Raw genomic sequence first — 57671 nt, forward strand, 5'->3', positions numbered from 1 at the left:
GAACGGCGGCAGTCAGGCGACAGTAGGTAATCACCTCGCAGGTAACATCATCGGATCAAGCAATTCTCCCCTCTTCTGATAGTCCTCGTACAGGTCCTCGGCCCACGACACAACGGCTGGAGCCTCACTAACTAGTAGTCCCCGAACGACCCGTTCGTCGTCTCGCTCTTCACCTAACCAAATCGCCACTGAGTTATCAAAGAGGTGCATATTAAGCGGAATATCCCCATCGTAGGACCAGATGCTGTCCCGCGCGGCACGGGCCCGCAACAGCGGCAACTGCTCTGACTCTACAGGGAGGGCCTCGAGCCAGTTCGCTTCGACCACGAGTTCGGTATCCAACTGGCGCTCGTCGATCTGCTCAGAAATAAGCGTCACATATCGAGGGAGTGTGACCTCGACAAGTGAGCGGACCTCGTCCGTATTGCGAATCTTCTCCGCTACGTGATCGTATGGTCTGGACGGGGTCGGCGTCTTCGGCGTTATAATCTCGGCAGTTCGGAAGTGGCGGTAATCGAGCGAGTGAACAGGCGCTGGAAGCCATTCGATAGCGTCACCGAGATGCTGGACCCCCTCCACAGTCAGCAGATGGGCGCGAAACTCAGCGATCATGATCTCACCCACCTCCGTGAGTTCGTACTGACTCCCCTCGGAGGTGATCCACCCTCGTGATTCGCCGGCATCGAGGATCCGTGCGACGGTTGACCGTGAGGCACCGGTTTCCTCTGCGAGGGCGCGGCTTCTCGTTGGCCCGGCAGTGAGTGCCTCGAATACGCGCACGCTGTTCGCTGAATCTGCGAAGAACTGGATCGCGTCCAGTACCGATTCCGTGTTTGATGAGGGCACGTGGCGATGCCGGGCCATGTCGTACGCTACGTCCGAGCAGTCGCAAATACCTTTGCGGGGGGCGGGAAGATTCGCAGTACCCCGGAAACGTCCCAGCGAGTAGGACTATGGATCAATCACCGGTATGTGTTACCAACGCACAGGAGGTGAGAACGAACAATCGCATCCGAGGACTACCGAATGGACGAACAGCCGAGAACCACGTAATCAGAAAGACGCCAACGAAATCGGTGCCAAACAGATTGTACGAACGCAACCATGAACCGACGTACGGTGGTAAGAACCAGTGGTAGCCGTGTAGACTGAGACCATGACCAACGAACCTACTCCAGACAGTGTCTTACGTCGAACGCTGTTGAAATCGGGGGCGGTCACAGCGGGCGCACTCGGGATGCTCCCGTCTGCGACCGCTAGTGGCAGTGAGAACGAGACGCAGACTGACGAAACGACCCAAAGCGAACCTGCCCAGTCCCGGAAGGGATACGTGATTGCTGTCGACGGGATAACCGACAGGGATCGGTATATGAACGAGTATTTCCCTGTTGCTGCAGAGACGACCGCCGCGCATGACGGAGAGGCGCTCGTTATCTCGTTCGATCCGACCGAGCTCGAGGGTGAATGGGGGCACGACCTGACGGTCGTCTTGGAATTCCCATCCGTTCAAGCAGCGAAAGAGTGGTATGCCGATGAGGCCTTGCAGGAAGTCCAGCAGATTCTCCACGAGACCACTGCCTATTCCAATAAGGTCGTCACCTCTCAATACACCCCCGAAGATCGCGCGTAAGGAATTCCACCATTTTCTTTCCTTCCGGTGGATCTGAAGCTTCCTCTTCACGTGAATTGCCTCGGGGTCAAGCCCCGAGGCTTCCTGTTTCCACGACGCGCTTTGCAGACACCGAATGGGTGTCCGTAGGGAGCGCAGTCTCCACAGCCGCGTCTTCGGGCCATCCCAGCCCTAATTTAGAAAAGCCGCGTTGCAAGACGTTCATTGCAGCATTAGCGTCTCTATCTGCTTCAAATCCACAGGACGGGCAGGAGTGTTCGCGCACCCAGATGGGTTTGGAATCGGTCTGCCACTGGTGCCACCGGAAGAGATTATCTTGCTTGCCCACCGAGAACCGATATGCAGAGGTGCGACCAACCGACGAGATCGTTCGGATGTGAGAGTGTGAGTGCCCGGAACCGGAACTCAACGGGGGAAGTGATGTGACCGACGATCCCCTCCCGGCCGAACACCTCTCGCCGCTCGCCGCGCTCGTCGACGAGGTACTCGCGGGCGTCGGCTACGAGGTGGCGGCCGCCACCGACGCGATCAACGACGCCGTCCCCGGCTACGGCGGTCTCTTCGACCCCAAGACCACCCCGGCCGAGTTGCGTCGAGCGCTCGAGAGCCTGTTGGAGTCGGGACTCACCCGGCCACCCGTCTCCGAGCCGACGAGCGACACGCTCATTCTCTACGTCGACGGCAGTTCACGCGGCAACCCCGGTCCCGCAGGGGCGGGCGCTGTCATCATGGACGCTGCGGAGGACCAACTCGCTCGTCTCGGCCGCCCCGTCGGCTCCCGAACGGGGAACAACACCGCCGAGTACGTCGCCCTCCAGCTCGGACTCGCCGAACTGGTGGCTCGCTACGAGCCGCGTAGGCTGGAAGTGCGCATCGATTCGATGACGGTCATCCGAGACGTCTGGGGCGGCGATGACCCGACGGAAGCGGGCGTCGAGTCGTACAGCGAGGCCGTCACGGCGTCACTGTCGGACATCCCGGACCACCGGTACACGCATCTGGCCGACAGCGACCCGAACCCCGCCGACGCGCTGGCGACAGTGGGTGCCGATATAGCGGCCTTCGGACCTGGATGATCGCCTCCCACGCCGAAGCCGTGGGCTTTTCGCCTCGCTAAACTGTACTCGAGAAGAGACCGAGATGTCCCCTACTGAACGACAGTCCGAGGAGAGATCGTCTCCGTTCAGCCCCGCGATCGACGCCCATACGCACCTCTTCCCGCAGCGGCTCAGCGACGCGATCCGCCGTTCGCTCACCGCCGAGACCGACTGGGAGTTCTCGCATCCGACGGCCCGGCCGGAGATCGAGGACGTCCTCCGGGCGGCCGGCGTCACCGCCTACGTCGCCCTCCCGTATGCGCACAAACCGGGCATCGCGCGCGAGTTGAACGAGTGGCTCCGCGAGCAGGCCGCCGCGTCGGAGATGCTGATCCCGTTCGCGACGGTCCACCCCGACGACGACGGCGTCGCGGACATCGCTCGAGACGCCTTCGACGGCGGAGCGCGGGGCCTGAAGATCCACTGCCCGGTTCAGGAGTGTCGGCCCGCGGACTCGCGACTCGAGGCGGCCCTCGAGGTCGCGGCGGCGTCCGACCGGCCGGTCACCTACCACGGCGGCACGGCACCGATGTTCGAGGACAGCCCGTACGTCGGCGCGGACGCGTTCGCGGAACTGGTGGCCTCGTATCCGGAGCTTCGCGTCTGCTGTGCACATATGGGCACCTACGAGGTCGATGAATTCCTCGACCTCGCGCAGAACCACAAGAACGTTTATCTCGACACCACGTTCGCGATGTCGACCGCGGCCGAAGAGACGATGGGGTTCGATCCGTCGACGATCGCCGACGAGACCCTCGTCGAACTCTCGGAGTCGATCATGTACGGTTCCGACTTCCCGAACATTCCCTACCCCTACCGTGCCGAGCGGGCCGGACTGCTCGCTCGAGACCTCCCCGTGGAGACCGTCCGAGACATCTTCGCCAGAACGGCCGCCGACTATCTCAGGCTCGAGTCCGATTCGGGCTTCGACATTGGGTGATGTGCGCGGTCGTCAGCTGAGGGGCAAAAGCCCGGGCGCAGCGGTAGAGATGTCACAGGACCTGCCGTGCCCACGGATGGTAGGTGACTAGTTGGATCAGGTAGGCGGGTGTGTGCCAGTTCGGGTACCGATACGTCGCGACACGGGAAACTCGACAGTCGATATGCTCGTGCGAACCCCGTCGCTGACCGTACTACTGTAGTATTTCAAACGGCGTGTTCCGAAAAGCCGCGAGCGGCACGGGGAGTGGAAAACGTCCACTCGCGGCGCGGAAGGGGGGGTTCGGGGATGTGTCGTGCTGTGGGAACACGACGATCGATACGAGGCTCGCGAGCCATTTCAGCCCGCTGCCAACAGACCGTGGTAGCCGCGTCGGTCGATTCCCCAATCGCTATGTAGCGTGAGTTGACGTAACGACTCGTGGGCCCTGTCTAGCTTGGCTCCTCCGTTCTTATTTACTTGTTAATTGACTGGTTTAGGTGAACTGTCGTATAGTTGTGTACGAAATACTCAAAACAATATTTGCGACCCGCCCGACTACCCATCCGCGAGTTGTGGAAGCGGTCAACTCTCGTCTTCCACGTGTGAAACCACTTCCCGAGACGGTTTCGGCCAACGTAGTAGCTCTGACCGCACAACGCTACCGAAAGGATGCGATCAGCAAACCGTGGCCATCGACGAGAAACACGGTGTGAGTGAAATCGCATTTCTCGGTCGCTTGATGTAGAATATGGCTGGATGGGTGTCTCGTCGACCGAAAACTATGACATCGAGTACGGGCCGTGAGCCTAGCTATATTGTACAAAAAGAACAATATAATGTGATGCTGATATTGATAGATATTCTGCCAATTTCGGCCCGACGATGGTGAGTCTGAGACGCTGTCAGCCAGTCGATGTACCCGTTGTTCGCTTGAAGAGAATGCTCTTCGTCGACACGCGAGGGATTGCTCGTGTCTATCGAAGCGAATGACCCAATTCGTGGAGTTATGCGGTGAACCCCTGACGGGCATCGCCGTCTGCTCCAGTTTCCGAGATTCGTCAAATTCCGTCGTCTAGCACTCTCCGAACGGGTTTGTGGACAACACGACCTAACTCACTCTCTGTCCTATTCGCTTCTCGAGCTAGTTCAAGCTAGCCTTCATTCAATATTTTCACTCATCGCAGTAGAAGGATTAAAGCCCCTTCGCTCTCGCGTTCAGGCAGTCGGGTTTGAAAGTCACTCGAGTGAATTTGCTCGATTTTGCATTACGTTATTACACTCCGGGCAGTTGCCAGGGTGCGACGTTGATCGTGCGATTTCACCGCACTGTAAGCATTCGTATGTGGATTCGGTTTCAGAGTCGTCTTGTGCGTCGAACATCACCACGGTCTGAAACATGCATGTATATAGTATTAACCGTGCCAAAGTGTATTATTTCCTAATATGGGGTTGGATCCGAATGTGGCGTTCGGGATCAGATCGTGACTCTCCACGTAACGCGATCCCACGTCCGCTCGTAGATATAGTACGTTCCCGTTTTGAGGTGGTTAGTGTCGAGTTCGATATTCAGGGCGATATCCCCATTTCCGACGACCAACCACGCCACGTTTACCGTAATCAGGAGCATGACTGGCCGACAACGAGGTGTTTTGACGATTGCCCGCTTCCGATATACTCGAGAAGACTTCATCTCTCCTCGTCGGCGTCGCGTTTTGGACGGGCATCCGGCCGTTGCCCGCCAAACCAGAACCTGGGTCGTCGGACCGAGCACCGTTCGGTTCGATAGCTACTACGGAGGTTGAAATCGGGCGGTGTTACTCCACAGCGGATCGTCCCAGCATAGAACGCCCGAGCGAGAATTGTGTCTCGATCCGTACCGTTTGGCACACTTTGCCTCACAACGCATCTACAGTTGCCATGTGCCGGGGTGATTCTCGCGCTCGACACGACTACCGCTTTACAGACGAGCAGTTCAACCAGCGGTACGCAACTGATCGGTTACCCTGATAGTCACTCTCCTAGCCCTTTTTGACAACTGCTCCTGAAGTCGTGTTGTGCGACTCCATAGCAGGGGCGTCCGTCAGGACGTCCGCGAACTCGGCGCACTGCTCGGTGATGTCCTCGAGGGACAGACATCTCGCAAAGCGTTCGAAGCGGTCGAATCGTCTCGTCGATCCTCGATCGAATACCGATCGGGCGAACGTGAGTCCCGAGAGTCGCTGATCGCGGAACTCGAAGAGCTCTCGCCCCACCAACAGCGAATCGTCGCCCGCGGGTTCACGACCTACTTCGAGTTAATCAACCTCGCGGAGGAGCGCGAGCGGGTTCGGACGATTCGCACGGATTCTCACGAGGGAACGCTCGAGGATAGCCTCGAGACCGCGGCCGAAGAGCTCGGCGAAGCCGACGTCGAAACCGTCCGGGAGATCCTGGACGACGTACTGATCGAGCCGACCTTCACCGCTCACCCGACGGAAGCCCGCCGCAAGACGGTCAAGTCCAAACTTCGAGAGATTTCGACGTACCTCGAGACGCTAGACGAACAGCTGCTGACCGAGAAGGAGGAGAGTCAGGTCTGGCGGGACATCGACGCGGAGATAACGAGCCTCTGGCAGACGCCACAGGTGCGCAACCGCCAGCCGGAACCAGAAGACGAGGCGCGCAACGTCCAGTGGTACCTCGAGAACACGCTGTTCGATGTCGTCGGCGAGGTGTACGACGAACTCGACGATGCCATCGACGCCGAGGTGTCGGGGAGCCCCGACATCCCGAAACTCTTCGAGTTCCGCTCGTGGGCGGGCAGCGACCGCGACGGAAACCCCCACGTTACCCCCGAGGTGACCGCCAACACGCTCGAGCGCCAGCGTGAGGTCGTCCTCGAAAAATACCGCGACCAGCTCAAGCGGCTCTCGGGCGTGCTGAGCCAGGACGGCAGCCGGATCGACGCCGGCTCGGCGTTCCAGGCCTCGCTCGAGCGCGACCGCGAGCGCCTGCCGGGCAGCGCCCGCACCGCCGAAGAACGCTACCTCGGCGAGCCCTACCGACAGAAGCTCAAACTCATGCGCGAACGTCTCGACCGTGTCGGCGACGTTCGACCGGGCGGCTACGACGAGGTCGACGACCTCATCGAGGATCTCGAGGTGGTCGCGCAGAGCCTGCGCAACAACGGGGCCGAGAGCGTCGTCGAGGCCCACGTCGACCCGATCCGCCGGCAGGTCGCCACGTTCGGACTCTCGCTGGCGAGCCTCGACCTGCGGGACCACCAGCAGAAACACACCGACGCCATCGCGGAAGCCCTCGAAGCCGAGGGGATCGACTACCACGACCTCTCGGAGGACGAGCGCGTCGAGTTCCTGACTGACGCCGTGTTGCAGGACGAACCCGTGATCGACCTGGGTGAGACCGCGAAGCTTTCGGACGACTCGGCCCGCGTCCTCGAACTCTTCGACAGTCTCGCCGAGTGGCAGACCGAGTACGGCGTCCACGCCATCGACACCTACTGCATCTCGATGACCGAAGAGCCCAGCCACGTCCTCGAGGTGCTGTTCCTGGCCGATCAGGCCGGCGTCATCTCGCTGCCCGAACACAGCGGCATCGACATCGTCCCGCTTCTGGAGACCGAGTACGCCCTCTCCGGAGCACGGCGGATCATGGGGACGCTGTTCGAGAACGAGGCCTACGCGCAGGCACTGGAAGCCCGCGGCCGCACCCAGGAGATCATGCTGGGGTACTCGGACTCGAACAAGGAGAACGGCTTCCTCGCGGCCAACTGGTCGCTGTACAAGAACCAGCGCCGACTGGGCGAGATCTGTGACGACCACGACGTGACGATGCGGCTGTTCCACGGCCGCGGTGGCTCGATCTCGCGGGGCGGCGGTCCGATGAACGAGGCGCTGCTCGCGCTGCCGAACTCGACGGTGACCGGCCAGGTCAAGTTTACCGAGCAGGGCGAAGCGATCGCCGAGAAGTACGCCAATCCGCGCATCGCCGAGCGCAACATCGAGCAGATGCTCAACGCCCAGCTCCGGGCGCGCAAGCGAGCGGTCGATCGACCCGAAGAGGAGGTCCACGAGGAGTGGATCGAGGCCATGGAGACGATGGCCGACACCGCCCGGCAGGAGTACCGCGACCTGCTCGAGAGCGACGGCTTCGTGCAGTACTTCGAACAGGCGACCCCGATCACGGTCATCGAGGACCTCGATCTGGGCTCGCGGCCGGCCTCGCGGTCGGGCGAGCGGACCGTCGAGGACCTGCGGGCGATCCCGTGGGTGTTCTCGTGGACCCAGTCGCGGTGTATCCTGCCGGGCTGGTACGCCATCGCGACGGGTATCGACGCGTTTCTCGAAGAAGGGGGGTCGATGGAGACGCTCCAAACGATGTACGACGAGTGGCCGTTCTTCCGAACGACGCTCGATAACGCCGCGCTCTCGCTATCGCGGACCGAACTCGAGATCGCCGAACGCTACGCGGACATGGCGGATCCGGACCTCCGCGAGCGGTTCTTCCCGCGGTTGACCGACGAGTACGACCGGGCGGCGGAACTGATCCAGGAGATCGGTCAGCGCGACCGGCTGCATACCCGCGACTGGCTCGGGGAGAACCTGGAACGGCGAAACCCCTACGTCGACCCGCTGAACCTGCTCCAGGTCTACCTGCTCGATCGGACCCACCGGACCGACATTGAGGAGCGAACCCTCCGGCTGACAGCCAAAGGAATCGCCGCCGGAATGAAAAATACGGGATAGGAATTCGATCGGGGCGTCTCTAAACTAGTTGCGAGGGCGAGTTCCCCGACCCACGGGGGTTGGGGGTGAAGCCCGACACTCGGCCTAGTGTTCTGTCTCCTCGATATACCGTTCAACCACCTCTTCCGATACTGCTCCCGTCGTTCCCACGTAGTATCCGACCTTCCAGAATCCACCTCCCCAGAAGTATGAATCCCGAAGCTCAGGATACCGCTCCAGCAAGTGCTTGCCAGAGTACGACTTGAACTGCCGAGCGATGTCCGACGGACTGTGCTTCGGGTCGCACTGGACGAACAGGTGTACGTGGTCGTCCGCTATCTCCAACGCCAAAATCTCGTGCCCGATGTGGTCGGCAGTCTCACCAAACAACTCACGCACACCGTCCTCCACTACGCCGAGAACCGAGTGTCGGTACTTCGGACACCACACGAAGTGATACTTGCAGGAACTAACCGAATGTGCGTGACTGCGGCACTCCTCCATCCCGAATCCCCACCTTTATGACCAATCGGAATAACCGTCAAAGTATGGGTGAAGAAGCCACGAAAACCATTCAGACGCGCCTTCACATGGCGTCTGGTGAGCGGTCGTGGCTTCACGACGCCCGCCTCACATCACGCGAGATATTCAACGACACCATCCGTCTCAAGGAACAGGGATACACTCGCACCGAGATACAGCGGGAGGTTGACCGCGACGACTTCTTGCGGAACAACAAGTGCGCGGTCGTCGGCAAAGCTCTCCAAACGTGGGACTCCTACCAGTCACTCAAAGACTGGTGGGAGAACCAAGATGACCCTGATGGCGGCAAGCCGACTCCGCCGAGTACCGACAAAACTGGTGCGTACCCGCTCGTGATGGCGCACACGGAAGGCTACCGCCTCACCGTGGACGACGACACGAACCGCGTCCAGTTCCGCATCAGCCCGAAACCCTACAAGAAGGTGAAAGGCCACCTGCACGGTGAACCGGACGCAATGGATAAACTTCGAGACGCCATCACGTCGGACGAGGTGGATGTTGGGCAGGCAGAACTCCTGTACCGCGATGGCGTGTACTACCTACACGTCACGGTCACACGCGAGTTCAACGTGCCCGAACCCGACACAGCTGACACCGTGGTCGGCGTGGACATCAACGAGCGCAACGTCGCTCTCACCGCTCTTGACCGCGAGACGATGCGGACGAAGGGCACACTTGTCCTTGACTACGGACGAGTGAAGCAGGAACGCCAACGCTACCACACCATCACCACTCGCTGTCAAGAACACGGTAAGACGAGCATCCACAAGAAACTCGGTGACAAGGAAGAGCGATTCACCGAATGGGTGTTGCATCGACTCTCCCGTGCTGTCGTGGAATTCGCGGAGCAGTTCTCGAACTCGGTTATCGTGTTTGAGGATATGAGCGGTATCCGCGATGAAATGCAGTACGGGTCGTATATGAACCGCCGGTTGCACAAGCTTCCGTTCCACAAGTTCGAGACCTTTGTCTCGTACAAGGCGATGTGGCGGGAGATTCCCACCGACACGGTGGACGCGTACTACAATTCAAAGACGTGTTCGTGCTGTGGCGAACGTGGGTATCGACAGGGACGGCGGTTCCGATGTACGAACGACGAGTGTGACGCGGTGCAAGACCACGCTGACCGGAATGCGTCTGTGAACATCGCGTGGCGCGAGAAGGCGAAACTCGACGGAAACACGACGAATTACCGGACTCACAAAACCCAGCCGCAGGTGCGGTCGGTGCGTCTGTCCGGGTCGGGGCGCATAAGCCGCCCACCCTCATCCCGTTCCCTCGCGGAACAGGGAGTGCTAGCGCACGGCTGAGGAAATTAGAAAAGCCTCGGGCCACCGCGCCCGAGGCTGTTTACGACAGCCGACCAGCTAAGAGCGAGGCGCACTCAGATACGTAGTTCTGAGCTCCTATAGCTCCCCCTCCGCGAGGTATAGACTCCGGTTGACGATGAGGTTGGCAATCCTATTGCTGTCCATGATCTCGGTCTCTGCCTCGTCTGGATCCGTCCCCTCGGGATACCGTTTCACTTTAAACGAATCCAGAGCGTTCCGATTTTCCGTGACCGGCTCGATTACCTCGATCAGCTCATCGTCGACCTTGTTGTGGAGAGTGGTACCACTTTCGAAACCGACTACGGGAACATCGTCTGGCCAGTCCCACTGGAAGTTTCGAACGTACTGGTCGAACTGCCAGACCAACTGTTCGATAGCGCTCTCCTCGGTGACAGTGTTTTCAGTCGATTGTTCGAGATTGCGGTCCCAGTAGTCGATAGTACACTTCTTCAGATCGGCCTGAAGATTATCTTCGACGAGTTTCTCTTCGATCGGATATCCGATTTCGATCGCGATGATCGCGTGCTGGTCGAGATGATTGAGACACCGTTGGCATTCCATCTCGAAGATAGAGATGTCTACCGGGTTTTCGAGGGAGAGGTGAGCGAGTTCCTTCCCACAGTTCGGACACCAGAGAAAGAGAACGTCGTTCTCCGCACTGGACATCTCGTTGAGGACGGTGAGCTCGTCGAAGGCTTTGTCTTCGGGCGGCTGCTGTTTCGTGTTTGACGTGCTTTCCTCCGTCTCGATACCTTTCCCCGCGAATTTGGCCAGTTGTCGGTCTTTCAATAGCGCCTTAATGACCGAGTCGTGGGATGAGTGAGATTCCTCCTCGAGGATCTCTTCGATCTGTTCTTTCGTCCAATCCCGAACCCGGATAGTTGCCATAGTGTGTGAACTCTGTATGTGCCTCAATAACTTTTGCCATAATTACACCATGTTGGCTGAGAGAATATAAAGAGAACCGAAACAACGTCGGCAGTATTGACATCAGGAAATGGTACTCGATTGCTGTACGTGGGTAGGACGATCTATCGGCTACTCTACCCTGACAACTAAATCCAGAGCGCGCTAAGAACGACTGTTAGTGCGCAGCAACGGCCGTTGCACGCTGCTGTGTTTACTCCGAATTGTTGAGGTCGATTCGTCGCCGCACTTCCCTCGGGGAGACGCTGATCTGATCGGCTCCGAGACGCTGTGTGACGAGATCGATCAGGGCGGTCTCTTTGAGGAGTCGGCGGGCGTGATCCTGATCGACACCCAGTTGGGTTTTGGCCTCGTAGACCGTGTTCGACTCGTTGACGATAGTCGTGAGTTCGCTGACGGTCAGACCCTTGGGAATCCCTAACCCATCGGCAATGAGCGAGTCGTCACTGCCGCTACTGTTCGTCTCGGCGAGGAGTTCAGCGACGGACGTATCGTCGACCTCAGATGGGGGCGCATCGCCGTTGCCGCTTTCGGGAGGATCGTTGTGGCTGTTTTCGCTCGCACCGCCCTCACTACTGCCAGTTACGGTCTCTGAATTACCAGTTCCGGCGATCGCTGGTTGTTCGTCTGTCACGGTTACTGACACGCCTGTCTCAACCGAGTTCTCTGGCTGATCAGCATCGACCGTCGTGATGGTTTCGTCCGCGCTTGTCTCCGAAACACTCGTGTCCGACCCATCGGAGACGTTTTTCCCCGCTACTTTTCCTCCTGACGGGTTACGATCATGCTGATCGGGGGTCGTGTGTTTGGATACCTGTCTGGTAGCGTCGGGGTCGTGGATGTCGTATTCGACCATGTATCGCCGAACCGTCTCCGAGGTGACGTCGACATCCAGCGCCTCGGTCATTTTTGGGAAGGTATCGTACTCGTCGTAAACGGCCTGTAACATCTCAGGGTCCTTGTACGCCGGAACACTGGTCGAACTACCCGTTTCCGAGGAGGTCCCAACACTGGTCGGTAAGGAACTGTGGCCGTTCTGTAACTCTTCGACTGATAGCGATACTGAGAGATCGATGTTCACATGTTGGTCCTCGAGATCGACATTCTCACCCCGTATCGAAACACCGTCGTGTAAATCGACGTCAGCGAAGACGGGTACTCCGACGGTCAGTTTTGCGGTTATCTCGTCCCCTTCGCCGATCATCTGCTCGCCGATTTCGACGTTCTTGACCTCGGTATCGGCCGTCTCTAGATGTTCGAGTACCGCAGTTAGTTCGCCAAATGCGTCACTAACTCCCATGTGCCAATATTCCACATGTCCCTATTACTGCGTTCATGTATCGGGAAATATTACCGGAACATCTGCGATTCCAGTACGGGGTGGGTCGAGAGACAAGAGGATAGCAGTACGAAATAGATGGAAACGCTTCACGGTGATTCACGGCAACGAGTCCACCGTTGAGGTCAGTCGGGCGAGGTGGTCGTTCGAACTGATCGTCTCCTGAACCGATTCCGCCACCCACGGTCGATCAGGACGTTGTGGCCCATCAATGGCCGTCTCTTCATCGAGATAGCGCTCATAGACTGGGAGTCGTTCGACCACATCCTTTTCTGCGCCATCGGCAAGCTCTTCGAGTCGCTGTAGCTCCGGCCATGCGTAATCCGGATTAATGTGGTCCGCCGTAATCGGAGACACACCGCCGAAATCACCGATACCACAGTCGAGGAGTTCATCGACCGGGAAGAGGTTCGGGGGTACCTGCAGTTCGATAGTATCCGGCAACCCGTACCTCGCCATCGCTGTCACACGACGCATGGTCTCGACGGATGGTGACTCGAATTCGGACCGCTCGTTCGGGACGACGTTCTGTACGATCACTTCCTGAATGTGACCGTATCGCTCGTGAAGTGCTTTGATCGCGAGAATACTCTCTGCCCGGTCGCGCCACGACTCGCCGAGGCCGACGAGAATACCCGTCGTGAACGGGACGGCGAGCTCGCCAGCGGCCCGAATCGTCCGGAGGCGCTGTTCCGGCGTCTTCCGCCGTTTCCCCGCGTGAGCATCGACAGTCGCAGTCGTCTCTAACATAACGCCCATGCTCGCGTTGACCGATGAGAGATACTCCATCTCCTCGTAGGTGAGGTCTCCGGGATTACTGTGCGGGAGGATGCCTTCCTCCAACGCGACTTCGCAAGCGCGGTGGAGATACTCGTGGATGGATCCGTACCCCCACTCCTCGAGTTGGCGGTGGATCCCGGTGTACCGATCATCCGGCTTATCACCGAACGTAAACAGTGCTTCCGTGCAGCCCGCCTCAACGCCCTGACGAAGTATGGCCCGAATCTCGTCCATAGACAGTACCGACGCCTCGCCCGGGGGATCGAAGAACGTGCAGTACGTACAGGTATACCGACATGCCGTCGTCACAGGCAGAAACACGTTTTTCGCAACGGTCAGCGTTTTCGGCGTGGTGACGTCGTCCGGGGAAACCGTGAGGAGATCATCTATCTCGCTCTCGCTAATACAGATTGCATCTCCACCGAATCGCAGTCTCGATCCCGAGGGGTCGTTCTCAGTATCCATCGTCCCTCGTGTCACTTCGATCCGACAAAACAGTTGTGACGGAACAAACTGCACGAGCTCGGTAGAAGAAAGCTCTACTCAGTCAGTGGTGGCCTGCCTGTTCGTCGCCACGGACCAATCGCTGGGATCGATTTCGCGGCCCTCGAACGCCGTGTACTCCGGATAAGCGGTGAACACCAGGTATTCTGTCCGCTCGTGTAGATAGTCGATCAGCGTGTGCAGGTTGTCGTCTGCTAGCCCGCCGAGACCGTCGACGAGCAGGAGCGGCACCGCCTCGTCGACGTCGAACGATTCGTAGCCTGCGAGTGCCGCGACGAAGCCGATCAGTTCGAGCTCTCCCTCACTGAGTGCATCTAGACTAGCTTCTCGACCCTCGCGAGCAACGACGAGATCGAAGTCGGACGTGAGACGGGCGGTCTCGAACCCCGTTCCGAACCGGGAGAGGATCTCGTCCATCGCCTCGTCGAACGCCTCTCGAGCACGGTGTTTGATCCTGTCTTTGCGGTTCCGGAGCTCTTCGATCTCGGTCCGGATGTCCGCGCTCTCAGCTTCGAGCGTCTCGACCTGTTCGGCCCGAGTTTCGAGTTGAGATAACTCCTCTTTGACGTCTTTCAGTTCCGCTTCTCGGTACTTAATTTCGCTTTCGACGTCGGAGATCGCTTCGACGGTTTCGTCGACGACATCTGAGAGTTCTTCGACCCGTCGCTGAGCGTTCTGGTATCGGTCCTCGGCCTCGTCGAGGCTCTGACGTCGATCTGCAAGCGTGTCCTCCAATTCGGCTATTTCGCTCTCCAGATCTCGTTTTCGACGCTTCGCTTGGTCGATCTCTTCGCGCCGGGCCTCGAGTTCCTGGACTCGATCGTGATACTGCTCGGTCTGTGCCCGGAAGTCAGTGATTTTGTCGCCGAGTTGGTCGAGTTGTTCCTCCATCTCCTCGCGCGGTGCCTCGTTCCCACACGTCCAACAAACCACGTTGTCCTGAGTCAATTCGCGTTCGACTTCCGTCAGGAGATCGAGGCGATCCTCCTTCAAGACCATCTCGTTCGCCGAGTATATCGATTGTAGTACTTCGGAGTCGCGTTTGATTTGCTGCAGTCGATCCCGTGCGGTCGCAAGTTTATCCTCGATCTCGTCGTCCTCCGGAATCTCGAGGGACTGCAGTTCAGACCGCCGCTGCCGGAGACGTTCTTCAGTTCGTTCGATGGTCCGTTCTAATCTGTCGATCCGGTTTTCAGCCTGATTTCGTTCCGTCTGTGCGGTGCTCAACTGTTGCCGTGGTGATGCGCCGTCGTCGCCCTCTTCGTCTGTTTCACCGTCAGAGTCGCTGCCGGTGATTTCGTTGCGCTTCTCACGTAACTCCGCTATCTCCTTTTCGAGCTGTGTGACCTGTTCCTGTACGCCGGGCAGGCGCTTTTTCGCTTCTCTCGCCTGCGAGAGCTCGGATCGTATCTGTTCGCGCTCGCGTTTCAGATCGGCGATTTGCTCGTCGATGTTCTGAAAGTCGAGCGGACGCATGAGAACGTCCTCCAAGTTCTCGCCCTGACGAACCGCGCTGCGGACCTCGTTCCGTTCGTCGAGGCAGGCAAACAGTTCCGTCCGAATGACGTCGTATTCGTTCTCGAGATACGGAGAGCCACTCCGCCGGACGGACCCGTTCTCGCGGACGAGAGTCACCGTGATATCGCGTTCGGGCGTCTGTAGCTGAACCCGACCCCTGTCTTTGTTCTCGGTGAGCTCTTTCGACGTTCCGAGCGCAGTCTTGATAGCCTCGATGAAACTCGATTTCCCCTGCCAGTTCGATCCTCTGACAGCGTTTAGACCGGGCTCGATAGTCGTTCTTCCGTCCAGTATTCCAGCGATGTTTTCGATTTCGATGTTCCAAGTCATGATCACGGAGAGGTGGCATGCGTTTGGTCGTGCTTCTGGCAGACATAGCCCTGCCTCAAGGCTACTTCGAACGGGACACGAGTCGGGCAGGATTGGCAACTGAGGTTGATTTGCACCTCGACGTCCGCCGATTCGACTCCGTCGATCTGTCCTTTCGTTTCCAGGGACGATAGCGCTCGTTCGGCTTTCTCTCTGACGACCTCACGAGCCATCTCGATGCTCTCGCGTTCCCACTCAGTCTCCGCAGTTTGTGAGGCTTTGTTCCCTCCGAGGCACTCCTTGAGATGGTTTCGCATCGTCCCATACGACACCATGGCATCACGGACCTCTTCGGCGTCGATCCCGTCTGACAGAAGGCTCTCGACCATCTCCTCGCGGACGAGATCGTTGTCGCTGCGTAACGCCTCGTAATCGCTCTCGATGCGAGCGCCCAGCGACTCACGGCCGTGTTCATCGTACACCTGTTTGAGGAGGCGTTTGTTGAACCACTTCGTGAGCGATCGGTACCCCATCGGCGTACGGTCATCGGCTCCTTTCCACCGAGCGAGAAGTCCGTCGTCGATCGATTCGTACCCCGGATCCGCCGCTTCCAAACCGTATCGTTCTACGGCTGCATCCACCTTGCAACCGGAATCAGTTGGCATCACCCATTCTTACTCGCCCGTCGGTAATAAATCTTGACCAAGCGTACATGTTCCGTACTCCCCTTCGCTTAGTCGTTTAAGTCGTAGGACTGGTTTAACAAGCTTAGTCTGTTAAAGAGTGTAGCGAAAGGCGAATCGCATGTTTAACAAACTTAGTCTGTTAAACACTACTTGCACGGCTGTCGTTCGCCGACAGTGGTGGGATAGAACGCTGCACGAGAATCGATGTTGCCAGTTCAGAGTCGGTCCCAGAGCTCGGCGCTCGCCTCACCGACGGAGTCAAGATCGTCGTCGTCGACACCGCGGACGCCCTGATCCGGGCTGTACGCGGTTCTTCCGTCGATGATAGTCCGTGTCACGTCGGCCCTGCTCGCAGCACTGACGACGTAGTAGGGCGCACTCTCGGGAAGCACGGGGTTCGGACCGAGATCGAGCGTGACGAAGTCGCCGCGTTTCCCGACTTCGATGCTGCCGATCCGGTCTTCCATTCCGAGGACTCCCGCGCTACCGATAGTCGCCCACTCGAGCGCTTTCGCCATGTCGAAACCACTCGGGTCGTTCTGTTTCAGTTTGTGAATGCCGACGGCCGACCGCATCGTTTCGAACATGTCGGGATCCCAGCCGTCGTCTCCGATGCCGATCGTCATGTCGAGTTCTTCCATCGTCTCGACGTCGGCGATGCCGACCGCATTGTTGATGTTCGAGTACGGATTGTGCGCGACTTTCACGTCGTTTTCGGCGAGGATCTCGAGTTCGCGTTCCGTGGAGTGAACGCAGTGGGCGGCGATGACGTCCGCCTCGAAGAATCCCATCGAGTCGAGTGCGGGAACGGGTCGCTCGCCGTACTCCTTGATCGACTCGTGGACGTCGACCAGTCCTTCCTCCAGGTGGATCTGGATCGGCCGGTCGTCCCGGACCGCACGGTCGACGCACTCGTCGACGACGTCCTCCGTGTTCGTAAACAGAGTGTGGAGGCAGTAGTGCCCGGTGATATCGTCGTACTCGTCTTCTGCCTCCTGAATGTACCGCTGGTTCTCGTCGATCCCCTCGAGGGCTTCCGCTTCGGAGTTCCGTGCGGTCGTCTCGAACGAAATCATGCTGCGGATCGGCGTCTGGGAGACGCCGTCGGCGACGGCGTCGAGCGCGCCGGGAAGCGTGTTCGGCCCGGAGTAGTTGTCACAGAACGCCGTCACGCCGCTCTCGACCATCTCGGCAGCCGAGCCGAGGGCGGAGAATCGGGCGTCACGCATCGTGAACGCTTCGTCGACTTCCCACCAGATGTCGACGAGCGCTTCGTAGAAACTCTCCGGGGACGCGGTCAGCGGGGCGCCGCGAATCGGAAGCGCGTACATGTGCGTGTGGCAGTTCACGAGGCCGGGAATAACGACCTCGTCGCGAGCGTCGATCGTCTCTTCGGCGGACTCGTATCCGTCGGCGATGTCGACGATTTCGCCGTCCTCGACGACGACGTGCACCTCTTCTCTGACCTCGCGCTCATCGTTCATGGTGATGAGCGTACCTGCGTTCAGTATCACACCATGACAGATACTGTCGTTCTACAAAAAGGCACCCCTGGTCGACTCCATCGACGTTTCACAGATCCCGCCACATCGGTGCCACAGACGTGGTCGCCGCGTGGCTGCGTTAGCCGAGAAGTTACGCTTCGGAATATGACATATAAATGATGGTATCGCCAACTGTTTTGGTCGTTCGCGATACGATTTCGTTCATGACTGATCGACTCATCGAAGACGCGCGTATCGTCAGTGCGACCGGCGTTCGGGAGGGATCTATCGCCATCGCCGACGGCCAGATACGGGCAGTCGGCCCGGACGTCGCGAGCGAACACGGCGACGCGACCGACGTGATCGACGCCGCGGGAAAGATCGCCCTTCCGGGCGTCGTGGATATCCACAACCATCTGCACGATCCGGACCTGTTTCCGGCGGGTATCGACTTCGCGTCACAGACGGCGAGTGCCGCGGCCGGCGGGGTGACGACCGTCGTCGAACTCCCGACGCAGAGCCCGATCACATCGCCGGACGCGTTCCGAAAGAAGAGAGACGAATGTGCCGAGCTCGCACACATCGACTTCGGACTGGTCGCGGGGAACGTCGAGGAGGCGGACATCGACGTCGAGGGGATCATGGCGGAGGGGACGCGCGATTTCAAGACGTTCACTGCCGAGCCGTACCTCGCATCCGACGAGACGATCGTGTCCCTGATGGAAGCCGTCGGAAACGCCGGCGGGAAAGTCCGCGTTCACTGCGAAACGCAGGGTATCCTCGACCACGCTCGAGCGTCGATAGACGAAAGCACGCCGGACGTGTATATGGAGTCCCGCCCGCTCGAAGCGGAACTCGACGCCATCAATCGAATGGGGTGGTTCGCCGAGTACGCCGAGTGTCCTCTGCACGTCGTCCACGTCTCCAGCGGAAGCGGGGCACGCGAAGGCGGCCGATTCAAATCTCGGTCGAACGTGCCGGTGACCCTCGAGACCTGTCCGCATTACCTCGCGTTCTCGACGGAAGACGTCGACGAGAAGGGACCGTTCCTGAAGGTCAACCCCAGCCTCAAATCGCCCGCGGAGGTCGATCGGCTCTGGGACGCCGTCCGCGACGGAACGATCGATCTCATCGCCAGCGAACACTTCCCGACCTATCGGGAGGACCGGGAGCGCGGCTGGGAGAACATCTGGGAGCCGTACGCCGGACTGCCCAGCATCGAAACGATGCTCGAGTTCCTCGTCAGCGCCGGCGTTCACGAGGACCGACTCTCCTGGACTCGGCTTCACGAACTCGTCTGTTCACGGCCGGCACGCGAGGCCGGAATCTACCCGCGGAAGGGATCGCTCCAAGAAGGGACCGACGCGGACATCGTACTCGTTCGCGAAGACCAGTTTACGGTTTCAGCCGACAACCTGCAGTACGTCGGCGGCTGGACGCCGTACGAGGGTCGCGAGTGGAGCGCACGTGTCGACACAGTAATCGCGAACGGCGACGTTATCGCCAGCGACCACGAGGTCCGGTCTTCGCCCGGCCGGGGTGAGTTCATCTCACGGCCGTAACTCGCTCCCAAAACGGGCGCAAATGTCGATACATGCCGAATCCGAAAGGAGAGAAGTATGGCAGCAGCGAATCGATGTGACGTGGTTCGGTATATCAGTCTGCGCTGGTCTGGGCCGGTGCCTGCAGGTCCTGTTTGTCGTCGAGATGGCTGAGCAGCGTCTCGTGGACCGGTCCGTTCGACCCGACGAGCTCGTTCCGTTCCTCGTGGGCGGCGACCGGCTCGTACCGGTCACCGTTTGCGTTCGTGAGCGTGGCGCCTGCCTCACGGGCAATAACTACCCCAGCGGCGACGTCCCACGGATACGTGTCGAACTCCCACAACGCGTCGGCGCTCCCGGCCGCCAGGAAGCAGAGGTTCAGTGCGGCTGAACCGATACTTCGAACGCCGCGGGTCTCCTGGTAGCAGTGGGAGAGAAACGCTCCGTTCGGATCGTATCCGGAGAGGAGCATACACTCGTCCAGCGACGTTCGATCGGTCGTCGAAATCGGAAGGCCGTCTAGCGTCGCGCCTTCTCCTTCGATCGCGGAGAACATTTCGTCAGTTTCCGGCGCGTAGACGACGCCCATTACGGGTTCCTCGTCCTCCAGAAGCGCGATGGAGATCGAGTAGTTCGGGTTTCCATGTGCGAAGTTCCCCGTGCCGTCGAGCGGATCGATCAGCCAGGTGTACTCGCTCGTCCCGACTTGCTCGTCGCTCTCCTCCGACCGGATTCCGTGGGTGGGGAACTCGTTCTCGATGACAGTCGTGATGATGTTGTCCGCCTTGTAGTCGGCCTCGGTGACGATGTCCGATTTATCGGACTTGTACTCGACGGACTCCGTCTGTCCGTGGAGCTCTCTGAGCGCCTCACCGGCCGCTTTCGAAGCGTCCTCCGCGACCTGCTTGGCCCGGCGGACGATGTCTTCCGCTTCGGTGTTCGAGACCGCCCGGTCGGTATCACCTTGATCGTGTCTGCCTTCACGGACGCTCCAGCCGAGTTTCTCGGAGATGGACGTGAAGAAGTCATCGTCGTAACTCGTGTTAACCACGAGTGCCGACGTATCGGCTCCACTGATAGTGATCGTATCGCCCTCCTCGAGACCGGTCTGTGCGCGTCCACCGTCCACGAGGAGGTTTGCGGGCCCCTCTGAGACGACTTCGATGGTCGTGTTAGCATCGACGATGAGCGGACGGGTACCCATCCGATGGGTGTGCAGCGGCACGATCTGTAACGACGAGTTGTTCATCGGGTAGTGGACGGGGCCGCCAGCCGACAGTGAGACGCCGGTCGAACCGGTCGGCGTCGATACTGCGAGTCCGCTCCCCTCGTACTCACCGACGAACTCGCCGTCCGCGAACACCTCCAGCTCGGTGATCTTCCTGTCGACGGGGTTCTCCGGCGGCTCGTGTTCGATCATGACGTCGTTGATACCGGTGCAGTCGACTCCGTTGCCCTCGACGTGTAACTGCTGGCGACGGTCGACCGTCGCACCGCCTCGAACGGTTTCGTCGAGGGCGTCCGTGAGGTCGTCCGGGGAGATGCTCGCGAGGAACGCGAGGGTCCCGGCGTTGATCCCGAGGATCGGGATCTGCCTCGGGCTGAACTGGCGGACGCCCTCGAGATACGTCCCGTCACCGCCGAGAGTGACACCCAAGTACTCTCGTTCCGGGGTGTACACCTCGTCGATGTCGTCACCCACCTCGACCGCGTGGACGGGTATCTCGTGATCGTCCGCCCACGCTTCGAGCGTCGCTAGTTCCTCCTCACTATCCGGACTGACGAGCGCGATGATCTCCTCTATTGTCGCTAAGCGTCTTCCGTACATGGTTGTAACTCGCTGCTAGCTCTCCGTGCGCTATCATCGGCAATCGAGCCGACGGTAGTGGACTATGCTAGCGTCCACCGAATCATCGATCGATTATCGTATAAAAGCACTGTCGCCACGACGAGTGTGGCATGAGTGTGCCGCCAGTGTGGCTCTCCGTTCGCTGTGTGGCGGACGACGCAGTAGACGTAACGGATAGGATCGCGACGAGGAGTTACTCGACGAGCGGCGTTCCGTCCGCGGCAGGTCCGAGACGGGGGCCGATCGGGTCCGACTCGACGTCGATGCGACGGCGCTGCTCGTAGTCCGAGGAGCGTTCGACCGGCGGCCGTCCGATAGCCGCGAGCATGTCGCAGTACTCCTCGAACGAACGGAACTCGCCGTAACTGCCACCGGCGCGCTTGGTGATCTCTTCGGAGAGGATCGTCCCCATAAAGTCGTTCGCCCCGCAGTTGAGCATCTTCAACCCCTGGGCATCGCCGTATTTCACCCACGACGATTGGATGTTCTCGATGTTGTCGAGAAACAGGCGCGAGACGGCGATCATGAGTTCGTCCTCGTCGGTGCTGGCACCCGACTCGACGACGCCGTGTTCGGCGAGCGGGGTCCGTTCGTGTACGAACGACAGCGGCACGAATTCGGTGATGTTCCCCGTCCTGTCCTGCAGGTCCCGAACGACGTCGAGATGTTGGATGCGATGCATCTCGTTTTCGACGTGGCCGTACATGATCGTGGCCGTCATCGGCAGACCGACGGTGGCGGCCGCTTCCATCGCTGCGATCCACTCGTCGGTTCCGATCTTCCCGGGGCAGATCACCTCACGAACTTCGTCCACGAGAATCTCTGCAGCAGTCCCGGGGACGGAGTCGAGGCCGGCATCGCGGAGACGACGGTACACCTCCTCGTAGGACCAGTCGGTGCCCCGACGGGCGTGATAGGCTTCCTCCGGCGTCATCGAGTGGACGTGGACGCCGTCGACGCTCATCGCCTCCATCTGCTCGCAGTACGTCCCGGGGTCGTCAGTGTACGCGGCGGGGGGCTTGTAATTGAGATCGTTTCGCTCGCACGCTTCCAGTCGTTCCGCGTGTTCCTCGTCGAGAGCGAGTGCCGGATGCAGCCCGCTTACGGAACAGACCTCGTAGATACCGCGCTCGACGGCGTCCCGGACGATCTCGCGCGACTCCCCAGGCGTCTTCGTAAATCCTCCGTGGTCCCCGGTATGGTCCGTTTCGAATTTACTGGCGGTGTCCTTGAAGTTACAGAACTGACACCCCGTGTTACACGCCGTCGTCACGTTGTTATTGAGGTTGGCGACGAACGTCACCTCCTCGCCGACCATCTCTGCGCGCCGGTAATCGGCGATTCGAAGCAATTTTTCCTTGCGCTCGAAGTCGATTCCGCGACTCTCAGTCCCCGTCGTGAGCAGTTCGACGCCGTCGTCGACGCTCAGTCGCTCCCCGGAGCGGGCCTTTTCGAGCGCGTTCTCGAACGATTGCGCCGTGTCGGGTCGGTGGTTGTATTCAACTCGACCGGCAGGTCCAGTGACCGCCGCTCGAAACGCGTCAGACATGGCCCGAAGACGTGCGGCCGTGACGATAAGTATGTCCCTGACCGACGGAGCCACAGATATGACAGTGTCTTTGTGATGCATTTGGTGACGGTGTGTCATCGTGCAAAACGAGCGCGCTCCGCGTCGGAGAGAACGAGGCGCTCTCCTGTTGACGTCCGGTTCGCGGATTGTGCGGTGTTTTTTAGTAGTAGTCTTGCTTGCTATACCGTATGGCAATGGACCATGTCACTACGTTAGAGTGTACGATTTGCGAGAGGGAGTACGATCCCGACCAGATTATTTACACCTGTCCGGAACACGAGGGCGTCAAAGGCATTCTCGAGGTCAAGTACGATTACGACGTCATCGACGACAACTTCGACGCCGACCTCGACGGAAATATTCAGAGCCAGTGGAAGTACGAAGCGTTCCTCCCGGTCGACGACGATGCAGAGGTCGTGACCCTCAACGAAGGCGGGACAGACCTATTCGACGCTCCGAACCTGAGCGAGGTGCTCGGTGTCGAGACGCTCGTCAAGGACGACGGGCGCAATCCGACCGGCTGTTTCAAGGACCGCGCCAGTTCCATCGCGGTGACGAAGGCCAAACACGCCGGCCGTGACATCATCACGTGTGCGTCGACGGGGAACGCGGCCGCTTCGCTGTCCGGGTACGCGGCGCGTGGCGGTCTGGACTGTCGCATTTTCGTTCCCGGGGCCGCACCCGCCGGCAAACTCGCTCAACCGCTCGTGTACGGTGCCGACGTCCTCGCCGTCAACGGATCCTACGACGAAGCGTACGACCTGAGTGTCGAGGTCACGGACGAGTACGGCTGGTACAACCGCAATGCGGCGATCAACCCCTTCCAGGTGGAAGGGAAACGAACCGTCGGTCACGAACTAGCAGAACAGTCGGTGGTCCGTGGAGAGGTCCCCGACTGGGTGGTCTTTTCGATGGGCGACGGCTGTACGATCGCCGGCGCCTGGAAGGGCTTCAAGGAGTTTTACGACCTCGGCTACGTCGACGACTACCCGAAGATGCTCGGCGTGCAGGCGGAAGGCGCCTCGGCGATCCATGATGCGTTCCAGGGCCACGAGGACATCGACGATATTGCAGATACGATCGCCGACAGCATCGCCGTCGGTCGGCCGCGTAACACGATCAAGGCCTGCCGCGCTCCCCAGGAGAGCGGCGGAGACACCGTGTTGGTCTCCGACGAGGACATTCTCGAGGCCGAGAAGCTCCTCGGGAGCACGGAAGGTATCTACGCCGAGCCCGCAGGGGCGACGCCGGTTGCCGGCGTTCAGGAGGCGCTGGAGCAGGGCATCATCGAGCGAGACGAGACCGTCGTCGTCGTTTCGACCGGGTTTGGCCTGAAGGATACCGAGAGCGCGAAGAAAGCGACTGGCGACGTCAACCGAATCGAACCCGAACTCTCCGAAGTGGAAGCGCTGTTCGGGGACGCTGAGGTCGCCACAGCCGACGACTGATCGTCGCCGCATCGCTGCCGAACGTTCTTCTCGACCCAAGAAGCGACTTACGAACAGGAGAAACGATCACTCCTACCGAGGCAGTCAATCCCGTCGCTCGCCCGATATACGAACGAGTGATTGCCGCGTCGCTACAGGTAGCCGTCGGCGAATTCGTCGATCATCAGTTCGCGGTCGTCTCCGAGCGGGTAGAGGATCGGACACTGACAGCCGCTCTCAGCGTATTCGCGGACCTTCTCCCGACACTGTTCGGGAGTCCCGCTGGCAGTAAGCTTGTGGACGACGTCGTCCGGAATGAGCTCCATTCCCTGCTTGATGTCTTCCTTGTCCGCCGGCCAGCCGCCGATCGCGTCGCCGACCTCGTCGATGAGGTCCTGACTGACGCCGCTCGCCTTCATGATGTGGGGCTGCTGACCCAGGTACTGGGTAATGAGTTCGCGAGCGTTGTCGAGCGCTTTGTCGACGTCGTGGTCCATCGAACAGACGATCAGTTGCGGTCGGTCGATATCCTCGAGCGATCGGCCGCCGCGCTCCGCGCCGGTCGCGAGCGCGTCGAGTGCCTTCTCGTTGTACTCGGGACTGACGAGATAGTTCATCAGGGCGCCGTCGGCGAAGTGACCGGTCAACTCGAGCATTTTGAATCCGGTACCGCCGACGTAGACCGGTACCGTCCGCGGTCCGGAGTCGCCGTGGACGACGTCGAGTTCCACGTCGCGCATTTGAACGAACTCGCCGTCGTAGGTAACGTTCTCCATGGCCAGGAGGTCCTGCGTGACCTCGACGCATTCCCGCATCGCGCGGAGAGCACCGCTGCGGTCGATACCGACCTTCTCCGCCAGCGGGTCCCACCAGGCGCCGATCCCACACTGGATGCGATTGGGCCCGGCGAGCTCCTCCAGCGTACTCATCGACTGGGCGATGAGCGCGGTGTTGCGCGTCCAGTTGTTGATGACGCCCGTCCCGAGCTTGATCTGGTCTGTGACGGCGGCGTACGCGCCGAGCGGCGTGATACCGTCGCGTGCGAGTCGAGACTCCGCCTGCCAGATCTCGTCGATTCCCTGCTCCTCCGCGTACTGAACGAGCTCGAGATTTTCCTGTAACGAATGTTTGTCCTGCAGGTAGATACCAACACGGTCGCCTCTATCGAACACCTGTTTGCTACTGCTCATTGGAATCCCGTTGTGAAGTAACCCGACATCTATTAAATAAGTATGGGTGAGAAACCCAGCCAATGATGGACAAACGACTACAGATCTGTGTGGGTCGATTGCGAAAGTGGACCCGATCAGTGTGTTTCCGTGTCGGTCACGCGCCACAGCACAAACCGTCTGTCACGTCTCGTTGGACGACCGATCGAACGCTGGTCGATCGGAGCCGCCCCACTCGTCGGTCGAGCGGAGAATCTCACCGTTGCGAACGCCAGTCGTCGTTCCGTCCTCGACTGCCATCGCTCCGCCGACGAGAATGTACTCGAAGCCGTCTGTGAGCTGGAACGGGTTCTCGTAGGTGGCGTTCTCCGACACGGCGTCGAGATCGAAGGTGACGAGGTCTGCGACGTACCCCTCCTTGACGTACCCCCGATCGTCGAGTCCGAGGATGTCGGCGGGGTGGCCGGCCGCCTTGCGCACCATGAGCGGCAGGGACAGTACATCGCGCTCACGCACGTATCGCTCGAGGATGCGGCCGAACGTCCCGATGGCTCTCGGATGGGGTTTTCCGCCGAAGATCCCGTCCGTACAGAACGTTCCGCGGCCGTCCGCGAGGAACCGCTCGATGTCTTCCTCCGACATGACGAAGTCCGCCATCGTCACGTCCAACTGCTCCTCGACGAGGAGCTCACACATCGCGTCGACCGGGTCGAGGTTTCGCTCGGTCGCGATCTCCTCGATCGTGTTCCCCTGATAATCGCCGCTCGCGGTCCGCGTGATGAGGATGTTGTCCCAGGTGCCCGCCGCACGAGCCAGGTTTTCCCACTCCCCGGGCGACGAGATGTCCTCGGCGATGCGCTCTCTGACATCCGCCCGTCGCAGCCGTTCGAGGATGTCCGCCGTTTCGCCCTGTCGTGCCCACGGCGGTAACAGCGCGGTGAGCATCGTCGAGCCCGCCGTGTAGGGGTACTGATCGAACGAGACCCGCTGTCCCGCGTCGATCGCGTCGTCGAACAGATCGAGGACGTCCGCGGAGTTCCCCCAGTTCTGTCGGCCGCCCACTTTCAGGTGTGAGACGTGCGCGTGACAGCCGCCGCGCCGACAGAGTTCGAGATAGCGGTCGATCGATTCGACGACCCGGTCCGTCTCGTTCCATACGTGAGAGATCATAAACGAGTCCCGGGCCGCGAGCGTCTCGGCGAGCGCCTCGAGTTCCGGGTCACGCCCGTAGGAACTCGGCGGGTAGATCATTCCCGTAGATAGTCCGAACGCGCCCTCGTCGATAGCCTGCTCGAGCCTCTCCTGCAGCTCGGCCACTTCTCCGTCCGCGAGTTTGCGGTCCTCGAAGCCGGCGATGTGAGAGCGAAGGTTCCCGTGTGGGGCGTAGTGGGCAGCGTTGACGGCCGGCGACGCCTCCTCGAGTTCGTCGAGGTATTCGGAGACGGAACTCCAGGGCCACCGCCTGTCGATCGTACCGTCCAGCGACTGGATGCGCTTCTCCCACTCGGTCTTCATGTCTTCGGGCACGGGCGCGACGCTGACCCCGTCCTGGCCGAGCACTTCTGTCGTGATACCCTGCGTGAGCTTCTCCTCGGCAGTAGGCTTGGAAATCAGCCGTAGCTCCGAGTGGGCGTGCATGTCCACGAATCCGGGGGCGAGATACGATCCGTCGAGGTCGATCTGCCGGTCGCCGCCGACCGGCTCGTCGCCGATTCGTTCGATCCGACCGTCGTCAACAAGAACGTGTGCGCGGAAGGCCGGCCCGCCGGTGCCATCGAGAACGCGTGCGTTTCGAAACTCTACGGACCCCGTGCTAACAGACGACATGTATCGACTCTCGTGGATGGGCCGTTTGATTCTTTCGGTGAATCGCGCCGCGTATGGCAGCGCTCGGCCACCCACCGCGGTGGACCTCTCCGGAATGGTGAACTACCCCACCCTACTCGCTCACGGCTAACACCGGTCGTTCCTTGAGGGTGGGGCTTCCCGTGTCAACGACGGCACTTGCAGGAACCACGTCTCCAGACGAGCTAGAGCGCGACCCCGCAGAGGTTCCAGTCTCAGCAGGCGTTCCGCTCACTGCGTTGCTCCTTGAGGACGGGGACTTAGCTTGCAAAAGTTAAAGTCCGCCCCGCTGGTGCGTTCCCACATGGCCGAAGTGAGTATCGACGAGCAGCGATTCCGCCGACGGTTCGACGAGTTCAGCGAGATCGGGGCGACCGAAAACGGCGGGGTGAACCGCCCGAGTTTGTCCGACGAGAACAAAGAGGCTCGAGACACCATCGTCGAATGGTTTCGCGACGCCGATCTGACGGTCCGTATCGACGAGATGGGGAACATCTTCGGACGCCGATCCGGGGCGAACCCGGACGCCGACCCGGTCATGTTCGGTTCCCACATCGATAGCCAGTACAACGGTGGCCGATACGACGGTGTGATCGGCGTCCTCGGCGGCCTCGAAGTCGTCGAGTCCCTCAACGACGCCGACGAGACGACGACCCGTCCGCTCGAGGTCGTCGCGTGGAGTAACGAAGAGGGCGTCCGGTTCCAGCCGGACATGCTCGGCAGCGGCGTCTTCTGTGACATTTTCGACCTCGAGTACGCGTACGAGCGCGAGGACAAGGACGGGAAGACGTTCGGTGACGAACTCGAACGGATCGGTTACAAAGGCGACGAGCCCTGCGAGCCCCACGACATCCACTGCTACTTCGAGATGCACGTCGAGCAGGGACCGTTCCTCGAGCAGGAGGGCCTCCCCGTCGCGGCCGTCGAAGGCGTGTTCGGCTTCTCCTGGATGAACGTCACCTTCGAGGGGCAGGCGAACCACGCCGGCCCGACGCCGATGGACATGCGCCACGACGCCTTCGTCGCGACGGCCGACGTGACCGACAGCGTCCGGCGGATCACGGCGACCGAAGGCACCGACCTCGTCGGTACCGTCGGCAGCGTCGACGTCTGGCCGAATGCGATCAACGTGATTCCCGAGAAAGTCGAGTTCACGATCGACTTCCGGTCGTACGACGACGAGGCCGTCGACGCAGCGGTCGAACAGATCCAGCGTGAAATCGCTCACGCGGCCGAACGAGAGGGCCTCGAGTACGAGTTCGAGGAGATCATGCGCGTCGACGCCGACCCCTTCGACCAGAGCTGTATCGACACGGTCGTCGACGCCGCCGAAACGGTCGGCTGTGACTACACTCGCCTCGTCAGCGGTGCCGGCCACGATGCCAACTACCTCAACAAGATCACGCCGACGAGCATGATCTTCGTCCCGAGCGTCGACGGCATCAGCCACCGCGAGAACGAGTACACGGAGTGGGACGACATCGTGATCGGGACCGAAGTGCTCCTCGAGGCAGTCCGGTCGAAGGCGTCAGCGTAAGCGATTCCAACTGGAGGCGTTCGCGTAGCCGATGTCCGCGACGGCCTCGTGCTGGTTCCGTTCGGCGTCGTTGCGACCACCGGCTGCCGAGTTCACACCATCCGAGCGCGAAGTCGCGATGCGAGCGCGTCGGTCATCACCACGAGCGCGAACACCGCGGCGATCGCCGTAGCGAGCTTCTGATACTGTAACCGCTGAATTGAGATAACGAGGTAGTAACCGACCCCGCCGGCGCCGACGAAACCGAGTATCGTCGCCGAGCGGATGGTACATTCCCACCTGTAGAGCGTGTACGATGCCGCCGTCGCCGAGATTTGCGGGACCATACCGTGACAGACGGCCTGGAACCGCGTCGCCCCGCTCGACGCGACCGCTTCGGTCGTCATCGGATCCGTGTCCTCGAGGAAGTCCGCGTACAGTTTACCGAGCACGCCCGTATTGTGAACCCCGAGAGCGAGCGCGCCGGCGAACGGTCCCAGTCCCACGGCGGTGACGAAGAGAAATCCCCAGACGAGGCCGGGGACCGATCGGAGAAAACTCAACAACAGTCTGGCGCCGCGATAGAGGGCGTGTCCGAGCGCGATTCGCGAGGCTGACTCACTGGCGTACAGCGGTCCCTGATGTGTCACGGTCGATGCGCTCGCGAGCGCGAGCGGGATCGCGAAGACGACCGCCAGTGAGGTGCCGACGATACTGATCGCGAGCGTCTCGACGATTGCCCACAGCAATCCACCTCGGAGGGATCGACCGAGCAGGAAATCGCGGCTGATGTCAGGCGGATATCCTTCGGTGACGAGCATCCACATCTGGCCGCGCGCATCCGATGACAGCAGCAGGAACGGATCGACCCCGACGATCCACCCGGCCACTGCGAGGATGACCGTCGCCGCGAATACGCGCGATAGCGATCGTTTCGAGAGAAACGTACGACTACCGCGTGGATCGATCCCAGCGTACCGTCGAGTATCTTCGGTCATGGGTATCGTCTCTGACGCGTGATATCCCGATATCCGGATAGAACGGGGCAGCAGATGCCCTCGATTCAACGATGGATCGCAGTTGATTGTTTCACCGAACGAGTGATCCAGCTCGGGATAGGGTTCGTCCTCGTTCGTCACTCGAACCGAACGCCGATGTCGTGCATACCGTCGTTGTTCATCGCGAGGTTGATCAGAAGCGGCGTCACGCTCTCGACGACGCCGGTGTTCGCGAGCGGGCCGCCGTCGAGCGCTCGGAGGCCGTCGATGTCCTCGGCCAGCGCCGTGACCGTCTGCTTCGCCTCGCTATCGTCACCGGTAACGACGACGTCGGCCTCGAGCTCGTTCTCGAGGTCGCTGAGCGCGCCCGCAGCGAGGTTCTGGAACGCGCTCACGACCGGTACGTCGTCGGGGGCCGCGCGATCGATTACTTCGGCGACGGAGCCCGTTTCGGGCGGATCGTAGTGAAAGCCGCTCGCGTCACGCGACATCTGGACCGCCGGACTGACGAGTACGTCGTCCTCGCCCAGAACGGGCGCGACCGTCTCGACCGTCTGAGGCGCGTATTCGGGCGGAACGCTGACGACGACGACTTCGGCGGAATCGGCGGCCGTCTCGTTGCTATAGCCGGCGATGTCGGGAGTGACGCCGGTCTGTTTCAGTGCCGAGTAGTATTCGTTCGCCTTCTGCTCGGCCTTGTCGGCGTCCCGCGATCCGATGACGACCGAGTGATCGCTGTCCCGCGCCCAGCGCAGCGCGAGTCCCTGACCGATATCACCAGTACCTCCGAGGAGTGCAATCTCCATACAGTGACGATGCAGAGTGACCTTCAAAACTGTATTCGTCACACAGCGCTCAAACAAATCGGAAACAGGGCCTTCACTGCCACATCTCTGTGCCAACAGACGATTCGACGGTTGCCGAACCGGATCTCGGACGGCGTGGGACGCCGCATCCGTTCAACGAGTCTGGCCAGTCGGCTCGCTGGTTCTGGGCCGTCTCGGGCCGGGGTTGAGGCAGTCACCCATAGATATATGTGTTACTGTCTCGCATTCTACAGTCACGACGTGCGTGTGCGAGAGGCACACCTGCATGGAGGGATTTCCGTGGAAATCGAACTAACGATCAACGATGAACCGACGACTGTGACGGTCGAATCGGACGACGACCTGGCGACGGTACTGCGACGGAACGGGTACACGGGCGTGAAGTGTGGCTGCGATAGTGGCGTCTGTGGCGCATCGAAAGTGTTCGTCGACGGCGAAGTGAAGATGGCCTGCGGCGTGAACGCTCAGAGCGCCGACGGTGCAGAGGTCGAGACGATCGAGGCACTCGGGACGCAAGACGACCTCCATCCGATTCAGGAGGCGTTCGTCGACCACTTCGCCGTCCAATGTGGTTTCTGTATTCCCGGCATGATAATCGAGGCCAAATCGCTCCTCGAGACCAATCCCGATCCGACCGAAGCCGAGGTACGCCAGGCCATCGACGACAACCTCTGCCGGTGTACCGGGTATCAGAAGCCCGTCGAGGCGATTCTCGACGCCGCCGACCGAATGCGCGGCGATCGATCGGTCGCGGCTGACGGCGGCTCACGGATTGATTCACGCCGACCCGACGACACTGCTTACGACGGTGATTCCAATGAGTGACGACTCGAACGACCCGCAGACGGACGGTGGCACCGCGTCGAAGCCGACCTCGGAAGAGCCACAGGAGTTCGAAGAACACCCCCTCGAGTGGGACGAACCGGCGAACAACAATAAGGCTCCGGGGGAGCGAAAGAGCGTTTCTCAGCCGGCCGAAAAGTTCGACGATCGAAAGCTCGTCACTGGTCAGGCCAAGTACACAGCGGACTACGAAGAACGGTTCCCGGATCTCGCTCACGCTGCGGTCGTCCGCAGCGAGGTTCCACACGGCCGCGTGACTGCCATCGACACGACCGAGGCCGAGGAAACGGACGGTGTCTACGCCGTTCTCACACCGTGGTCCGACGCCGTGCCGGACGCGAAGTACACGAGCGCCGGTCAGTCATACCCCGAACCGAGCCCGTGGGACATGAACGTGCTCAACGAGCACGTCCGCTACGTCGGCGATCCGATCGCAGCGGTCGCGGCCGAAGACGCGACCACCGCTGCGGCCGCGGCCGAATCCATCGAGGTCGAGTACGAGGAGTACGACCACGTCGTCGACCCCGAGGAGGCGTTCGACGAGGACGCGCCGCAACTGTTCGACGACGACGAGGTCGAGAACAAGATCGTCGGTCACGACTACGACCGCAACCGGATGTCCAACATCGAGGGCGAGATCGGGGACGTCGACGCCGCGCTCGAGCGCGAGGACGTGCACGTCCACGAGACCGAGTGGGAAACGATTCGGCAATCCCACGCGCAGATCGAGAAACACACGTCGCTCGCCTACACCGACGAGGACGACCGGCAAGTGCTCATCACGAGCACGCAGGTCCCGAACCACACTCGCCGCCAGCTGGCACACCTGTTCGATATCCCGATTCGGGACATCAGAGTGAAGAAACCCCGTGTTGGGGGTGGCTTCGGCGGCAAGCAAGCGATGGTCGTCGAACCGATCCCGCTCGCGCTGTCGCTCGCGGCTGACCGTCCCGTCATGTACGAGGCCTCCCGCGACGAGGAGTTCTACGCGATGCGCTCGCGCCATCCGATGAAGGTTCGTGCGCGGACGGCAGTCACCGACGACGGTTCGATCGAAGCGATCGACCTCTACGCGCTCTCGAACACCGGCGCGTACGGGAGTCACGGTATGACGGTCGCCGGGAACGTCGGTAGCAAGCCGATGCCGCTGTACTCGAAGGTACCGAACGCTCGCTTCGAGGCCGACATCGTCCACACGAACACGCCACAGACCGGTGCGATGCGAGGGTACGGCGCCCCCCAGGGGACGCTCGCTCTCGAAGGTCACCTGGACGAGATCGCGCGGGATCTCGATCTCGATCCGATCGAATTCCGTCGGCAACACTATATGGAAGTCGGCGATCTGGACGAGATCGCCGGCATGATGGGCGGCGAGGGCGCGGAGCGGCGTATCCGTTCCTGTGGTCTCGACGAGTGTATCGAGCGCGGCAAGGAAGCCATCGGCTGGGACGATCTCGAGCAACCTTCGGAGCCACACCGCCACCGCGGTATCGGCATGGCCCTGTCGGCACAGGGGACCGGCGTCGCCGGTGACGAACTCGGCGCCGCACAGATCATGATGAACGAGGACGGCTCGTTCCACCTGCAGGTCGGCGGCGTGGACATCGGCACGGGCGCGGATACAGCGTTTATCCAGATCGCCGCCGAGGTGCTCGGTTGTGACGAAGACGACATCATCGTCAAATCCTCGGACACCGATAACACGCCGTTCGACTACGGCGCGTACGCCTCCTCGACGACCTACATCAGCGGGATGGCGGTGAAGAAGGCCGCCGAGGACGCCAAAGAGCGAATCCTCGAGTGGGCGTCGCGAATGCTCGACGAACCCGCGGAGAACCTGGCGACGCGCGACGGCGAGGTGTACAGCGAGGAGACCGGTGAGACGGTGACGCTCGAGGACGTCGGCTACGAGTCGGTGTACGGTCACGACGACCGGGAGCACATCCTCGGCAAGGGGACCCACTCCACCGAGGAGAGTCCGCCGCCGTTTGCCGCGCAGTTCGTCGACGTCACCGTCGACGAGGAGACCGGCGAGTTCGAAGTCAACCAGCTCGTCGTCGCCGTCGACTGCGGCGTCGCGATCAACCCCGGAATGGCGGAGGGGCAGGTCGAGGGTGCCAACCACATGAGCTTCGAGATGGCCGTGAGCGAGGGTGTCACCGTCGACGAGCAGGGCCGCGCGGTAGTCTCGGATTTCGACGAGTACGGGCTTCCGTCGGCAACGGAGACGCCGCCGATCGAGAGCATTCTCGTCGAGACCCACGAGCCGACGGGACCGTTCGGCGCGAAATCGGTCGCGGAGGTGCCGACCAACACGGTGCCGCCGGCGCTCAGTAACGCGATTCGGGAGGCCGTCGGCGTCCGCATCAACGAGATGCCCGTTACTGCCGAGAAAATCAAGGCGGCGCTCGACGAGAAATAGAGCGTTCGTTTTCGCTTCGATTTCGTCCGTCGAACTGTCCCCGTGATCGTCCTGCGGTGGTTCGCGTGACTTCAGTGCCTCGCTCGAACTCCGTCAGGTCGGTTCAATCGTCGCTCGGTATACCATCTCGGGTTTTCGCTTCAGGAGTAACGTAGTGGTGTGTCCCGTTCGCATGGAAAATGTGGCGGTGTTTGCCCGCTGTGGGAGGATCGGTCCCATTCCACGCGATGGTGCGCCCGTGCTGTGTTTGTGTCTGGTAGTTCAGCACATTCGATGCGTGTGCCCGTTCGAGCAACCAATTCACACGCAAACTGTTGACATTCTCCGAAATCGTCCGTTCGCCGGCGATTCGCTCTTTCTCTTCCGGCCGCTATCGTCACACTCCGGAGTAGCTATTTAGGTTCTCGAGTCCGATACTCGGAGGAAGGGAGGGTCTCTCTCCCACGATGAGACTCATGCAACTCGAGCTAGAACTAAACGGCCAACGACGGACGTTCGAGGCGGCGAAATCGGACGTCCTGCTTGACGTACTGCGGCGAAACGGCTACACCGGCCCGAAACGCGGCTGTGACACGGGCGCGTGCGGGATGTGTACGGTCCAAATCGACGGCGAACCGGCGATGTCCTGTGTCACGCCGGCCGCGAAAGTAGCCGGATCGACGGTAGAAACGATCGAGGGACTGGGGTCGCAGGACGATCTCCACCCGCTCCAGCAGGCCTTCGTCGACAACTCGGCGCTCCAATGTGGCTTCTGTATTCCCGGAATGATCATGCGTTCGAAGGCGCTGCTGGAATCGAACCCGGACCCGACCGAGACGGAGGTTCGAGAAGCGCTGGCGGACAACCTCTGCCGATGTACCGGTTACAAGAAGATCGTCGAAGCGGTCCTCGACGCTGCGGACCGAATGGACGGCGAGCCGACCGTGGCGGCAGACGGCGGGGAAAGCCGCTGCGAGGAGTTCCCGTCGTCCTGCTCCCGTGAGGAGGGTCGATCGCAATGAGCAATCTGGAAGAGACGCCGGGACGGAACGAGAGACCCGACGGAAATCGGGCGGAGGAGGAGGCCACGGAAGCGGACGCGTTTCCGGGGGAGAGTGAGGAGGCTGCGGACGACCGGAAATCCCGGGACGAGCGCGAGCATCTGACCGAGGACGTCGAGAAAGACGACGCTCGGAAGATCGTCACCGGGGAAGCCCGTTACACGGCCGACTACCGTGATCGCTTTCCCGAACTCGCCGAAGGGAAAGTGATCCGGAGCGAAATCGCGCACGGATACGTCCGTGACATCGATACGAGCGAGGCCGAAGCGATGGACGGCGTGTACGCTGTGATCACGCCGTGGGACGACGTCGTGCCCGACGAAGCGTATTCGAGTTCGGGCCAGTCCTACCCCGAACCGAGCCCGTGGGATCTGCGCGTACTCAGAGAACACGTGCGATACGTCGGCGATCCCATCGCAGCGATCGCCGCAACGGACACGGAGACGGCCGACCGCGCCGCGCGGACGATCGACGTCGAATACGAAGAACTGGAACCCGTCTTCGACCCCGAAGCGGCGACGGATCCGGACGCCCCACAGTTATTCGATCCCGACGAGGTCGAGAACAAACAGCACGGTGCCGACTACGAGCGGAACCTCGAGTCTCACTTCGAGGGCGAGCGAGGCGACGTCGAGCGGGCGTTCGATCGAACGGACGACGACCGGGTGATCGAGACGGAATGGGAAACACCGTATCAGTCACACTGTGTCCCCGAACCCCACACGACGATCGCCCACACGGACGAGGACGACCGGTACTCGTTCATCACTGCGACGCAAGTTCCGTTCCACACCCGACGACAGATCGCGCATCTGTTCGACGTTCCCATTCGCGACGTCCGCGTCACGAAACCCCGCATCGGGGCCGGCTTCGGTGCGAAACAGGAGATGGCGATAGAACCGATCGCGTTCGCACTCCATCTGGCGGCCGACCGCCCGGTCAAACTGGAGATGACGCGCCGCGAGGAGTTCTACGCGCTCCGGTTTCGCCATCCGATGCAGATGCGCATGCGGACAGCGGTGGACGAGGACGGGACGCTCGATGCGATGGAGCTGTACACGCTGTCGAACTCGGGGGCATACGGCACCCACGGGATGACCGTCGCGAACAACGTCGGAACGAAACCCCTCCCGCTGTATCCGCGGGTTCCGAACGTCCGGTTCGAGGGCGACGTCGTTCACACGAACCTGCCGATGGGTGCGGCGATGCGCGGATACGGCGCCCCACAGGGTCATTTCGCGGTCGAGTCGCACATGGACGAGGTCGCGCGCCGACTGGACTTCGATCCGATCGAGTTCCGCAAACGCAACGCCGTTCGCGAGGGCGATATCGATCGGAACGTCACCATACTGAAAGACGGCGATCGGTTCGACCGGGAGATACGGTCGTGCGGACTCCGCGAGTGCATCGAGCGCGGGAAGGAGGCCATCGGCTACGACGACCTCGAGCAGCCCGCGGAGCCACACCGCCACCGTGGCGTCGGCATGGCGATGATCGCCCAGGGCAGCGGCGTCGCCGGGCGGGAACTCGGCGCGGCCCAGATCAAGATGAACGAGGACGGCTCGTTCCATCTCCAGGTCGGCGGCGTCGACACCGGCACCGGCTCCGATACGATGGTCAGCCAGATAGCCGCGGAGGTTCTGGGTTGTGAGCCCACGGATATCGTCGTTATCTCCTCGGACACCGACCTGACGCCGTTCGACTACGGCGCGTACGCCTCCTCGACGACCTACATCAGCGGTCAAGCCGTAAAGGAAGCCGCCGAGGACGCGCGGGAACGGCTCGTCCACTGGGGGTCGAAGATGCTCGACGAACCCGTCGAGAACCTGACGACGGGCGACGGGCAGGTGTACAGCGAGGTGACCGGCGACGGTGTGTCGCTAGAGGAGATCGGGTACGAGGCGACCTACGGCCACGACGACCGCGAGCACATTCTCGGCAAGGGCAATCACTCGACGGACGAAAGTCCACCTCCGTACGGCGCCCAGTTCGTCGACGTGACCGTGAACGAGGAAACCGGCGAGTACGAGATCAACGAAATGGCGTTTGCCGCCGACTGCGGCGTCGCGATCAACCCCGCGCTCGTGGAGGGACAGATCGAGGGTGGCGAGCACATGAGCCTCGAGTACGCCACCAGCGGTGGACTCGAGTTCGACGACGAGGGGAATCCGGAGGTGCTCGGCTTCCGGCAGTACGGGATGCCACGAACGACCGATCACCCGCCGATGGAGACGATCATCGTCGAAACGCACGAACCGACCGGGCCGTTCGGCGCGAAATCGATCGCCGAACTCCCGACGAACGGGGTCCCGCCGGCGCTCAGCAACGCGATCCGTGACGCCGTAGGCGTCCGCGTGAACTCCCTCCCCATCACGGCCGACGCCGTCAAACAGGCTCTCGACGAACGCGACGGCTAGCCGCCGTCGGTACGAAACGACCGTCCGAACTATTATTATAGATACTCCGCTATGGTAGAACATGGCTTCCATTGGGGTTCTACTGACTGGCGGACCGTTCGACAGCGAGCGCTGGCGAACGGCGTACGAACTCGGGAAGGCGGCGCTGGAGAAGGGTCACGAGGTTTCGTTCTTTCACTACCTCGACGGCGCGCTCGTGCCCGTTGACGGACAGACGTTTCCCGACTGTTCGGACACCGGTCTCTACGACGAGATGCCGACGGAGAAGTTTCAGGAACTCATCGCCGACGGAGCCGAGGTGATCTGTTGTGGCCTCTGCGTCGACGCCCGCGGTATCGAGGCGCCCGACGATTATCCGGACGGCGTCGAGGTCGGACTCCTCCCGGATCTGGCGGACATGATCGGCGACGCGGACCGAGTGATATCGCTATGAAGCGCGATGTCGTCGTGTTACTGACTCGAGCACCGTACGGACGCGTTCACGTCCCGGAAGGACTGCGAGCGGCGCGCGGCGTCGCAGCGGGGTTCGATCAGCACGACGTCACTGTGGTCTTCACGGAAGACGGTACGTACGCCGCTCGAAGCGACGTCGACCGAGACGCGCTGAACATGCCGGGACACGTCGCCGATCTGCGGGAACAGGACGGATCGATGATCGTCGACGCCGCCGCGATGACGGAGCGAGAGATCTCTCCCGACGAGATCGCTGACGACGTGACCGTTCGCGCCGGCGACGAGGTTTCGAGGCGCATTCGGGACGCCGACTGCGTGCTGGACTTCTAACCATGCTATACCTGATAGACGAACCTATGGCCGATATCGGACTTCGAACTGCAGCCGACGACCCGGACGCGCGTGTCGTCCTCATACAGGACGGCGTGTTCCTGTCTCCGGCGCTCGACGCGGAACTTTACGCCGTCGAGAAAGACGCCGCCGTCCGCGGCGTCGATCTCCCCGCGGAAATCGAGGCGATCTCGTACGACGGTTTGATCGATCTGATAGTCGAGAACGAGGTGAAAAACTTCGTATGAGCGTGTTCGAACGAGTCACCGAACTGGTCGATGACGGCGAGCCCGCTGCGATGCTGACGATCGTCGATAAGGACGGGAGCGCACCCCGAGACGTCGGAGATCGGATGCTCGTCACCGCGGACGACAACTACGGCACGATCGGCGGCGGAACGGTCGAACACCTCGCCGTCGAGGACGCGCGAGCAGTGCTGGACGGTGAGGCCGACTCCGGCGTTCGAACGTACGAACTCGAGCCCGGCGGGAACACTGGTATGGTCTGTGGCGGGACGATGGACGTCTTCATCGAACGAATTCGCGGACGGGCACGCCTCTACATCGCCGGTGGAGGCCACATCAGCGTCGAACTCGCGGCGCTAGCGGAGCGGATGGGGTACGACGTCACGGTAGTCGACGACCGCGAGGAATATGCCGACCCGGATACGTTCCCGGACGACACGGACGTCATCCACGGGGAGTACGGAGAGACGCTGTCCGAGCTCCCGATGACCGCCGAAACGTCGATCGCGGTGGCGACGCGCAGCGGGACGTTCGATCAGCGCGCCGTCGCTGCGGCGCTCGACGGAAACGCCGGCTACGTCGGCCTCGTCGCCAGCGACACGAAGTCGGAACACGTCCTCGATTCGCTCGCCGATGAGGGGTATAGCCGGCGAGAACTCGCGCGGGTCAGAGCACCAGTCGGGCTCGATCTCGGCGGGAGCGGCCCGGAAGACGTCGCGCTGGCGATACTCTCGGAGGTGAACATGGATCGGTACGGCGCCGGCGGACAGCGCGCGACGCGACTGAATCTCGACGACCTCGTCGTCGTCCGGGGCGGCGGCGACCTCGGAAGCGGCGTCGTCTACCGACTGTATCAGGCCGGGTATCCGGTCGTGGTGACCGAGGTCGAGCGACCGACCGTCGTTCGACGGGAGGTGGCGTTCGCGGCGGCGATGTACGAAGACGACGTATCGATCGAAGGCGTCGTCGGACGACGAGCGGCCGACGTGGACGAGGCGATCGAGATACTCGAGGACGATGCGGTCCCGGTCCTCGAGGACCCGGAGGCCTCGATCGCGACGACGCTCGACGCGGCCGTGGTCGTCGATGCCATACTGGCGAAAGGTCGGACCGATACGGGCACCCGCCGCGACGACGCGGACGTGGTCGTCGGTCTCGGTCCCGGATTCGAAGCCGGCGAGAACGTCGACGCAGTCGTCGAAACGGACAGAGGACACGAGTTAGGTCGCGTGTTCTACGACGGCCGGGCGAGTCCGTACGACGGCGAACCGGGAGAACGGCGCGGCTACACGCACGAACGGGTCCTCCGTGCGCCGGGCGAGGGGCTGTGGGAGCCCGTGGTCGAAATCGGCGACCTCGTTTCGGCGGGCGAGACCGTGGGTCACATCGGCAGCACCGACGTGGTCGCGGAAATCGACGGCCTCGTTCGCGGTCTCGTCCACGGCGGGCTCGAGGTCAGCGACGGGACGAAACTCGGCGATATCGACCCGCGCGGCGACGACGTCGACCCGACGAAGATTTCGGATAAAGCGCTCTGTCTCGGCGGCGGCGTCCTCGAGGCCGTGCTGAAACTCCGATAACGTCTACCGTTCGTCGCGCCGAATCGGCTCTACCGTCGGATCGCGCAACGAAACGTCGTTCCCGTCGGTGACGCGTCCGATACGACGGTAGAAGACGTCAGCGCCGTCGAGACGGGATTCGAGCGTCGGCGTCTGCGACTCGGGGACCGACAGGAGTAAGCCGCCGCTGGTTTCCGCGCTCTCGCCGTCCTCGAGGCCGTACCCGAACAGCCTCGAGAGTCCGTCGGTTCCCTCGATGATCGGCAGCCTGGTGATCTCGATCCCTACGTCAGCGTTGTCGGCGAGGACCTGCGCTTGCCCGACGAGACCGAATCCGGTTATATCGGTCGCCGCGGTCGCGACCTCTCGACTGGCCGTTGCGGCGGCGCGATTCGGGGTCGTCATCCAGGAGAGCGCTTCGTCGCCGATCTGTCGGACGGACCGGTCCGTGGTCTCCGCGACGACGTCGGCGAACTCGCCGTCCGAAACGCGCAGCCCTCCCATCGCCGACTGCGTTCCGAGGGGCTTCGTGAGGTAGAGGCAATCACCGGCCGTCGCCCCCTGCGACGTCAACAGTGACTCGGGCGGTGCGGTCGCGGAGACGGCACCACCGGCGAAGGGCCACGGGCTGATGATCGTGTGGCCGCCCGCGATCACGCCGTCCATGTCGTCGATCGCATCGGCGATACCGGCCAGAATCATCGGTGCAGTGTCCGTCAGTTCCTGTGGCAGCCCGAGGACGACGAGGCAGTCGAGGTTGTCGACGGCCCCGGTGGCAAAGGCGTCGCTCGCGGCGTTGCACGCCGCGACGCGGCCGAAGTCGTAGGGGTCGTCTATGATCGGCGTGAAGAAATCGACCGTCGAAACGAGCGCCAGATCGTCGGTCAGTCGCCGTGCGGCGGCGTCCTCGCCGACGCCGAACAACAGTTCGTCGCGGGACTCGGTCAGCCCCGCCTCCCGAAGGAGGTCCTCGAGATCGTTCTGGCCCACTTTGCAGGAACAGCCGTGGAGATCGGCGTACTCGGTAAGCCGGGCGGAGGTGTCGTCGGAACGGTCGGTCATCGGCTATGCCTCCGGAAGCTCGGCGTCTTCAGTCACTTCGATGCGCAACTCGAACGTGTTCCCGTCGCCTTCGTCCTCGATCTCCACGACGGTAAACCCGCGTTTGCGACACATACGACAGAGGTTCCGTTCCGCAGGGGGGTAATCGCCTCGTACGAGTAAGCTGTCGCCCGTCTCCAGTTCGGCGAGCTGCTGGCGGACGATCAGCGCCGGCCGCGGGCAGACTTCTCCGCGCACATCCACTCGCGTCATGTGCCGACGTATGCGGGACACTCGCAAAACAGTGTCGGCTCGATCCACCACGCCGCTCGCGACGTGCGTTGCACAAACCTATTTTCGCTCCCGTCGCACACTGACGGTATGCAGCTGTCTACCGCGCTGGGGATCGGCGACCGGGCGCTCGTCGCGTTCGTCGGTGCCGGCGGCAAGAAGACCGCCATGCACCGACTCACGAGGGAGGGCACCGAACGAGGGTACGACGTCGGGTTCACGACGACGACGCAGATGCCGCCACCCGAACTGCCGCTGACGGTAACGAATGCCGAGCTACTGCCGGACGCGCTTCTCGAATCCGAGCCGCCGGTCGCGTTCGCGAGCGAGTGGGTCTCCGATCCCGAACGGGTCGACCGGAAAGTTCGCGGCTTCGATCCCGAGCCACTGACGTCGGTTTTCTCCCGCGGGTTCGTCGATTGGCTCCTCGTCAAAGCCGACGGGGCTCGCTCGCGGGAGTTCAAGGCCCCCGACACCAGCGAGCCGGTCGTTCCCGACGCGGCGACCCACGTCGTCCCCGTGGCCTCGGTGCACGCCGTCGGCGAACCGCTTTCGGAGGCCGTCGTTCACCGTCCCGAACGCGTCGCCGCGATAGCGGGTCTCTCCGTCGGCGACACGATCACGCCCGAAACGATCGGCACTGTGCTCGCCAGCCCCCGTGGGGGGCTCCAAGACGTACCGGACGGTGCAGCCGTCATCCCCATGGTCAACAAGGCCGACACGCCCGATCACAGGGAGACGGCGCGGGCCGTGCTCGAGCACGCGCTCGAGGGAACGACCCGATTTACGCGCGGACTCGTGACGTCGTTCGAACGAGACGTGTGCTTTGCCGTTGAGAGTCCGTGATACCGGCCGTGAACTGTCGATGAACCGTGTCTCCGAGCGTATTCGCTGCTACGGGTGCGTCGACCAGAAATTCGAGACGGAGGCCCTCGAGTGGGCTACCGCGACGTTGGCATCGCCCGTCGTTCGTCGGTACTCGCCTCGGTTCTACGACGCGATCGGCATATCGGTCGGTCGCGGACGATCCCACGGAACCAGTGGATCAGCACAGCGGAGACTGTAACGGCGACAGGAAAAGAACCAGTACGGTCCGTCACGAAAGAGACGTATGGCAGATCAGTCGGACGTGGATCGGATTACGGACGGGTCGGATGGCGGTAGCGCCCGGGATGCTATCGGAGGTGTGATCCTCGCTGCGGGGAAGGGGACCCGGTTCGAGGGCGGCAACAAACTCCTCGCGGACGTCGATGGGACGCCCATCGTGAGACGGGCGGCGGAGACGCTGTGTCGGTCGTCCGTCGACGATATCGTCGCCGTCGTCGGCCACGAGGCAGACAGAGTAACGGCGGCTCTCGCCGATCTCGAGTTCTCGATCCGATACAACGAGAACTACGCGGCGGGACAGAGTGCGACGGTCCGGGTCGGCGTCGACGCTGCACGCGACGCAGGCTGGGACGCCACCGTTTTCATGCTCGGAGATATGCCGTTCGTGCGTCCACAGACCGTCGACACGTTGCGAACGGTGTATGCGCGCGGCGGCGGGAGTATCGTCGCCCCTACGTACGAGGGACAGCGTGGGAATCCCGTCTTGTTCGGTCGCCAGCACTACGACGCTCTGTCGACCGTTTCCGGCGACCGAGGCGGCCGGGACCTCATCGAGAACCACGAAGACACCGCTTTCGTCGACGTTGACGATCCGGGCGTGACGAGGGACATCGATTCCAAGGCGGATCTGGAGCAGCCCACCGAATGATGCCGCCTCGGAACGGAGGAACAAATCGACGTTGCCGGGGCATGATCCTCCGGAGCGGGGTAACGACGATCGGCAGAACCGCTATTGCCTATATGTGTCAGGTGTTGCCACGGACATCTGGCGACGTGTCCGTTTGAGCAACTATATACTTCGGCCCCGATTGTACTGTCGACGGCCGCGGGATCCGGGTAGTTACCGGACTGTCAACCGTGCTGTCAGGAGAAACTATGCGCGAACATTCGAGTCCGGTTGGTGGCGTGTTACGGTCGAGTACAGCGTCGGCAACTGAAATCACCAACGAGGAGCGGCGGACCGTCTACGAGTACGTCGTCGAACACGGTCCAGTTCGTCCTCGTCGCCTGCAGGAGGAACTATACCCCTACGATAGGCGCGCGATCGATCACCATCTGGCGCTCCTCGAGCAAAACGGATTGCTGGTCGAGACTGACGACCGGGTCCGTGTGACCGCCGATCTGAACCGCGTGGCGGAGACGAAAACGGTCGGTCTCTCCGGCTTCGATTCGCCCGTCGAATTTCGACCAGCGACCGAGGCCGATCGCGCGGAACTGGTCAGCGTTATCCGATCGATGGCCGGCGAACAGCCGGCTGTCGAAACGGCACCGACCCTGGCGATGGTGACGGACGGCGGGACGCTCCACCGGCGCGATTCGACGGGCGAGCGCGCGGTCTACGTGGCTACCCTCGAGGACACGATCTGTGGGTGGGTTCACATCGACGCGACGGCCCGGTCGAAAATCGCCCACACGGCGACGGTCACCGGTGGCGTCGTGGAATCACGACGTGAGGCGGGGATTGGAACCAGACTGTTGGCGTACGCTCGGCAGTGTGCCGACCGCTGTGGCTACGAAAAACTGTATCAGCACCTTCCCGCCACGAATCAGCAGGGGATCGATTTTCTCGTCGACCGCGGCTGGACCATCGAAGCGACGCGAGACGATCACTACCTGCTGGATGGGTCCTATGTGGACGACGTAATCCTGTCCGCCGCGGTCGACCGGTGAGCGACAGTGCGTCAGGGCTCACTGACGCTATCGTCTGGAATCGACCGGCGGTCGACATCAGGGCCTTGTTCTCCGCCGTGCTCCGACACCGTCACGTCCACGTACTGGCCGTCCGTGACGTCTACGAGGCCGTTGTTCGTGAGCCGATACGTCGGAATTACCTCGAGGGCGAGGAAGGAGAGTTCCATCAGTCCCGTTTCCACCATCCCGATCTCGGCGGCGTGGGTCTCGACGGTTTCGAACTGCTCGTAGACGGCTTCTATCGGCTCGTTCGACATCAGGCCGGCGACCGGGAGCGCGAGTGAAGCGAATTCGTCGTCGACTGGATCGTACGCGACGACGCCGCCGTCTAACTCCTCGAGTCTGTTCGCGACCGCCGCCATCGAGGCGTGATCGGCACCGGCGACGACGCAGTTGTGCGCGTCGTGAGCGATCGTCGATCCGACAGCCCCGCGGTCGAGTCCTAACCCGTGAACGAAGCCGCGGCCGATCTCTCCGTTCCCACCGTGTCGCTCGATGACAGCGAGTGAGAGCAGGTCTTCGTCCGGATTCGGCAGTAGTGCACCCTCCCGTACGGGGACCTCGGCGATCATGGGTTCGGTCTGGAGGCCGCCGACGGCGTCGATGACGCGAACGCGGACGCTGCGACCGCGGCCGTCGGGAGCCGTGATAGCGAGGTCCGTCGCCGAGACCGAGGGGAACTCGACCGTGTCCGTCGGAATGTTGGTCCCGGAAGGTGTGGACCCGTCCGCCGTCGGATTCAGTTCACCGTCGATGAGTACGTCGTCGACGCGCCAGGAGTCCAAATCCTCGAGTAACACGAGATCCGCCGGTGCACCCGGTTCCACTCTCCCGAACGGAAGGCCGTAACTCTCTGCCGTGTTTATCGTCGCCATCTGTACGGCGTCGACCGGGTCCGCACCTTCCCGGATCGCTTTCCGAACGGCGAAGTCGACACCGCCTTGGTCGACGATGTCTGAGACTTCACGGTCGTCCGTACAGAGCGAGAGCCGGCGGGTATCGACCTCCTCGGTGAGCGGAAGGAGCTCGGCGAGGTTCTTGCTGGAGGACCCCTCGCGCAGGTAGACGCGGAGGCCGACATCGGCTTTCTCGCGAGCCTCGGCGAGCGTGATACTCTCGTGGTCGTTGTCGAGATACCGTGCGGCCTCCTGTAGGTCGTCGCCCGTGACCCGTGGCATGTGACCGTCGACGGTCAGTCCCCGCTCCTGTGCGGCACGAATCTTCGCGTGGACGCCCTCGTCTCCCGCGATCAACCCGGGGATGTCCATTACTTCGCCGAGCGCGACGACGTTCGGTTCCTCGAGCAGGGCCGTCACCTGCTCAGGGGGGAGCGTCGCCCCGCAGTCCTGCAGGTCCGACGCTGGGACGCTAGAGGGGACGGTGAAGCGAGCCTTCAATGGCGTCTGTTCCGCGTCCCGAATGACGGCGCGGACGCCAGCTGCGCCGACCACGTTCGCTATTTCGTGAGGGTCGTGAACGACGCTCGTCACGCCGTTCGGGACCACCGTGTCCGCGTACTGTGGCAGCGTCACCATGCTCGACTCGACGTGCATGTGCGCGTCGATGAGACCGGGCGCGATGTAGTTCGCGTGGAGTTCACGCTCGGCTGGGCGTTCGTCCAGCGCGACGATGGTCCCGTCGTCTATTGCCACGGAACGTTTCTCCAGATTACCGGTGTTCACGTTGACCAACGTCCCCCGGACGAGAGTGTCGACAGGCTGGGTCACGAGAGGGTCGCCTCCTTGCAAGTTTTCTCGGCCACTGCATCGTCGCGGAACCGATGTCGGGACCGGTCGCTGCATGCGAAACTATTGCACTGCATAGTGGTACGTCCAGTTCGATCATAAAATAGGTTGCTATGGTGTAGCGTACCACTCCTAGAATCGCGAGCGAGGCGTGAGGATGTGACCACCTCCTCGCCGTAAACGGCGAGGCTTCCCACAAGCCGAGGCTCGCTGGGTTGGGAACTTACGTTTGCACACCGACGGGGTGCTGGCGGGGCCACGCTGCCGTTACTCCTATCCGGCAGTAGGGTCCCGGTTCTGCCCTGCTGTCTCGGAGTTATCTTGGGTGTTTTATGTCGGTCAGCAGCCAGTACGACCATCGAACACGTAACTCTACAGTGCGGCGATTCACGCCCGTTGAGCAAACCGACGGCTCGCGATGCCCATCAGAACGCGAAGCGTTCTGAGGACGCCGTGAACAGCGGGATTCTCTCCTAATCAAGATAGCTATTCGACACCGTGGAGCACACGGCGTCCCGGCGCTACCCCGCACTCAGATCCCCGTTTCGGAAAGGGAGAGTGTCGAGTTAATCTTCCGAAGGGCCGACTGCGTCAGCCCCCAGGCCCTCGTCGAGATCGCCCGTCGCCGCCTCATCGATGTCGGTGTCCGTCTCGCGCGGAACCAGCGTGTTGAGAAGGATCGCCGAAATGGCGGTCATGATGATCGCGTTCCCGAAGAAAATCTTCGCCTCGTCGGGTAACGCACTGAGCGCGTCCGGCCGGACTTCGACGCCCAGTCCAGCACCGATCGAGGTCGCGATGATGACCATGTTCCGTCGGTTCATGCGTTCGTTCAGGAAGATGAGACGAAGGCCGCTCGCCATCACCATTCCGAACATAACCAACACCGCACCGCCGAGCACCGCACTCGGAATGGTCGTCACGATGGCACTGATCTTCGGAATGAATCCGAGAACTAGCAGCACGGCCCCGCTGATGCCGACGACGTAACGACTCATGACGCCCGTGAAGTTGATGAGACCGACGTTCTGTGAGAACGTGGTCAGTGGGAATGCGCCGAACAGTGCGCCGATCGAACTACCTATGCCGTCGACGAAGAGGCCGCCCGTCACCTCGTCTTCGTCGGGAGTGCGACCCTCGGCGGCCGTGATGCCGGAGATGTCCCCGACAGATTCGATGGCTGCCGTGATGTGAATAGCGGTGAACGTCAGGATGGCGATCGGTTCGAAGGAGAACCCGAACCGACCAGGGACGGGGACGGCGAACCAGTTCGCGTCTGCGACCGGCGAGAAGTCGACGATCCCTATGGCGATCGCAGCGATGTACCCGACAAGGAGGCCGAACAGGATACTCAGTACCCGCAACGGACCATCCGTGAAGAGATTCAGGCCGACAGTGACGGCGATGACGAGTAGCCCCAGACCGAGGTTATGGTACGCACCGTAGTCGGAGGCTCCAACGCCACCTGCGAGGTAATCCATTCCCACTGGAATCAGGTAGAGGCCGATGATCATAACGATAAGGCCCGTTACCAGCGGCGGGAAGAATTTTTTCACCCGCTTGAACTGCCATCCGATCAATACCTCTACCAGCGCCGCGATGATGATCGCCCCAAAGACGGCGTCGAGACCGTATTGGCTCCCGATAGCTATCGCCGCGCCGACGAACGCGAAGCTCGTACCCATAACGACGGGTAAGCGAGAACCCACGGGGCCGATCGGGAACACCTGCACGAGCGTCGCGAGTCCCGAGAACACGAGCACCATCTGTACCAAGAAGGCCGTGTCGGCCGAACCGACCCCGACGCCCCCTCCAACAATGAGTGCTACTGCCGTCGCCGGAACGATCATGGCCGCTACGTGCTGAATCCCGAGGAAGAGTGCCTTGAGCATCGGCGGTTTGTCTTCCAATTCGTACGCCAGTTCGATGGAACCGTCACTCTCTGACATGTGCTGTCGATTCACACAGACATCCCTCCATCATAAATAACTTATCAATTATAAGGTCGCGTATGCATCGTAGTGATCCCATTTCCAAGTCCCATGAGTATCTCCAGAGGTACCGATACGAAGCAGAGGAAGGATCCGAGTCAGTCGCAAAGGAGATGATCGCAGACTCGTGATACAGACGCCCTCTCCAACCGGTGCGAGGACCGGTCTCCGCTATGATGGCGCTCACGCTCAGTTGGAAATCGAACAAAAAGGGTTAGTGAGCATCCCCGAAACCTAGTCGCATGGGTCACGATCACACGTCGATGCTGTCTCGTTCCGAGGCCGTCGCGGAAGTACTCAACGTCCGCGACCGAGTGTTGTCGAACCGTGAGACGGTCGAGTTACGCATCGGAGACGGTGTCGCTGGCCGATCGCTCGCGGAACCTATTACCGCACCCCGCGATATTCCGGCTCACGATCACGCGACGATGGACGGATTCGCCGTCGACGCGACGGAACCGTATCCGCTCACGCTCAGCGACGCGGAAATATTTCCCGAGGACGAACCGCCGTCGCTTGCAGGCGGTGAAGCCGTCCGGATCGCCACAGGTGCGTCGCTCCCAGAGCATGCAAACGCAGTGCTCAAGATCGAGGAAGCAACCGTCGAAGCGGGTGAACTCACGGGGCCTCCCCTCGAGCCGGGAACGTATACGTACGAACGGGGGAGTAACGTGTCGGCCGGTGAAACGCTGTTTCACGCCGGCGAACGGCTATCAGCGAAGGATCTGATCCTGCTTCGTGACCTCGGTATCGATCAGGTTAGCGTGTACGAACACCTCTCAGCGGGGGTACTGGCGACTGGATCAGAGATTCACGAGGGGAAGACGTCCGATCTCGACTCGCCGATGCTGGCCGCGCTCGTCCGTTCGTGGGGTCACAGTGCAACGATCGAGGGGTCGGTTCCGGACGAGTACGAGCGGACGAGAGACCGAATCGCACAGTTAGCCGACGAACACGACGTGGTTATCACGACCGGCGGAACGAGCGTCGGCGAGAAGGACTACGTCATTCGGGCACTCGAATCGCTCGGCCGGGTGCAGTTTCATCGCGTTAGGATTCGTCCCGGCAAACCGATCGCAGCCGCACGACTCCCCGATCACGATGCGGTAGCGTTTGCGATCCCGGGGAAACCAGTCGGCGCGCATACGGTAGCGACGCTCGTTATGCGTCCGTTCTTCGTCGGCGAGTCGGCTCAGCTATCGACGACCGAGGCGACCATCACGAGCGACGTCGGTATCGGAACGCGGGGCTTCGAGTATGCAGTTCCGGTAACGCTGAACGAGGGGCAGGCCACCCCCCTGGGTCACGTTGACTCCCCGCTCGAAGTCTACGACGAGACGTTCGATCCGAGCGTCCTCTCCTCGAGTACGCGTGCGACGCGAGCTGACGGCATCGTTCTCACGGAATCGGATCTGTCGGCGGGGGACTCGGTCCGCGTGCTCTCGTATTCGGTCCTCGAGTAGGCGGGACTGTGTGCGACCGGAGACAGATTGCGGAACCACCGCGGTACTATCGACGACTGAGGGCGAGCAATGCGAGTACACCGCCGACGAGCGACGCCGTTCCGCAGCAGAGCAACAGGACGCGATAGCCGATCACCGGTTCGTCGAACGCGACACTCGCGAAGCCCGTGAACGTGATCGGGCCGACGGTCTGTCCGAGCCAGAGCATACTCGTCAGGACGCCCAGTACTGCCGCCCGGAACTGACTCGAAACGAGACCGACGGCGGACGTATCGAGAGAAGGCATGACGAGCCCGAACCCGAGGCCGAAACAGAGCAACATCGCGCCGATCAGTACCGGCGTGGACGCGGCCCAGACGCCGAGGAAGCTCACACCGAATCCAATGAACCCGAGGGCGATCAGTTCCGGTGCGTCGAGGAATCGAGAGAGACGCCCATACTGCGATGCCGTGGTCGCGTTGGCGAGAGAAACCATGCTGAATAGCAAGCCGATCTGTCCGGCGGCGAGGCCGTAAACGTCGCTCAAGAGTAGCGAGAGTACGGTTAGAACGCCCCCATAGAACAGGAAAAACGTGAGAAAGGCCACAGTCAAGAGGCCGAGTGCTCGGGGGTCGAGGACTGCAGAGAGTACTCGCCAAACGTACGTTCTCGTCGCGGGCGGATCCTCTATCGACGGTTCCTCGAGCGTAAAGAGCGTGATAGTCCCGACTACGAGACTGACGCTAAAGAACGCGAACGGAACGTTCCAGCGGACTGTGGCTAACACACCGCCGACGAGAGGATACGTGGCGGCACCGATGCCGATGGCACTGCCGTTTATGCCCATGACCTTGTTTCGCCGTTCGCCGCCGTAGAGGTCGCCGATGAGCGTTATCGCCAATACCATCAGTCCGCTACCACCGATTCCCTGAACGAATCGAAGAGCCAGGACGCCGCGAAACGAGGGCTCGAGTGCGATACCGCCGCCAGCGAGACCGAAGAGAAGCAACAAGGGAACGATGACCGTCCGCCGTCCCAGTCGGTCGGAAAGCAGGCCGACAAGGGGCGTCAGGAACACGCCGGGGAGTGTGTACGCCGTGATTATGAGCCCGACCTGGGCATCGCTGATTTCGAACACGGCGCGGAGATCCGGCAGAATAGGGCTGATCAACGGCACACCCATCACCCCGATGAGCGAACACGCCAGCACCGTCTGCAAGTCGGTGGACGACCAGGGAACGTCGGCGTGTACTCGGTGGGATGCCATCGGTGTCGTGTTCCAGTGATCCGGACGTTATCTCGATCCGTCGCTACTCGAGTCTCGGTTCTCTGGGCGGCAACACTACCGTCCTCCGACTACCCGGATCGCAGTACCGCCCTCGCGCTGGTGGACCGATCTCTACCCCATCACACCTCCAGAGGTCACGTAGAAGTAGAGGACAAACGCTCCTGCGAGCACCCACTGTGCGGTGTGGAGGTCTCGGTGGTCTCCTTGGGCCGTTTTGACTATCGGATAACTGATGATCCCCGCCGCGATACCGTTGGCGATCGACGCCGTCAACGGCATCATCACCATCGTCAGGCCGCCCGGAATCAACCAATCGGACTGTTCCCAGTCGACCTCGGTGATGCCCTCGAGCATGATCAGGCCGACGACGACCAACGCCAAGTAGGACGCGTACGTCGGAATGGCCGCGACGACTGGAATCGCGACGAGCGAGAGCAGGAACAGGAGGCTGACGACGAGGGCAGTCATCCCGGTCCGGCCTCCCTCTTCGATCCCCGTGGAACTCTCGACGTAGGTCGTGACAGTTGTTGTCCCGATTATCGCACCGAACGTCGTCGCGATCGCGTCCGCCATTAGCGGTTTCTCCATCTCGGGCAGATTCCCGTCGTCGTCCAGAAACCCGCCGAACTGGGAAACGCCGATGAGCGTGCCGGCCGTGTCGAAGAAGTCCACGAAGAAGAACGTGAACACGACGATTACGAACGTCACCGGTTCGATATCCTGGAACCCTTGCAGGAACGCGCCGACGAGCGGCGTGATATCGTAGTGTGGCTCGGGGATGCTACTTGGGGTGAGGAGACCATCGTTGACTACACCGGCGACCGTCAGCCCCCAGCCCGCGATGGCCGTGGTGAGGATTCCGATAATGATCGAGCCGGTCACGTCGCGCGAATAGAGTATGAGTGTAAACGCCAGGCCCACGAGGGAGAGGATTGCGACCGGATCAGAGGCGACGTTCCCCAGAGTGACCAACGTGGAATCGTGTGCGGTCGCTACGTTCATCTCGATGAGTCCCAACAGGAGGAGGAACAGGCCGATACCGGCCCCGACGGCGAACTTGACCGGTTTTGGGAAGAACTCGATGATGTACCGCCGCGCGCCGACCGAGGACATCGCCATGAAAATGACCCCCTCGACGAACACCGCCGCAAGCGCGGTTTGCCAGGGGACACCGAGCGTGATGACAACGGTGAACGCGAAGTAGGCGTTGAGCCCCATCCCGGGGGCGAGTCCGAACGGGCGATTGGCGTAGAAGGCCATCACGGCAGTGCCCACGACCGCTGCGAGAATCGTCGTGATCGCGATCATCTGGAACACCTGCCCGTCAGAGTAGCCGTCGATGCTGATGGCCGCTGAGAGGATCGCCGGGTTGATGACGATGATGTACGACATCGTCAGAAACGTCGTTATCCCGGCGATCACCTCTGTTTTCGTATCGGTACCGTACTCCTCGTAGCCGAAGAACGCCGCTACCTTCGACTGTTGGTCGCTAGGGTCTGTCACACGTGACACGGTGTGACATGCACTGATAGTATTTACGGTCTACATAAATGGGAGTAAATATCAACGGCGACACCCAGAGATACCACTGTTTGCCAGATCTGTGCGGCGTATTCGTGGGAAAAATGGGAATTGTGTCGTGACCGATCCGACACCGAAACGGGGAGATTGATGACTCCGCATCGGTAACTACGAGAGAGAATCGTCATGCGTGTCATCGTGCCCTACGACGGTCGAGATCCGAAGACGAGGCTATCGACGCTCCTCGATCGGAGCGAGCGGAACGAATTTTCGCGGTCGATGTTACGAGACGTCGTCTCCGTCATCCAGAGCACTGGGCGGGACCCACTTGTTCTGTCTTCGACACCGCTGGAGATCGAGGACTGTTCCGTGTGCGTCGACGACCGGTCGCTTTCGCGTGCTGTCAACGAACGACTTCAGGCCTCGTCGACGGCGACGGCTGTCGTCATGGCCGACCTGCCGTTGATAACGGACACAGCGCTCGAGCGACTGCTCACCAGAGAGGCGGACGTCGTGCTCGCGCGTGGTATCGGGGGCGGGACGAACGCGCTCGTTTCCCGCACGGCTGACTTCGCGGTCGATTATCACGGCAACTCCTATCTCGACCATCGGTCTACAGCGCGCGAAATCGGGGCCGCGCTGGCGGAGATCGATTCGTATCGTCTCGCGATGGACGTCGATGTACCGGACGATCTCGTAGAAGTACTGCTTCACGGGGAGGGCCATGCGACCCAGTGGCTGCGCGATCAGGGCTTTCGGCTCGCTTCGGGTCCCGGCCGGACCACCGTTCGGCGCACAGACGTCACACAGGAGCCATTCCAGTAGTCGTCTCTCGTGCCAGAGATTACTATTAAGAGGCGAGGCTGAGACTCTCTCTGTGTATGAAGCGAGTTATCAGTTCGAGCGATGCTCCAGAGGCAGTCGGTGCGTACAGTCAGGCGACGACCAACGGCGAACTCGTTTTTACCGCCGGTCAGATACCGATGACGCCCGACGGTGAGTTGCTCTCCGACGAACCGATCGCCACACAGGCCGAACAGTCCCTCTCCAACGTTCAAGGCGTTCTATCGGCGGAAGGGCTGGACATGAGCGATATCCTGAAAGTCACGGTGTTCTTGGACGATATTGACGATTTCGAAGAGATGAACGATACCTACAGCGAATTCTTCGACGATGAGCCTCCCGCCCGCAGTGCCGTGGAGGTCGCAAATCTCCCGAAAGGAGTCGGTGTCGAAATCGAAGCGATCGCGTCGAACGCGTAGACCGAGGGCCGAGAGACGCTCACCGAGCACCGCTTCCGACTCGAGGATCGGAACCGGTTCTGCCCTGGCCGTCACAGCGGTTCAGCGCGGAAGCCCACGGCTTTAGCCGTGGGAGGAAGCCCGTCCGCTCAGCGCATCAAACTACCGACGATAGCACGGCTGGCTCCCTAACGAAATCAAAAATATTAACACTGAATAAAATATAAAATTTGAATATGGTGAGGGGGGTCAAACGCACTGTCCGAGTTCGCCTCGACGTGCCTGACGACCGCAAGAGCGACCTCCACGCCACCAATACCCTGTTTCAACAGTGTGCAAATCGCACCAGCGAGTGGGCGTGGCGCTACCCGGACGAGAACTGCATTACGAGCAAAAGCGACGCTGAAGACGCATTGTACGACACTCTCCGTGAGGAGACCGACTACTTACACGCGAACTTGGTGCAGAAAGCCATCAAACGCGCCATCAAGGATATCGACAACGCTGTCGAGAGGCTTGCAAACGGGGAGACCACGAGTCGTCCCAAGTACGACACGTTCAGCATTGTCTACGATAAGCGGGCCGCCACGTATCACCGCGAGAAGGTAAGTCTCGCCACCGTCAACGGCAGAGTCGACTGCGAGTACGTCCTCCCCGAGAATCCCGACGGGACCCCGCACGGTGAGTACCTCCTGAATGAGGACTACTCGTTCAGCACGAGCACCGTCCACTACGACAGCGAAGCCGACGAATTCTATCTGCACGCGGTGATGGAACGGGAACGTGCCCCAGACAGTCCTGAGAAAGCCGAGGATTCGAACGTCCTTGGCGTGGACTGTAATGTTGACGACCACATCGCCGTCACCAGCACAGGCGAGTTCATCGGGAACGCCGACTACCTCAACCACCAGCGTTGCGAATTCGAAAAGCGGCGTGCCAGCCTCCAACAGACAGGCACGCGGAGTGCCCACCTGACCTACCAGCACATTGGCGACAAGTTCGGACGGTGGAGCGATGACTACCTCCATCGGTGTTCCAAGGCCATCGTCGAGGAGGCCCGCCGCCACGAGTGTACGCACATAGTGGTTGAGAACCTAGAACGAATTCGAGAGCGTATCAGCGACGGGAAGAAGTTCCAGCAGTGGGCGTTCAACGCCCTTCAGACGATGGTCGAGTACAAGGCAGCGGAGTGCGGGATCGTGGTGGAAGCGGTAACCCCGGAGTATACGAGCCAGCAGTGTTCGAAGTGCGGCTGTACGCTCGAGGAGAACCGAACGGGGCAGCACTTCGAGTGCCTCGAGTGTGGGTACACGGCGAATGCGGACTACAACGCGGCGAAGAACGTGGCACGGAAACTCGCGGTGAGACTCCAGCAGGGGCAGAAGTCCCCTGCTGGAGGGGCGTTCAGTCAGTACGCCCTGAAGTCAGGGGTGATGACCGTGAACGCTACTGACGTGGCGTCCGACACCTATGTGTCGGCAGAACGGGAGTCCACTGACAAGCCCACCCCTTCAGGGGTGGGTAGCTGACGTTTTTGCTGCGCTCGTTACACGAATTCGGAGCGCGAACTCCGCCTCGGCGTCCGTCGTAGATGTCGTCGAGACGCTGTACCCGTGTTTGTGACACGAGCGTCGGATGCTCCGCTCTGCTGGTGGATAATCCCCGACGACCGTGAGCTCGTCACCAGGCTCGAGTTCCTCCAGGCACCGTCTCACGATGAGTACCGTCTGGGGACACACTGTGCCACTCACGTCGATCTCCATATGACACGACAACGCACACACACTCATAACGTTGTCCCACTGCCAACACGGCACGACGCGGCGCATCGATTGTCCGCCAGACCCTGCCTCCGGAAGATTGTGGTCAGGGCAAGCTATTCGTACTCCTATGGAGATAGACGGGACTCGTGACCACTGCTAGAACGAGACGTGCGGTTCTCGGAGCGGTTGGTGCTGGCCTCACCGGCGGTTGCCTCCAAAGCGAGCAGCGCTCCCAGACGCTCACTATGGGCGTCATTCCGGACGTCGATCCCGACACGGCTATCGAACAAAACACCGAGCTCGCCGCGTATCTCGAATTCGAACTGGACGTGTCGGTCGACCTGCGCACGACGACGGATTACGCCGGCCTCGTCCAGGCGATGACGGCCGAGCAGGTCGACCTCGGCTACTTCGGGGGCGTCTCCTATATCCTCGCCCACGATCGAGCGAACGCGAAACCGATCGTCGTGGGCAGCAAAAGCGGGACGACCGACTGGCACTCCGTGTTTATCGCTCACGAGTCGACGACCGTCACCTCGATGGACGACCTGAAGCGGTCCGCGGATTCGCTGGACCTGGCTTTCGGCGATCCTCTCAGTACGAGCGGTACGGTGATGCCGACCTATTATCTGCGACGCCGTCACGACCTGTTTCCGGATCGGGCGTTCAAATCGCTCACTCACGTCGGTGCCCACGATGCCGTCGTGGAAACGGTGGCCGGCGGTAACAGCGATGTCGGCGCGCTCAACGCCCGCATTTACGACCGGCTCGTCGAGACCCGTTCCGTCGACGAGACTGTCACCGAAGTCTGGCAAACGCCCGGGTTCGCCGACTACCCCTGGGCAGTAAACGGCTCCCTGAATGAGGGGACTGTTTCAGGGATCCGCGACGCCTTCGCCAGTCTTGACGAGAAAGGGAAGGACGCTATCTTAGACCAGCAGAACGTCGACAAATACGTTGCAACCGACCACGAGGATTTCGAGGAGTTGGGCGACGCTGTCAGAATGATGGAACTCCTGAACGATGACGACGGCTGAGCGATGCCACGAGTTGCGATTTGACGGCTTAACTAAAACGTTCGACGGTGATGTCGTCGTCGACGACGTGACGCTTAGTGTCACCGCCGGAGAGCGGGTCGCGGTCGTCGGTCCCTCAGGCGCTGGGAAGACGACGTTGCTTCGACTCGCGAGTGGTGCGGTGGCCCCGGACAATGGAACTGTACGACTCGACGATGACCAACTCCGCTCCGCAGACGTCGCACACGCCTATCCCGGTAGCACCCTCGTCGACCGGCGGACTGCGTTGGCCAACGTCCTCGTCGGCGGTAGTTCGTCTCGCTCCTGGTGGCGCGGGCTGCTCGAACCGCTCGCGCCCCGAAATCCGACTCGGGCACTCGAGTTGCTCGACCGCGTTGGACTCGGTGAGAAGGCAGACGCACGAGCCGACACGCTCAGTGCGGGCGAACGCCAACGAGTAGCGTTCGCTCGAGCGCTGATGCAGGACGCGCCCGTCATCGTCGCGGACGAACCGACGGCCAATCTCGATCCGTCGTCGAGCACCACTGTCCTCGACGTCCTCGACGACGTTGCGGGTGGACGGATGTCGATTACCGTCCTCCACGACATGGATCTCGCAGTCGCTCACTACGACCGCATCGTCGGAATCGTCGATGGCTCGGTTCGGTTCGATCGTCCGGCGGAGAGCACCACGGCCGCCGAGTTAGAGGACCTATCCGACCGGGACGAGGGAAACGCATCGGCCAGACCCGCTACCGCACATCGGTCGCCCCGAGACGTAGATGCGCCGAAACGGATTGCGGAGAATCGGTACGAGCCAGCACAGCACTGGAAATGATTGTCAGTAGCGATTCAGTGAGTTCGCTGCCCGGAACCCGTAGATCCCTGATCTACGCCCGTTTGCACTGCAATCAAACTATTCGACTGGTCGGCTTAGTCTAGTCGCTTTGAAGAGCGCCACCGAAGCGGAAACAGTCGCCCGGAGTCACGGCTTCACTTCCTTCGCCGCCTCGCGGTGAGACTCGAGTGAGAGTCCGATATCGTCTGCTCGCTGGCGAATCGCTTCCGCGTCGACGGTCGTCACGTCGCCGTCTTCGACGAGCACGTTCCCGTCGACCATCGTGAACATCACGTCTTCCCCGTGGGCGCCGAACACGAGGTGAGAGAGAACATCGTGCAACGGCGTCGCACGCGTGATGTCTGTCCGAACGCCTACGATGTCGGCACGCCACCCTTCGCGAATCGCTCCCAGGCGGTCGAAGCCAGCCGCTTTCGCGCCGTTTATGGTGGCCATTTCGAATATCTCGCTGGCAGGGGTGGCGGTCGGGTCGAGTTGATCGACTTTCTGCAGGAGGCTTGCCTGTCGCATTTCGGTGAACGGATCGAGGGTGTTGTTACAGGGGGGGCCGTCGTTGCCGAGGGCGACGTTGATGTCCCTGTCGAGGTAGTCCCAGACTGGGGCGATGCCGCTCGCGAGTTTCATATTCGAGGACGGACAGTGGGTGACGTGGGTTCCCGTTTTCTCGAGCACTTCCCGTTCGCTCTCGTCCGTCCAGACACAGTGAGCGAGGACGACATCGTCGCCGGTGAGACCGACTTCGTCCAGCCAATGAATATTCCGCATCCCCGTGTCCGCTTTGACGGTCTCGATTTCGCTTCGATTCTCGCTCGCGTGCGTATGAATCCTA

50 protein-coding genes and 2 pseudogenes (2 of these 52 running past the window's edge) are annotated in these 57671 nt (G+C 61.4%); 26 read left to right on the top strand and 26 right to left on the bottom strand.

What is annotated here, in order from left to right; translation table 11 throughout:
• Positions 1-30, top strand: partial view of a hypothetical protein gene (locus NDO75_RS20065; RefSeq protein WP_310908382.1) — the 3' portion only. It extends 495 nt beyond the left edge of the window; the window shows 30 of its 525 coding nt (coding positions 496-525); the start codon falls outside the window, past its left edge; the stop codon is at positions 28-30.
• On the opposite strand, the gene NDO75_RS20070 is transcribed toward NDO75_RS20065, so the two are convergent.
• A complete protein-coding gene (locus NDO75_RS20070) occupies positions 31-864 on the bottom strand; it encodes a transcriptional regulator (RefSeq protein WP_310908383.1) in 834 nt (277 codons plus the stop codon).
• Positions 865-1237: 373 nt separating this feature from the next.
• Between NDO75_RS20070 and NDO75_RS20075 the strand changes: the two genes are divergently transcribed.
• Positions 1238-1630 (top strand): DUF1330 domain-containing protein, encoded by a 393-nt coding sequence (locus NDO75_RS20075; RefSeq protein ID WP_310908384.1) that lies wholly within the window; start codon positions 1238-1240, stop codon positions 1628-1630.
• Positions 1631-1697: 67 nt separating this feature from the next.
• On the opposite strand, the pseudogene NDO75_RS20080 reads toward NDO75_RS20075, so the two are convergent.
• Positions 1698-1910: pseudogene (locus NDO75_RS20080) on the bottom strand (zinc ribbon domain-containing protein); the annotation flags it as partial.
• Positions 1911-2052: 142 nt separating this feature from the next.
• Between NDO75_RS20080 and NDO75_RS20085 the strand changes: the two are divergent.
• Positions 2053-2706: a ribonuclease HI family protein gene (locus NDO75_RS20085; protein WP_310908385.1), complete on the top strand. Its 654-nt coding sequence runs from the start codon at positions 2053-2055 to the stop codon at positions 2704-2706.
• 64 nt (positions 2707-2770) lie between these two features.
• The gene (locus tag NDO75_RS20090; RefSeq protein ID WP_310908386.1) at positions 2771-3667 is read left to right on the top strand and encodes an amidohydrolase family protein; all 897 of its coding nucleotides are present in this window, start codon (positions 2771-2773) and stop codon (positions 3665-3667) included.
• Positions 3668-4122: 455 nt separating this feature from the next.
• On the opposite strand, the pseudogene NDO75_RS20095 reads toward NDO75_RS20090, so the two are convergent.
• The 3 genes and pseudogenes from NDO75_RS20095 to NDO75_RS20105 form a co-directional block, all read right to left on the bottom strand.
• A pseudogene (locus tag NDO75_RS20095) lies at positions 4123-4694 on the bottom strand (IS6 family transposase).
• 191 nt (positions 4695-4885) lie between these two features.
• Positions 4886-5029, bottom strand: coding sequence for a rubrerythrin-like domain-containing protein (locus tag NDO75_RS20100; protein WP_345784911.1), 144 nt, complete (start codon positions 5027-5029; stop codon positions 4886-4888).
• A gap of 94 nt (positions 5030-5123) precedes the next feature.
• Positions 5124-5339 (bottom strand): DUF2061 domain-containing protein, encoded by a 216-nt coding sequence (locus NDO75_RS20105; protein WP_310908388.1) that lies wholly within the window; start codon positions 5337-5339, stop codon positions 5124-5126.
• Positions 5340-5703: 364 nt separating this feature from the next.
• Between NDO75_RS20105 and ppc the strand changes: the two genes are divergently transcribed.
• Entirely contained in the window at positions 5704-8394 is a 2691-nt protein-coding gene (gene ppc / locus NDO75_RS20110) for a phosphoenolpyruvate carboxylase (RefSeq protein WP_310908389.1), read from the top strand.
• Positions 8395-8478: 84 nt separating this feature from the next.
• Here the strand turns inward: ppc and tnpA are convergent, their stop codons facing one another.
• Positions 8479-8877: an IS200/IS605 family transposase gene (gene tnpA / locus NDO75_RS20115; protein WP_310908390.1), complete on the bottom strand. Its 399-nt coding sequence runs from the start codon at positions 8875-8877 to the stop codon at positions 8479-8481.
• 44 nt (positions 8878-8921) lie between these two features.
• Between tnpA and NDO75_RS20120 the strand changes: the two genes are divergently transcribed.
• Complete coding sequence (locus NDO75_RS20120; RefSeq protein ID WP_310908391.1) at positions 8922-10226, top strand: transposase; 1305 nt, start codon at positions 8922-8924, stop codon at positions 10224-10226.
• A gap of 96 nt (positions 10227-10322) precedes the next feature.
• On the opposite strand, the gene NDO75_RS20125 is transcribed toward NDO75_RS20120, so the two are convergent.
• The 6 genes from NDO75_RS20125 to NDO75_RS20150 form a co-directional block, all read right to left on the bottom strand.
• Entirely contained in the window at positions 10323-11135 is an 813-nt protein-coding gene (locus NDO75_RS20125) for a hypothetical protein (protein WP_310908392.1), read from the bottom strand.
• Positions 11136-11367: 232 nt separating this feature from the next.
• Positions 11368-12474, bottom strand: coding sequence for a hypothetical protein (locus NDO75_RS20130; protein ID WP_310908393.1), 1107 nt, complete (start codon positions 12472-12474; stop codon positions 11368-11370).
• Positions 12475-12612: 138 nt separating this feature from the next.
• Positions 12613-13758 (bottom strand): 7,8-didemethyl-8-hydroxy-5-deazariboflavin synthase subunit CofG, encoded by a 1146-nt coding sequence (gene cofG / locus NDO75_RS20135; RefSeq protein ID WP_310908394.1) that lies wholly within the window; start codon positions 13756-13758, stop codon positions 12613-12615.
• 78 nt (positions 13759-13836) lie between these two features.
• Entirely contained in the window at positions 13837-15645 is a 1809-nt protein-coding gene (locus tag NDO75_RS20140) for an archaea-specific SMC-related protein (RefSeq protein WP_310908395.1), read from the bottom strand.
• Between the two features lie 2 nt (positions 15646-15647).
• Positions 15648-16289: a rod-determining factor RdfA gene (rdfA, locus tag NDO75_RS20145; RefSeq protein ID WP_310908396.1), complete on the bottom strand. Its 642-nt coding sequence runs from the start codon at positions 16287-16289 to the stop codon at positions 15648-15650.
• 236 nt (positions 16290-16525) lie between these two features.
• On the bottom strand, positions 16526-17824 hold the full coding sequence (locus NDO75_RS20150; RefSeq protein ID WP_310908397.1) for an amidohydrolase family protein: 1299 nt from the start codon (positions 17822-17824) through the stop codon (positions 16526-16528).
• Between the two features lie 194 nt (positions 17825-18018).
• On the opposite strand from NDO75_RS20150, the gene NDO75_RS20155 reads away from it, so the two are divergent.
• Positions 18019-19356: an amidohydrolase family protein gene (locus NDO75_RS20155; RefSeq protein ID WP_310908398.1), complete on the top strand. Its 1338-nt coding sequence runs from the start codon at positions 18019-18021 to the stop codon at positions 19354-19356.
• Between the two features lie 94 nt (positions 19357-19450).
• On the opposite strand, the gene NDO75_RS20160 is transcribed toward NDO75_RS20155, so the two are convergent.
• Together NDO75_RS20160 and cofH are read right to left on the bottom strand one after the other, a co-directional pair.
• Positions 19451-21163, bottom strand: a complete 1713-nt coding sequence (locus tag NDO75_RS20160; protein ID WP_310908399.1) for an inositol monophosphatase family protein — start codon at positions 21161-21163, stop codon at positions 19451-19453.
• A 214-nt stretch (positions 21164-21377) separates the two neighbouring features.
• Positions 21378-22733: a 7,8-didemethyl-8-hydroxy-5-deazariboflavin synthase subunit CofH gene (cofH, locus tag NDO75_RS20165; protein ID WP_310908400.1), complete on the bottom strand. Its 1356-nt coding sequence runs from the start codon at positions 22731-22733 to the stop codon at positions 21378-21380.
• Positions 22734-22942: 209 nt separating this feature from the next.
• Between cofH and thrC the strand changes: the two genes are divergently transcribed.
• The gene (thrC, locus tag NDO75_RS20170; protein WP_310908401.1) at positions 22943-24202 is read left to right on the top strand and encodes a threonine synthase; all 1260 of its coding nucleotides are present in this window, start codon (positions 22943-22945) and stop codon (positions 24200-24202) included.
• Between the two features lie 131 nt (positions 24203-24333).
• Here thrC and NDO75_RS20175 read toward each other — a convergent pair whose 3' ends face one another.
• Both NDO75_RS20175 and NDO75_RS20180 read right to left on the bottom strand, forming a co-directional pair.
• Positions 24334-25371 (bottom strand): LLM class flavin-dependent oxidoreductase, encoded by a 1038-nt coding sequence (locus NDO75_RS20175; RefSeq protein ID WP_310908402.1) that lies wholly within the window; start codon positions 25369-25371, stop codon positions 24334-24336.
• A gap of 162 nt (positions 25372-25533) precedes the next feature.
• Positions 25534-27177, bottom strand: a complete 1644-nt coding sequence (locus NDO75_RS20180; RefSeq protein ID WP_310908403.1) for a D-aminoacylase — start codon at positions 27175-27177, stop codon at positions 25534-25536.
• Between the two features lie 322 nt (positions 27178-27499).
• Between NDO75_RS20180 and NDO75_RS20185 the strand changes: the two genes are divergently transcribed.
• A complete protein-coding gene (locus NDO75_RS20185) occupies positions 27500-28732 on the top strand; it encodes a Zn-dependent hydrolase (protein WP_310908404.1) in 1233 nt (410 codons plus the stop codon).
• A 92-nt stretch (positions 28733-28824) separates the two neighbouring features.
• Here the strand turns inward: NDO75_RS20185 and phnE are convergent, their stop codons facing one another.
• Together phnE and npdG are read right to left on the bottom strand one after the other, a co-directional pair.
• A complete protein-coding gene (gene phnE / locus NDO75_RS20190) occupies positions 28825-29709 on the bottom strand; it encodes a phosphonate ABC transporter, permease protein PhnE (protein WP_310908405.1) in 885 nt (294 codons plus the stop codon).
• A 137-nt stretch (positions 29710-29846) separates the two neighbouring features.
• Positions 29847-30515: an NADPH-dependent F420 reductase gene (npdG, locus tag NDO75_RS20195; protein WP_310908406.1), complete on the bottom strand. Its 669-nt coding sequence runs from the start codon at positions 30513-30515 to the stop codon at positions 29847-29849.
• Between the two features lie 300 nt (positions 30516-30815).
• Between npdG and NDO75_RS20200 the strand changes: the two genes are divergently transcribed.
• The 8 genes from NDO75_RS20200 (at position 30816) to yqeB (ending at position 39866) form a co-directional block, all read left to right on the top strand.
• Positions 30816-31361, top strand: coding sequence for a 2Fe-2S iron-sulfur cluster-binding protein (locus tag NDO75_RS20200; RefSeq protein ID WP_310908407.1), 546 nt, complete (start codon positions 30816-30818; stop codon positions 31359-31361).
• Positions 31354-33801: a molybdopterin cofactor-binding domain-containing protein gene (locus NDO75_RS20205; protein ID WP_310908408.1), complete on the top strand. Its 2448-nt coding sequence runs from the start codon at positions 31354-31356 to the stop codon at positions 33799-33801. Before NDO75_RS20200 ends, NDO75_RS20205 begins: the two co-directional genes overlap by 8 nt.
• Before the next feature lie 455 nt (positions 33802-34256).
• Complete coding sequence (locus NDO75_RS20210) at positions 34257-34802, top strand: 2Fe-2S iron-sulfur cluster-binding protein (protein ID WP_310908409.1); 546 nt, start codon at positions 34257-34259, stop codon at positions 34800-34802.
• Positions 34799-37258, top strand: coding sequence for a molybdopterin cofactor-binding domain-containing protein (locus NDO75_RS20215; RefSeq protein ID WP_310908410.1), 2460 nt, complete (start codon positions 34799-34801; stop codon positions 37256-37258). Before NDO75_RS20210 ends, NDO75_RS20215 begins: the two co-directional genes overlap by 4 nt.
• Before the next feature lie 61 nt (positions 37259-37319).
• Complete coding sequence (locus NDO75_RS20220; protein ID WP_310908411.1) at positions 37320-37691, top strand: DsrE family protein; 372 nt, start codon at positions 37320-37322, stop codon at positions 37689-37691.
• Positions 37688-38041, top strand: coding sequence for a DsrE family protein (locus tag NDO75_RS20225; RefSeq protein ID WP_310908412.1), 354 nt, complete (start codon positions 37688-37690; stop codon positions 38039-38041). The genes NDO75_RS20220 and NDO75_RS20225 overlap by 4 nt, the downstream gene beginning before the upstream one ends.
• Before the next feature lie 2 nt (positions 38042-38043).
• The gene (locus NDO75_RS20230; protein WP_345784912.1) at positions 38044-38289 is read left to right on the top strand and encodes a DsrH/TusB family sulfur metabolism protein; all 246 of its coding nucleotides are present in this window, start codon (positions 38044-38046) and stop codon (positions 38287-38289) included.
• Positions 38286-39866: a selenium-dependent molybdenum cofactor biosynthesis protein YqeB gene (yqeB, locus tag NDO75_RS20235; RefSeq protein ID WP_310908414.1), complete on the top strand. Its 1581-nt coding sequence runs from the start codon at positions 38286-38288 to the stop codon at positions 39864-39866. The genes NDO75_RS20230 and yqeB overlap by 4 nt, the downstream gene beginning before the upstream one ends.
• A gap of 3 nt (positions 39867-39869) precedes the next feature.
• On the opposite strand, the gene selD is transcribed toward yqeB, so the two are convergent.
• Positions 39870-40907, bottom strand: a complete 1038-nt coding sequence (gene selD, locus NDO75_RS20240) for a selenide, water dikinase SelD (protein WP_310908415.1) — start codon at positions 40905-40907, stop codon at positions 39870-39872.
• 3 nt (positions 40908-40910) lie between these two features.
• Entirely contained in the window at positions 40911-41159 is a 249-nt protein-coding gene (locus NDO75_RS20245; RefSeq protein ID WP_310908416.1) for a sulfurtransferase TusA family protein, read from the bottom strand.
• Positions 41160-41267: 108 nt separating this feature from the next.
• Here NDO75_RS20245 and yqeC point away from each other — a divergent pair, with 108 nt between their 5' ends.
• The 3 genes from yqeC (at position 41268) to NDO75_RS20260 (ending at position 43955) form a co-directional block, all read left to right on the top strand.
• On the top strand, positions 41268-42023 hold the full coding sequence (gene yqeC / locus NDO75_RS20250; RefSeq protein WP_310908417.1) for a selenium cofactor biosynthesis protein YqeC: 756 nt from the start codon (positions 41268-41270) through the stop codon (positions 42021-42023).
• A 265-nt stretch (positions 42024-42288) separates the two neighbouring features.
• Positions 42289-42933, top strand: coding sequence for a nucleotidyltransferase family protein (locus NDO75_RS20255; protein ID WP_310908418.1), 645 nt, complete (start codon positions 42289-42291; stop codon positions 42931-42933).
• Positions 42934-43160: 227 nt separating this feature from the next.
• On the top strand, positions 43161-43955 hold the full coding sequence (locus tag NDO75_RS20260; protein WP_310908419.1) for a GNAT family N-acetyltransferase: 795 nt from the start codon (positions 43161-43163) through the stop codon (positions 43953-43955).
• An 11-nt stretch (positions 43956-43966) separates the two neighbouring features.
• Here NDO75_RS20260 and ade read toward each other — a convergent pair whose 3' ends face one another.
• Entirely contained in the window at positions 43967-45703 is a 1737-nt protein-coding gene (gene ade / locus NDO75_RS20265) for an adenine deaminase (protein WP_310908420.1), read from the bottom strand.
• A 584-nt stretch (positions 45704-46287) separates the two neighbouring features.
• The gene (locus NDO75_RS20270) at positions 46288-47670 is read right to left on the bottom strand and encodes a nucleobase:cation symporter-2 family protein (protein ID WP_310908421.1); all 1383 of its coding nucleotides are present in this window, start codon (positions 47668-47670) and stop codon (positions 46288-46290) included.
• 284 nt (positions 47671-47954) lie between these two features.
• Here NDO75_RS20270 and NDO75_RS20275 point away from each other — a divergent pair, with 284 nt between their 5' ends.
• Complete coding sequence (locus NDO75_RS20275) at positions 47955-49175, top strand: molybdopterin molybdotransferase MoeA (protein WP_310908422.1); 1221 nt, start codon at positions 47955-47957, stop codon at positions 49173-49175.
• 46 nt (positions 49176-49221) lie between these two features.
• On the opposite strand, the gene NDO75_RS20280 is transcribed toward NDO75_RS20275, so the two are convergent.
• The gene (locus NDO75_RS20280) at positions 49222-50421 is read right to left on the bottom strand and encodes an MFS transporter (protein ID WP_310908423.1); all 1200 of its coding nucleotides are present in this window, start codon (positions 50419-50421) and stop codon (positions 49222-49224) included.
• A 132-nt stretch (positions 50422-50553) separates the two neighbouring features.
• The gene (locus NDO75_RS20285) at positions 50554-51945 is read right to left on the bottom strand and encodes an NCS2 family permease (protein ID WP_310908424.1); all 1392 of its coding nucleotides are present in this window, start codon (positions 51943-51945) and stop codon (positions 50554-50556) included.
• A gap of 204 nt (positions 51946-52149) precedes the next feature.
• On the opposite strand from NDO75_RS20285, the gene cofC reads away from it, so the two are divergent.
• The 3 genes from cofC to NDO75_RS20300 all read left to right on the top strand — a co-directional run bounded on the left by cofC (position 52150) and on the right by NDO75_RS20300 (position 54733).
• Positions 52150-52788 carry a 2-phospho-L-lactate guanylyltransferase gene (cofC, locus tag NDO75_RS20290; protein ID WP_310908425.1) on the top strand — a complete coding sequence of 213 codons (639 nt, stop codon included), beginning with the start codon at positions 52150-52152 and terminating at the stop codon, positions 52786-52788.
• Between the two features lie 56 nt (positions 52789-52844).
• Positions 52845-53225 (top strand): Rid family detoxifying hydrolase, encoded by a 381-nt coding sequence (locus tag NDO75_RS20295; protein WP_310908426.1) that lies wholly within the window; start codon positions 52845-52847, stop codon positions 53223-53225.
• A 215-nt stretch (positions 53226-53440) separates the two neighbouring features.
• On the top strand, positions 53441-54733 hold the full coding sequence (locus tag NDO75_RS20300; protein ID WP_310908427.1) for a transposase: 1293 nt from the start codon (positions 53441-53443) through the stop codon (positions 54731-54733).
• Here the strand turns inward: NDO75_RS20300 and NDO75_RS20305 are convergent.
• Positions 54716-54967 (bottom strand): sulfurtransferase TusA family protein, encoded by a 252-nt coding sequence (locus tag NDO75_RS20305; protein WP_310908428.1) that lies wholly within the window; start codon positions 54965-54967, stop codon positions 54716-54718. The two genes, NDO75_RS20300 and NDO75_RS20305, sit on opposite strands and share 18 nt — an antisense overlap.
• A gap of 146 nt (positions 54968-55113) precedes the next feature.
• Between NDO75_RS20305 and phnD the strand changes: the two genes are divergently transcribed.
• Positions 55114-56004, top strand: a complete 891-nt coding sequence (phnD, locus tag NDO75_RS20310; protein WP_310908429.1) for a phosphate/phosphite/phosphonate ABC transporter substrate-binding protein — start codon at positions 55114-55116, stop codon at positions 56002-56004.
• Complete coding sequence (locus NDO75_RS20315) at positions 55991-56821, top strand: ATP-binding cassette domain-containing protein (protein WP_310908430.1); 831 nt, start codon at positions 55991-55993, stop codon at positions 56819-56821. Before phnD ends, NDO75_RS20315 begins: the two co-directional genes overlap by 14 nt.
• 147 nt (positions 56822-56968) lie before the next feature.
• Here NDO75_RS20315 and NDO75_RS20320 read toward each other — a convergent pair whose 3' ends face one another.
• Positions 56969-57671 carry the 3' portion of a 5'-deoxyadenosine deaminase gene (locus NDO75_RS20320; protein WP_310908431.1) on the bottom strand. The gene runs 626 nt beyond the window's last position, so 703 of the gene's 1329 nt are visible here — the last part of the coding sequence; the start codon falls outside the window, past its right edge — the gene reads right to left on this strand; it ends in the stop codon at positions 56969-56971.

Origin of the sequence: Natrinema sp. 1APR25-10V2, from assembly GCF_031626495.1 — an archaeon.
Taxonomy (GTDB): domain Archaea; phylum Halobacteriota; class Halobacteria; order Halobacteriales; family Natrialbaceae; genus Natrinema.

What these genes read in the sequence shown, in the direction of transcription:
- NDO75_RS20185 (WP_310908404.1), top strand. Translation starts at nt 27,500, where the DNA reads ATGGCCGAAGTGAGTATCGACGAGCAGCGATTCCGCCGACGGTTCGAC.
- cofC (WP_310908425.1), top strand. Translation starts at nt 52,150, where the DNA reads ATGCGTGTCATCGTGCCCTACGACGGTCGAGATCCGAAGACGAGGCTA.
- cofH (WP_310908400.1), bottom strand. Translation starts at nt 22,733, where the DNA reads ATGTCTGACGCGTTTCGAGCGGCGGTCACTGGACCTGCCGGTCGAGTT.
- NDO75_RS20180 (WP_310908403.1), bottom strand. Translation starts at nt 27,177, where the DNA reads ATGTCGTCTGTTAGCACGGGGTCCGTAGAGTTTCGAAACGCACGCGTT.
- NDO75_RS20075 (WP_310908384.1), top strand. Translation starts at nt 1,238, where the DNA reads ATGCTCCCGTCTGCGACCGCTAGTGGCAGTGAGAACGAGACGCAGACT.
- NDO75_RS20245 (WP_310908416.1), bottom strand. Translation starts at nt 41,159, where the DNA reads ATGACGCGAGTGGATGTGCGCGGAGAAGTCTGCCCGCGGCCGGCGCTG.
- NDO75_RS20210 (WP_310908409.1), top strand. Translation starts at nt 34,257, where the DNA reads ATGCAACTCGAGCTAGAACTAAACGGCCAACGACGGACGTTCGAGGCG.
- npdG (WP_310908406.1), bottom strand. Translation starts at nt 30,515, where the DNA reads ATGGAGATTGCACTCCTCGGAGGTACTGGTGATATCGGTCAGGGACTC.
- NDO75_RS20305 (WP_310908428.1), bottom strand. Translation starts at nt 54,967, where the DNA reads ATGGAGATCGACGTGAGTGGCACAGTGTGTCCCCAGACGGTACTCATC.
- yqeC (WP_310908417.1), top strand. Translation starts at nt 41,268, where the DNA reads ATGCAGCTGTCTACCGCGCTGGGGATCGGCGACCGGGCGCTCGTCGCG.
- NDO75_RS20300 (WP_310908427.1), top strand. Translation starts at nt 53,441, where the DNA reads ATGGTGAGGGGGGTCAAACGCACTGTCCGAGTTCGCCTCGACGTGCCT.
- NDO75_RS20155 (WP_310908398.1), top strand. Translation starts at nt 18,019, where the DNA reads ATGACTGATCGACTCATCGAAGACGCGCGTATCGTCAGTGCGACCGGC.
- NDO75_RS20230 (WP_345784912.1), top strand. Translation starts at nt 38,044, where the DNA reads ATGCTATACCTGATAGACGAACCTATGGCCGATATCGGACTTCGAACT.
- thrC (WP_310908401.1), top strand. Translation starts at nt 22,943, where the DNA reads ATGGCAATGGACCATGTCACTACGTTAGAGTGTACGATTTGCGAGAGG.
- NDO75_RS20125 (WP_310908392.1), bottom strand. Translation starts at nt 11,135, where the DNA reads ATGGCAACTATCCGGGTTCGGGATTGGACGAAAGAACAGATCGAAGAG.
- NDO75_RS20090 (WP_310908386.1), top strand. Translation starts at nt 2,771, where the DNA reads ATGTCCCCTACTGAACGACAGTCCGAGGAGAGATCGTCTCCGTTCAGC.
- NDO75_RS20295 (WP_310908426.1), top strand. Translation starts at nt 52,845, where the DNA reads ATGAAGCGAGTTATCAGTTCGAGCGATGCTCCAGAGGCAGTCGGTGCG.
- NDO75_RS20105 (WP_310908388.1), bottom strand. Translation starts at nt 5,339, where the DNA reads ATGAAGTCTTCTCGAGTATATCGGAAGCGGGCAATCGTCAAAACACCT.
- phnE (WP_310908405.1), bottom strand. Translation starts at nt 29,709, where the DNA reads ATGACCGAAGATACTCGACGGTACGCTGGGATCGATCCACGCGGTAGT.
- selD (WP_310908415.1), bottom strand. Translation starts at nt 40,907, where the DNA reads ATGACCGACCGTTCCGACGACACCTCCGCCCGGCTTACCGAGTACGCC.
- NDO75_RS20270 (WP_310908421.1), bottom strand. Translation starts at nt 47,670, where the DNA reads ATGTCAGAGAGTGACGGTTCCATCGAACTGGCGTACGAATTGGAAGAC.
- NDO75_RS20100 (WP_345784911.1), bottom strand. Translation starts at nt 5,029, where the DNA reads ATGTTCGACGCACAAGACGACTCTGAAACCGAATCCACATACGAATGC.
- NDO75_RS20130 (WP_310908393.1), bottom strand. Translation starts at nt 12,474, where the DNA reads ATGGGAGTTAGTGACGCATTTGGCGAACTAACTGCGGTACTCGAACAT.
- rdfA (WP_310908396.1), bottom strand. Translation starts at nt 16,289, where the DNA reads ATGCCAACTGATTCCGGTTGCAAGGTGGATGCAGCCGTAGAACGATAC.
- NDO75_RS20070 (WP_310908383.1), bottom strand. Translation starts at nt 864, where the DNA reads ATGGCCCGGCATCGCCACGTGCCCTCATCAAACACGGAATCGGTACTG.
- NDO75_RS20220 (WP_310908411.1), top strand. Translation starts at nt 37,320, where the DNA reads ATGGCTTCCATTGGGGTTCTACTGACTGGCGGACCGTTCGACAGCGAG.
- yqeB (WP_310908414.1), top strand. Translation starts at nt 38,286, where the DNA reads ATGAGCGTGTTCGAACGAGTCACCGAACTGGTCGATGACGGCGAGCCC.
- cofG (WP_310908394.1), bottom strand. Translation starts at nt 13,758, where the DNA reads ATGGATACTGAGAACGACCCCTCGGGATCGAGACTGCGATTCGGTGGA.
- tnpA (WP_310908390.1), bottom strand. Translation starts at nt 8,877, where the DNA reads ATGGAGGAGTGCCGCAGTCACGCACATTCGGTTAGTTCCTGCAAGTAT.
- NDO75_RS20260 (WP_310908419.1), top strand. Translation starts at nt 43,161, where the DNA reads ATGCGCGAACATTCGAGTCCGGTTGGTGGCGTGTTACGGTCGAGTACA.
- NDO75_RS20315 (WP_310908430.1), top strand. Translation starts at nt 55,991, where the DNA reads ATGACGACGGCTGAGCGATGCCACGAGTTGCGATTTGACGGCTTAACT.
- NDO75_RS20205 (WP_310908408.1), top strand. Translation starts at nt 31,354, where the DNA reads ATGAGTGACGACTCGAACGACCCGCAGACGGACGGTGGCACCGCGTCG.
- NDO75_RS20280 (WP_310908423.1), bottom strand. Translation starts at nt 50,421, where the DNA reads ATGGCATCCCACCGAGTACACGCCGACGTTCCCTGGTCGTCCACCGAC.
- NDO75_RS20120 (WP_310908391.1), top strand. Translation starts at nt 8,922, where the DNA reads ATGGGTGAAGAAGCCACGAAAACCATTCAGACGCGCCTTCACATGGCG.
- NDO75_RS20215 (WP_310908410.1), top strand. Translation starts at nt 34,799, where the DNA reads ATGAGCAATCTGGAAGAGACGCCGGGACGGAACGAGAGACCCGACGGA.
- NDO75_RS20140 (WP_310908395.1), bottom strand. Translation starts at nt 15,645, where the DNA reads ATGACTTGGAACATCGAAATCGAAAACATCGCTGGAATACTGGACGGA.
- NDO75_RS20225 (WP_310908412.1), top strand. Translation starts at nt 37,688, where the DNA reads ATGAAGCGCGATGTCGTCGTGTTACTGACTCGAGCACCGTACGGACGC.
- NDO75_RS20255 (WP_310908418.1), top strand. Translation starts at nt 42,289, where the DNA reads ATGGCAGATCAGTCGGACGTGGATCGGATTACGGACGGGTCGGATGGC.
- NDO75_RS20160 (WP_310908399.1), bottom strand. Translation starts at nt 21,163, where the DNA reads ATGTACGGAAGACGCTTAGCGACAATAGAGGAGATCATCGCGCTCGTC.
- NDO75_RS20275 (WP_310908422.1), top strand. Translation starts at nt 47,955, where the DNA reads ATGGGTCACGATCACACGTCGATGCTGTCTCGTTCCGAGGCCGTCGCG.
- NDO75_RS20175 (WP_310908402.1), bottom strand. Translation starts at nt 25,371, where the DNA reads ATGAGCAGTAGCAAACAGGTGTTCGATAGAGGCGACCGTGTTGGTATC.